Here is a 52,110-nt window from a genome sequence, read left to right on the forward strand (position 1 = left end):
AAAACGCAGTCGAACGCCTCCAATGCAAGCCGCCGGTACTTCGCGGAAAAAATGCCTAGAACTGCGAAAACAACCAAGGCTATCAGGCAAATCATCCGGGCACCCGAAAAACAATACACAAAACAATGCGTTTTGTTTTAATTGCTTTCCCCGGAAAGTTTCGACTGGACAACCGCCTCGAATTCAGCCAAGGTCTTCGCGCCGACAACCTTCTCGCCGTTGATGAAAAACGTCGGCGTAGCGTTCAGGTTGAGGTCATAAGCCTCCTTTTCATCGGCCTTCACCGCCAGCGAAAACGTGCCGGCATTGAAGCAATCGGAAAACGCCTTCCCGTCCAAGCCAGAGGACTGTGCGGCGTCAAACACGGGCTTCGGGTCAAACTGCTTTGCCGAATGGTCGTGCTCCGAATCCGGTTTCGGCGGCTGGCTGAACAAGGCCTGCATGAACTCCCATCTTTTGCCCTGCGCCTCCGCGCACTTTCCCGCCCCGGCATAGCGGTCGGAAAACTCGTGGATCGGGAAATCCTTGTACGAAAAGCTCACTTTGCCCGTGTCAACGAATTTTTTCTTGAATTCCAGAAAAGTTTCGTTGAAAAACTTTTTCGTGAAAAAGCACTGCAAATCGCCGAACTCGACAATCTTTACCTTTGCATCAGGATTCTGCTGCACTGCCGCCACGGCTGAAACCGGCTGCTGTGCCGGAACGACCACAGCCCCGGAAACAACCGCTGCCTGGCCGGATGGCGTGGACTGCCCGCCGGCAATCGGGGGCACGGGAGATGCGGAAATGCCCTTGGCCTGTCCCGGCAGTGTTCCGCCGCGGCAGTTTACCTGTTTGGAAGGTTCAGAGCCGGTGGCAATGGCAAGGTTCGCTGCAGACGTGGATGGGGCAGAGCCGTTGGAACTGGCTATGTGCCCGATGCTTTGCGAATTTTGCACACCGGCACTGCCGACAGGCAGTATGCCGGCAACCGACAGGACAGACGCCAGAAGCAAAACAACCGCCAAGGAAAACAAGGACATCACGACAACTTTTTTCAAAACAATTTCCCCGACTTTTTTCAAAACAATCCCCCCTTCAAGGAAAACCATAAAGACAAGACAACCGCGATTGCGCCCAGAAACACGCCCGACTTGAACAGCAAGGCAAAGTCAAGCGAAAAAACCGGCTCAAAAATCCCCGTTTTTTCCGCCAGGCCGTGCTTTTTCACCATGCCAAGCATGTGCGCCGAGCCGAGAAAAGCGGAAACCAGGCCGATTGAAATGAAAAACGGCTGGAACCGGAAAAGAACGCCTGAAAGTATTGTCGCGCCAGCCAATGGAAGAACGTCTGCTATGTGGTGCGCGCAGCATGCCGCCATGCTTGTTGCCGAAACACCGCCGGAAGCGGCAACCTCGCCTTTCAGCGCGGCATTCTGCGCTGAAACCGCATCAGAAAGGAAAACAAACAACGCTACCTGCAAACCGAAGCCGAAGGACAATGCAACAAGCCAGGGCCACGAAAAATAAAACTGTTCAATCGCATGCCGCAAAGAGTTCGCAATTGAAAGCACTCCGAAAAAAAACAGCAGAATTCCGGCAAATGCAAGGAAACCGAAAAACGCGGGATTCCTGCCGGGAACGGGGATTGCCGTCCCGGCGGGATTGGTTTGCAGCCACGCGCTTTCGGATTCCATGATTTAAGCACTTCCAAGAATCTGCCCAAGGGTTCTGCCCGTCGCTTTCTGCAAAAACGATGGGTCGACTTTTTTCAGGCAGTCCGCATACTGGCCGGGATGATGCGACAAATGCTGGACGTTTGCCTCATCCTGCAAGTTGCCGCACTGGCTGCCGGAAGAGGCGGCCTGCTGCTCGAAAAACTGCTGGTTTGACTGCGTCTGCAGGATTTGCCCGCTTTGCCCGACGTCAAGCCTGGGCTGGCTCAACAGGCTGAAAGCGGAAGCGCCAATCAGCAGGACGCCAATCCCAATCAGGGCCGTAAGCCCGATCAAAAGCTTGTCCATGCTTTAACACCCGCCGACCATGTCCGGCAGATTCTGCAGGCTGCTTGGAGTGCTTTGCTGCGCGCCCGCATTGCCCGCTGCTGTTGCCTGCTGCTGCACCAACGCAGTATTGCCTGCGCCCGCTGACTGTTTCAACTGGCCGACCGCATTTATTGCGCCTGAAAACTGCAGCGCCTGCACCGCGCCTAAAACAAACAACGCCGCAAGCACAATAAGAAAAACCTGCGAATTGCCCAGGCCGAAAAGGCCACCGGCACCGGATTGTTTCTTTTCACTATGTTCAGAATTTTCTTTAGACATTCACCAAAACCTCCAACCAAAAATTTTTGTTTTGCCAAATTATGAATGGCGGCACCCAGCATCATCCGGATGCCGCAAATTTCTACGGCAGCCTAAACCGGCCTTAACACCCGCCGACCATGTCCGGAATGCTGTCCAGGCCGCTGCCGGAAGTTGCCGCAACCTCCTTCAGCTTGGAAACATCCCTGAACTTGTTGGATGCAAGGTTGATGTAATTGAGTTCAATGCTGTTCGCCGCAAGCAGGGAAGCCTTCTGGAGAATCTGCTTCGGGAAAAACATCGTCTTCCACTTGCCCAATTCCTCCAAAACCTGCTCGTCTGAAAACTCGGAACCGTGCTTTGTCAGAATGTATTTTGCAAGGCCCCTCATGGCATAGCTGTGCTGGCAGCCGCACGCCGCTTCGCCGGTATTGAATATTATCGAGTCCGCGCCGCAGCAGTACTCGCACGAAATCTTGGTGGCGATTTTTATGTACCTCTGCAAATTGTCGCCGGAAAGCGTTATCTGGTCGTCAAGCGGCGCAAGGATTGCAAGCGACTGCACCGGCTGTTCGAACGAAACCCCGAGCTCCGAACCGTAAACTGCTGGGATTCCCCTCGGAATCACTGTTTCCATAAGGTTTGCGGTTGAAAGCACCGCGTTGCCCGAAGCCGCCGCAGGCGTGACGCCAACACTTATTGACGAGTTAAGGCCGCTGCCAAGCGAAAGGCCTGAAAGCGCGCCGTTCAACTGAAAACTCAAATAAGTGTTGAAGGCGAAAACGCCGACGACAAGAATTGAAAGCACTGCTAGGAGCGTTTGCTCCAGATTTTTGTCCATGAAAAAAACCACCTCAATGCAAGGAATGCGGCTGAAACCATATATAGCCGTTCTTGAAACCGTCAAAAGCCGAACGCCCGGCTGGTGCGTGCACTATGCTCGCTTTGCTCGCATAGCGCTGCGCCCATTGGCAACTGACACGCCCGGCTGGTGCGAACCAAGGCGGCGGTTTCGTCCGCCGGGTCCGACGACGGGTACTTCGCGCGGCTCAGTACCCATCTGCTTTATTTTCGCATTAAACATTCAGGGATTGTGAGGGGATGCCCCCTACACGGAAATCTCGCTTTGCTCGATACCCATCTGCGTTCTTTTCATATTAAAAATTTCGGGGCTGCAGAGCACCCTGCAGCGCAGGCTGGAAAAAAAAACCGTTGCCGAAGTCATGCGGCCTGCGCAAAAAGGGTTAAAAACTGCAGCGCAGACAATGCATAGAATGCGCGCAAACACAAAGACACTGTTAGGAATAGTCGCAATAATCCTGCTCGTCATCGCCGGATTCAACCTTGCGGCGTATTTCCAGAAACAGACAAGCAATAACAGCTGCAGCACCGAAAAAATAGCGTGCGAGCACGAACAGGAACTGAACTTTTTGAACGCAGCGCTGCCGTTCCTTTTGGCCGCGGCCTTCGCCTTCGGCGCGGGCATATTCTATTTCATGTCAGGAAAAGTGGAAACGACAAAGCAGAGCCTGAAAAAGAACACTGACGTTCTGCTGAAACTGCTCAACCCCGAGGAACGGAAGGTTGTGAACCTGCTTGTGGAGAACCACGGCAAGATCCTGCAGGCGGAAGCGACGAGGCTGCCGGGCATGACAAAAGTGAAATCGCACCGCATCATACAGCGCCTGCTCGACCGCGGCGTCATAGAAACAGAGAAGCTTGGCAAGACGAAAATCATCAGGTTCACCAAGGAAATAAAGGAAGGCTTGGAGTAGCCGCGGCAAGTCAGCTTTCCCCTGCGGCAATATTTTTAAATATGTGCTGGCACATATTGTAAATAGGTGGTTTATTGGTCAACATTACGCTTTCAATGCCGGACGAATTGTACGGCAAAATGCAGAAGCACCCGGAATTCAAGTGGAGCGAGGTCGCAAGGCAGGCAATCGCGGAAAAAATAAGCGATGCGGAGCTTTTGGACGACCTGAAAGCCATCGGCATCGCCGAAGACGAACACAAAAAAGGCAAAACGGTTTCCCACAAGGAAGTGCTCAAAAAATTGGGTCTTTGAATGCCTTTCGAAATAGAATATTCAACCAAAGCACTTGACAAACTGCAAAAGCTCGACAAGGCAATGCAAATCCAGGTCCTGAAAAGGCTTGAAGTGCTTTCCGGAAATCCGTTTCTCGCAAAGCCCCTCTCAAACGCGTTCAAAAATTTTTTCAGCGAACGCGTCGGCAAATACCGGGTGATTTTTTCAATAAGGGAAAATACAATAATAATCGCGAAAATCGAACACCGGGACAGGGCTTACAGGTAACCAAACTGCCTTATTCTTTTTTGAATATTTTAGCACAAAAAATATTAATAAATATCTTCGCCCTTCACATTATTTAAACAAATTCCGAAGTGGGCTTATGGGCTTTGACACGAAAACCGCACAGGCTTTGCCGGAGGAATCTCACGCCGGAAAGTCCGCGTTCCAGAAAAAGCTGGAGCAGGGCAAATTTGTCTTCACGGTCGAAGTGCACCTGCCCAAAGGAACGGACCTGGCCGAAGTGATGCAGAACGCCAAGCTCCTGAAAGGCGCGGTCGACGCCTACAACATTCCCGACAACACGCGCTCGGTCATGAAAATCGGAGGCATAGGCGTGTGCAGGCTTCTGCTTGAGGAAGGCTTCGAGCCAATCTGGCAGGTCGCGTGCAAGGACAGGAACCAGCTTGCATTGCAGTCGGATCTGCTGAGCGGCTGGGTTCTCGGCATCCGCAACGTGCTTGCCCTGACCGGCGACCCGCCGCAGGTTGGCGACCACCCGAACGCGAAAAAGGTGTTCGAATTCGAGTCAGTGAAACTCATAAAACTGATACATAATTTGAATGCCGGTTTTGACGAGGTCGGCAACCGCCTGAAAGGCAACACCAACTATTTCGTGGGCGCAACCTTCAACCCCAACTATTCAAACCAGGACAGGGCAATAAGAAAAGCCTATGCCGGCGCCAAATTCTTCCAGAGCCAGCTTGTCTTCGACCCGCAAAAATTCGTTGAGGAAAGCGCCAAAATCCGCGGGACCGGCGCAAAAATTCTCGCAGGAATAATCCCGTTGCAGTCAGCAAAAATGGCGCATTTCGTCGCGGAAAAGGTTCCCGGCGTGAAAGTGCCGGAAAAAATCATAAGGGAAATCGAATCCTCGCACAACCAGGAAAAAACCGGCATCGAAATCGCCCGCCGCACGATTAGCGAGATAAGGAAGCACTGCGACGGCATACACGTCATGCCATTGAAAAGGCAGGAACTCGTGCTCGAGCTTGTCGACTGAAAACGCGGGCAAAAAAAACTAATCGGACAAAACCCGTCTCGCATAAGCAAGCCCGCCTGCGGTCCAGCAAAAAGTGTCAGTCCGGTGTTTCCTGAGCAACCCGGCTTTTATGAACGCCTTCACGACATCACGGACGAATTCCCGGTCGTGCTTCGCCACATGCCTTGACAGGTTTGTAATCGTGGCATGCTTGTTCAGCGAATCACCCAGCTCTGCATAAAGCGATTGCACTGAAACCCTGAATTTTGGCAATGTTTCCAGTTCACTCAATTGCAAAACCAAAAAGATTTCACAAATTTCAAAATATAAACGCCGCCCAAGTGCGTTTCCCTTGACTGCCAAACTTACCTGTTTAATAATATTTTGAAATTCAGGATATTAGCATAAAGGAGGGAACAAGATGCAAACAATACAGCTTCCGGTTTCTGAAAGCATAAAAAAAGAGCTCGAAAAAATTCCGGCGTGGAAAGCGATGCTTTACCTGCAGGAAAACGGCGAAACGTCAGCGTACCAGCTGGCAAAAGCCCTCGGCTGGACAACCGGCAAGGCGCATGCCACCATAAAAAAGCTGGAAAAGTCAAAAGCCGTAAAAAGCAGGAAAACCACAGTCAACGGCAGGGCCGTGAAGCTTGTCAGGCTGGCAAACTAAACGTCCACGCGGAACAGCCTTTCCCTTTTTTTGTCCGCGCGCAAAACAAAGTCAAACTTTCCCGCCTGCAGGCACAAGTCCAAATCGCTTTCCGGGAATTCCGGCATGCCTTTGTCCAAAAAAATCTGCGCGCCGGGACCAGCGAGAATCCGCCTTTTCATGTTTTCAAAATCCGGCTTTTTTCCGGCAAGGCGCCATGCAATGTATTCCGCGCACAAATCGTCTTCCACCCTTTCCTCGATGCCGAGCTTTCCCATTGGCACAAGGGAAACGGTTTCAGGATTTTTTTCCATCAAGTATTTGACGACCGCGTCAGCCGTCAAAAAGCCTGCCGCCAGAATCTCTTTCGCGTGAAACGCGTGCCTTATCCCCGGGGTGCCGGCGGTTGTCCGGAAAATTATGGTTTTGCCGGAAAAATTTTGTCCAAGAATTTGCGTGGGCGAATTGCCGTAGTCGAAGCCCGGAACCTGCAGGCCGAACTCCTCGCCCATCAGCACGAAATCCGGATGCGTTTCCTTGAGCGCGAATGCTTCCTGCAGATGCTCGACAACAATCATTTCCCTTGCGCCCTGAGCAAAGACGTATGCGGCGGTCGAAAACGCGCGCAGGACGTCAATTATTACGACCGTGCCGTTTGCGTATTCCGCGCCCTCAAGCAGGGGAAAAACCCGCACTTCCATGCAAAAACCAGCCAGACAACATTTAAAAAAACAAAATGCGCAATCATTGCGGCATGCCGACTTTGACCGTTTCCGATTCAATGCAACTGCTCAAAAGGCACGGCATTCCAGTCGTCGAAAGCGTCGAAGTCAAAACCGAGCCCGAGCTCAAAGCGGCTTGCAGGAAACTCCGCTACCCGATTGCCATGAAAATCGTTTCAGAAAAGTTCTCGCACAAAACCGACAAGGGGGGAGTAAGGCTGAACATAGATTCGCTTGCAAAGGCAAAACGCGCATTGCACGACTTCAGGAAAATGCCGGGATTCCAAAGCGCGATGCTCCAAAAACAGCTCGCCGGCCGAGAAATAATCATAGGCGGAAAATTCGACGAACAGTTCGGCCACACAATACTGTTCGGCCTGGGCGGCGTTCTCGTCGAAGTCATAAAGGACTTTTCCATCCGCATCTGCCCGATAACGCGAAAGGACACGAAAAAAATGATAGCCGAAATCAAGGGCTACCCCATCCTGGCAGGGGTGCGCGGCCAAAAGCCCATAAACTTCCACGAACTGGAAGAGATTCTGCTCAAAACCGCGGAAATGCTCGAAAAAGAAAACATAAAAGAATTGGACATCAATCCGCTGATTGCCACGCCCGAAAAAATCGTTGCAGTGGACTGCCGCGCAATAATCTGACCGGCTCCGCCAAAGCCACCAAACTTTCCCGTCCGAAGCTGCAAAAACAGGAAAATCCAGCAAAAAAATGCCCACAAATGCCAAATCAACATTTATTAATATTGAATACAATATTGTTTACAATATGAAACAGTATGCTTTTACCGTTGATGAAAACCTCATCCGCCTGGTCGACGAAATCGTCAAGGAAACCGGTTTGTACCATTCGCGCAACGATTTTGTCAGGGATGCGTTGCGCAGCAAGGTTTTGGAATTCAGGCGCGCCCTGTCGGAAAACGAGCTTGAAAAAGAAGGGCAGACCGCCGGCGAGTTTTTCGGAAAAGGCGTGCACTAGCCTCCAACAAGACCCATTTAAATTTTTTACTTATTCTACTTATTTAAGGTGATTTGCCGATGGTGAACATGACTCTGGCCGTGCCGCAAGAACTCCACGAAATAATGAAAAAGCACGCGGAAATCAGGTGGAGCGAAGTGGCAAGGCAGGCAATCGCAAAAAAAGCCTCAGAAATCGAAAAAAGCGAGCCCTGGAGAAAATACGCGCTGAAACACTCATTGGAGGACTGGGATGCCGCCGATGAACTTTTCGAACTTTGAGCAGGGAACAATCATAACCGCGAACATAATCTTTTCAGACATGGCGGGGGTAAAGCTCAGGCCGGCGCTTGTAATCAGCAGCACAGAATATAACAAAAAATTTGCCGACATCATCGTGCTGAAAATCACTTCCGCAAAAGAAAGGCCCTTTCCGTTCAATGTCGACATTGCCGACGGGGACGTTTTCGGCGGAAAACTGAAAAAGGAATGCACGATAATGGCTGACTTTCCGGTTACCCTTGCAAAAGAGCAGGTTTCCGGCATAATAGGCAGGCTCTCAGAAAAAAAGCTTGCTGAAACAAAACAAAAAATGAAAACACTTTTTTCTTTGAAGTAATGAAAAAAAATAAATTCAACCGCCGGGTTGATTTTTTTTCAACATAACCTATTTAAGTTTCGGCAAAAGCATTGCGTACGGCTCCTAGATTCACTAGAGCCTGCTCGGTGCGTTTCCGCCTGGCCAAAAGCCCGGAAGCGCACCGTTTTCTTTCAAACAGTCATTTTTGGGGTTGGATGTGTGGCAATGAGCATAGCCGAACTGGCTTACCTGAAACTCTTTGACGAAAAAGTCAACGGCAACACGCCGCACTACCTTAAAGTCTTCCACGCCTCGAAAAGGCAGCGCTATTTCACGCACGACGAGCTTTCAGCGCTTTTCGGCAAAAGCAAGCCGCAGACAAAAAGAATCCTTGCCGGCATGCAGAAAGCCAACGCAATCAAAAAGGAAGGCTGCCTGTACAAGGCACTGCACATCACGGAGATTGCCGCGGCGGAAAAGGGCTTAATATGAACGGCATGAAAAAGTATGTATTAATTCATACTGGTGGTTTGTTGTTCGAAAGCATTTCAACCATGGGCCAGAGAGGCCAGATAACCATTCCAAAAACAATCAGGCGGATAAAGGGCCTGAAGGCAAACGACAGGGTCATAGTCAAGATTGAAGGCGGCAAAATCGTCGTGGAAAAGGAGTTAAGCAAAAAGCGCAAGGAAACGCTGATGAAAGAATATTATATAAAATACGCTGATTTGCACAGGAAAACCAACAAGGAATGGGAAGCCGCAGACATTGAGGCCAACAGGTTTTTGAAATGAATCTGAAGCGCGGAGACATAGTATTGGCAAACCTCGAGCCGTCATTCGGCTCTGAACAAGGCAGGATTAGGCCCTGCATAATAATCCAAAACGACATTGCAAACGCGTATAGCCCGACCACGATTATTATCCCGATGACATCCGCCCTTTCCGACAAGGAATATCCGACAGAAGCCAAAATACTGCCGGGAGATTCCGGATTAAAAGAAACAAGCATGGCGTTGTGCAACCAAATAAGAACAATATCCGTTGAAGACCGGATACTCAAAAAGCTTGGCTCTCTGAAGACAGCGGCAATGCTGAAAGTCAACGAAGCCCTCAAAACCAGCCTCGGCCTTGAAGAATAAGCCGAAAACGCCGGCAAGCCACTCAACCCATAGGTTGATTTTTTTTCAACCTCAGCCATATTAAGCCAGGTGAAAGGGTTATGTACGAGGGGTTGGCAATTGTTTGCCGAAAAGCAGGCTCAAAGGATAACGGCTGTTTCAGCCTTCGCACTGTTGCTTGTGCTCGCGGTTGCCGTAAGCGCGCAGACCAGCACAGGCCTTGCCCAAGCCAACATTCAGCCTGCCAATGCACCACAAGACTATTCTGAGGCAATCGCAAAAGTTTCCCCCGAACTCATGCAGCAGGCAGCGGAAAAGGCACCGGAAGCGTTCGCAAACATTCAAATGCCGCAAAACGCCACAGGTTTCCCGGAACAACCAGCCGCGGGCCAGACGCAGGAAAACGCAATTTCCATGCCTGAAAACCCAAATGGCATGCCGCAGGCAGTCAAGGCAATCTTTACGGCAAAAGACGGCGAAGACCTGCAGGCCATTGCACAAAAAATCAGGGAACTTGGCGGCACGGTCAAACAGGAATTCAAAATAGGCAATTCCCTTGTCGCTGAAATCCCCGCCGACAGGCTGTTAGAGGCAGCGTCGCAGGAAGAGGTTTCGTCCGTCTGGGACGACTTCAGCTATTTTGGTGCTCATGTCAACCAAAAAATGGTCAACTTCCGCCACCGAACCAAACTCCAAAACAGCCGGCAAATCGCTTAAAATATTCCCGGATTTTTCCCGCTTTATTGACCTTGAAAACGCTTCCAAAGAATCCAGCCATTCCAACGAAACCGAATACTTCTTGTCAGAAACAAGCAAAACCCTGTCCTTGACCATGCCAGACAAAGCCTTATGGACGGCCCGATACGAAACAGCCAAAGAATGCTCCCGCTTCAACTTGGCAAAAACCTCCTTAGCCGACAAAGCCGAACCAGCCCCCAAAACCCGCAAAACTGCAAAACAGACGTCGGATTTGGAACCGATGAAAGAAAAAACCATGCGAGATTTATACATTAAAAAGGTTTAAAAAATCAACAAAAAACACTAGACACGCCTTAAAAACGATGTAGAAAATTATAAAAACTTGTTAACGCTTTAGTTGTAACAAGGTGCTATTCTGTGAACGGGGAATTTTACGATATATTGCTAGTGGATTTTAGCGGCATTTTCCCGTTTAAACTGGAAAAAGAGGATGTCCTCACAAGGCAAGAACAACTTTCACAACATAATCTAGAGACATTTTTGTTAGAATTAGAGAAGAATCTCGGGGAAGAACTTACATACATTGGCTCGGATCTATTAGAAACAAAAATGTTCCATAGGGCATTACTAAAAGATGGGCTACTAGAGCTATTAATTGGCACGCCCATAACCCTACTAGCACACTACAAAGAAGAAAAAAAGGCCAAAAAATTCAAAGAATCGCTCGAAAGGACATTGGAAAAAACAATACCCGAGCATTTGGCGCCGCTGATTCAAGATTCAATTGAAATTAAAAAAATAAAAAGAGTTCTAGGGCCACCCCCACAAGGTTTTAGAAAACTCGGGAAGGTTGAATAATTATGGTTGAAGGAATTATAACAAAATGGTCAAAATTGCAAAAATTAAAAGAAAAAGGTAAAACGAGTAGAATTACTGTTGGCATCGGTTTATCAGAAACAAAAAATAGCGTAACAGCCACAAAAGAAGCGGCTCAAAAAGCATTAAAACAATTAAATGGCAAAAAACCAACCATTTCCTATGTTTATTATTCAGGCGAGTATGACCCGAATGAGATTAACAAAGGTTTAATTGAGGAATTAGGCGGAACCGATTATGTCGGGGGTTCCACAGACAGAGTATTATATAACGATAGAATAATAGACAACGGGATTCTAATAGTTTCGTTACAATCCGATTTCTTGCATGTTAGCATTGCTTCAGCAGAGAATATCTCCAAAGACCCTTATGGCATAGCAAAAAAAACGATAAAGGAAGCCGTTAGCAAACTTACCTTGGACCAATATATTGACCCATATTTACAGGTTTCAAGGATGAAACAAGGAAATGTCGAGTGGTTGCTAAAAATCCCATCATATTTTGTAATTGTTTATAGCAGAGGCCTCAAATTACCTGTAATGGGTGATGAAACAAAAATAGTTAACGCTGTTTTCAATGTGCTGGGTCCAAATGTCCCATTATTTGGCGGTAGCTATGGCGCGCCAATAGAAAAGTTGTTTGGCGGGCAGCCATACGAAATCAACATATTCCACAATGGAAAAGTGCTGAAAGATGGCCTAGTTGTAATAATAAATGCAGGGAATATTCTCTATGGGCAAGCGCTCGAGCATGGCGCAGTCAGAACTGACAAAATAGGATTTGTTTCCAAAACGAGCAATGAAGGCTATATAGTTAACGAAATATCCGGAAGAAACGTTATAGATTGGTATGCAGAAGAAATCGGCATTTCAAGAGAAGAATTTGAAAAAAGCAGTCAAACAATAACCCAGAGATGGCCGCTGGGCACCCCCGACGGATATGGAAACTACATTATCCGCGGTGCAGGGGTATATAGTAAACAAAATGGGAAAGACAGCCTTGGCTATGTCGCACCACTAATCGAAGGGTGGCCCGTGTACATAATGGACGCCAAACAAGAAAACCTAATGAAAGCCTCAGACGCCATTTCCACAAAAATACAAGAGTTCACAAGCGAAACAACAAAACCAGCAGTTATTTTCGCAAATTTGTGCGCATCACGAAGAGCAATATTCAAGGAAAAATTAGTAGAAGAACAGAAAAAATTAATAAAAAAATTTGGCGGCGCGCCATTAGTGGGATTCTCATGTTATGGCGAAATAGGTTCAGCCCCAGGAAAACCAGCAGGATTCCAACACATGTCAGCGAACATATTTGTGATGTATGATAAACTCTTAAACGAACTGAAATAGGACACCGTATGAAAAATTTATTAACCATAGAAGAGGAATTTAAGACATTTATAGAGAATTGCAATTCTGGGGAATATAAGAATATTTTAGATGTCCCCCCTCACATTTGGGGGTTACATGGATGGGAGCAAACCCCAAAAAAGAAAATTGAAGAGATACTATTGCCATTTATAAATCAAAACATAGAACGTGCAAAAAAGTTTATGCCAATCTACAAAAACGCTTATGCGGGCACAAACCCTAAAAAAATAGAAACAATTGAAGATTTTTGGCAAATTCCAGCATTAATAAAGGACAGCGGCAATTACGGCATAGGATTTAGGGAAAAAGTCAGAAAAAATCCGTATGTAATGCTGCCAACAGACATAAAAGAACCCACATATGTATTCCGTTCTGGAGGAACTAAAGGAGTTGCCACACCTACAATGGTAACTAAATTCGATATCGAAGTTGAGAGTCATGGATTTGCTCGCGGCTATCGATATGAAGGAATGAAACCCGGAGATATCGCAATGAGCACATATAATCCAACACACAAGGGTGGAGAATGCATAAAAGAAAGTTTCATTAAAAACGGAATGACATATATACCACGAAGAACCACAGACCCGCCAAAAGAAGTAATAGACATAATCGAGGCATATAAAATTAATGTCCTCTTAACCGTGCAGGGGCCGGTCGAGAGAGGGGACAATGAGCAAAAAGGTGGTGCTGGCGGGCTAGATTTATTTAGCTTGATAGAAGCCAATAGCGACATAATTGAAAAAAATATAGACATTATTTTTTTGGGCGGGTATAGATTGATAGATGAAGCTATAACTTGGGCAGAAAATGCAAATAAGCCGTTAGTCACACTATTAGGATCATCTGAAGCAATACCTCAAGCAACAAGTACTGGACTTGGACCTAAAGACAGGCTTTGCAAATTTAATAACCTTCATGTTTTGCACGGGCCCCACTATATCGAAGTATTAAAAGAAGAGTCTGGAACATTAGTGCCAGTAAAAAAGGGAGAAACCGGTCTTTTGGCTTATACTACTGTGGCAAGACAAGGAACGTTGTATATACGATATTTTCCTGGCGATGCGGCCACATTATTAGCCAAAGAGAAGGAATGCAATTGTGGCATAAAAAGCGAAATAATTACGGATGTAAATAGAATAGATCACCCGGAAGATGTAGTAAGCACGGGTTGTTGCATCGGGTGACAAAATGGAAAATAAATTTGATAATATTATAGGCGGAAAGCAACTCACGTTAAGTGGCAAATATTTTACTGCCGTAAGCCCATTTTATGAGGATTTCCAATACTCAATAGCCGATTCTAATTTTGCAGATATTAGTGTTGCGATATCAAAAGCAAAACTTGCGGTAGAAGAATGTGAAAAGTTAAAGTTTGAAGATCGGCAGGAAATATTGACGAAAGCTGCAAAAACAATAAAATTTTCAGATAAAGAAAAAAAGTCTGTTGTAAAAATGACTGGCATGCCAATAAAATATATTTCTAAATACCTTGAAGAAATACCACAACTTTTAGAAAACCTGCCAACCATTGGGGTAAATCGATATGGAGTAATAAACGGAATAATCGCAAGAGACCTATATGAAAAAGAAACGTTTCACAAAATTGAATTTCGCCACCCAGTTAATGGATTTGTATATGCAATAACTCCATCAAATGACCCGAGAACAACGACGTTGGTTTCAACAATTTTAACTATTTTAGGCATCCCCGGCATCATAAAACCAAGTAAATTTGATTGCGTGCCTGCAACAAAGGTTATTACTGCAATTATCAATGCCGGTTATCCACAAAACGCTTTAAATGTAATTTATTTTGATTCAGAAAATAAATTATCAAACACGCATAATTTCAAGTTATGCGATGCTGCTAAGGTAATTTGGCCATTTGGGGACGATAAAACTGTAGATCAGTTGCTCAGATTGGAACATAGAAAAATGCTTAATCTACAAAAAATTATGACTAACGAGAATAATATAAATCAAAAATTAGTGAAAAAAGTTCTAGACATGTTGAATAAATCAACTGATGACGCCCAAGAATATATAGAAGACCAGACAATAGATCACTTCGCATCAAAAATAGTATTAAGACACGCCTCTGGGCGGTGTGCCGGAATTGTGGATAGCGACTTTGAACCTAAAAAGGCAGTAGATTTAATACTAGAGTCCTCAATGACATACCCTATTGGTTGCAATTCGATGAAAGCGCTTTTTGTAACAGAAAAAGCATTCCTGCCCATCATAGAATTATTAAAAAGCAAATTTGCAGAATTGGAAAATAAAACCGGCGACCCGTTGGATGAAAAAACTGAAATTGGTTTGATAAACAAAGGTACGATAGATTATATGTCAAAGAGAATTAATGAATTGACATTATCTGGGCTTACTCAAACTATCGCAGGTGGCAAAAAATTAAGTGACACCCAAGTGACTCCTCGTTTAGTAACAACTAAAGACATACATTCAGAATTATTAATCAACGAAATACCAGCATACATTTTAGCAATAAAAAAATCCGAAACATTTGAGGATGCCGTCCGGGAAGCAAATATCGCGGCGAAAGAAAGTAACAAACTAGCCATTAGCATTTTCACTAACAACCACGAGCACATGAAAGCAAAGCTTAAGGCACACCATCTGAAAATTAACCACCCTACAACAGACGTAGATGGGATAATTCACGAAGGGAATGATTATATAATGCAATTAACGAAACCTCATGTAGTACACATCCAAAAAAGCGAGCTAAAGAAACACCCATATAGACCCGCGGTATAATATGCACAAGAAAGCAGAAGAATTGTTATTTGCAGATCTCCTAAGTTTCGGAGAAGATGGCAAGATAAATCTATTCAACACTGCCGCATTTTTGTTGCCAAGCGATTTTGTTTTAAAATTAGAGGAAAAACTATCAACAGATGAAATTTACAGCCTATCTAAAAAAATCCCCGAACCGATAATTAAAATATTGATAGAAAGACAGATGAAAGATTTAGAACGGCTCGATTTTATGTTGGAACTGGCAGAAGTACTTGGGATGGGGCAAATACAAATACCAGATTTTGATCAGAAAAAAAGCAAACACGAAGTAGTAATAAAAAATTCCACTACCAATAACGTATCCTGCCACCGCACAAGAGGATATTTGGCAACTATTTTTTCTGACTCACTCAAGAAAAAATTCGAATGCCAAGAAATCAAATGTGCTTCAAAAGGGAACGAATACTGCCAATTTGTTTTGACTAGCGAGTAATTCCAGAGATTTTTTCCCCGCTGAAAACATTCTCATCTTTAACTTCCAAACCAGTCGGCGTTAATTCCATCAATAGGCTATCTAAATTGTGGTTTGTTTGCCTCATTTTTCTGATCTTAAGGCTTCTTACGCTTTTTCTTGCTATCTCTTGAATATTAACAATAATCACGCCATCAGTAATAAATTCGCTTATCCCATCCGCAGATAATCTGCCTCCTTCTTCCGGCAATTCGGATGTCAGCAAGGCTGTTTTCCCGTATTTTTTGAGTTCCTGAATTAAACGGAAGAGAATGCTTTTCGCTATGACTTGTTCCGTGCGCGGTATGGGTGAAACACTTTCAGCCACCTGCACCAATGAGAATGCCGAGTCTTCCGTCAGGCCGGAAATCAGCAAAGCATCAGTCAGGGTTGTCATGGAGTCCACGACAATGCGTTTTGGCTGGAATTCTGCGACCATTTCGTCGACTTTTTTGATGAAATTGTCTCCGCCGGTTATGTCAAAGTATTTGATTTTGAACAAATGCCTTGTTTCCAGTTCATCCAAGTCCCAGCCGAAGCCTTCGGCCTGCCGGTGCAATTCTTCAACTGTCTGTTCAGTGGAAATGTACAATCCTTTTTCTCCGAAAAGCTTGGCGCCGTTAATCAAAAACTGGAGGCAAAGCGTTGATTTTCCCGTTCCCGCGCCGCCTGAAATAAGCACGAGGTTGCCGGCCGGGATGCCGCCGTGCAATGCCTTGTCCAAACCCTGAATGCCGGTTTTGACCTTGTTCTCCAAATTACTAGCCTTAGCCTTGCTCTCCACGAAAAAACACCACCGAACAAAAACAACTATAACTGATTAACTAAACGGCAAAGGTCGTATTTAAGCTTTTTTGGATTTGGCAAGGCGGCTGGCAGGCAAAAAAAGCGCTAATCGGCCGAAAAAAAGGCCAACGGTTCAAACTTTCCTGAAAAACTTCGCCTGCTTGCCGAGGTAGGCTTCCCTTATCTGGTCCGCCAAAGCCGGATCTTTTGCGACTATGGCAGTTATAGGCGCGGGATAGTCGCGCATTTTTGCCAAGTGTTCGCCAAGGTCAAAGCTTTCAAGGTCTTTTGGTATGCGGTTCTGTTCAAACCATGCCTGCCTAAAGGTCGGCTCGAACCAGACGTGGCAGACGAAGTCGCCTGCAACAAAAACGTCCTGCAATGCGGAAGCCGGATTGCCGACGAAGTGCACTTCGTTTATACCGAGCTTTTTGAGCGCATCCGCAAACATTTTGTCCAAAAAGTTTTTTTCGGCGCAGAAGCAATAGGTCGGGGTTTTTCGAAAATGTTCGGTCAGTTCCTTGTAGTCCTCGTCTTTTATTCCCACAATCGAGTAAACCGGAGCGGTCAGGAAAATCGTGGGCTTGTTTTCCGGGTTCGGAACCTGCATCAGGCCGCCGATGAGAAAGCGGGCCAGTTCGAGTATGCCGTGGAAGTGGAAGACTGTCGCATCCTTTTTGAGCATTGCGGAAAAGTCCTGTTCCGGCTGGCCGGAATACTTTGATTCGAGGGCGTGCGCGGACTGCTTGAGTTTTTTGATGTAGGATTCGCTTATCGAATAGTTTTTCCCGTTTTTTGCGAGCACTCCTTCGGAAAGCATTTGCGCAACGGTTTTGTGCACTGCCTGGTAGGAAACGCTTTTGCCTGAATTGCGCGAAACGCGCGCATGGATTTGTTTTGCGGTCAGCGGCCATTCCTCGCCCAGAACGCCAAGAATTAGGTCTTTTGTCGAGTTTTTCGCGGAAAAAGCCTTATCCAAGCAATAGCACCAAGACTTTATTGTGGCAAGGCGAATTTAAAGGTTTTTTCGGCCGGATGCCAGACGCTAAGGCGTTCTGCCAAAACCATAGCTTTATAACAGATTATTAACCTGTTATTAACCATGAAAATGCTTTCCGTTGCAGTCGACGAGCGGCTTGCCAAAAGCATTGATTCTGCGATTGCCTCTTCCGGCTTGTATTCTTCGAGGAGCGAGTTTTTGAAGGATGCCATCAGGAAGAACTTGTCTGGGCTGGTTGAACAGAGTGAGGACCTGAAGGCAATCCGTGAAGGCGTTGCGCGCCTGAGAAAAAAAGCCGTTTTCCGGCCGATGACTTCAGAAGAACGGGATGCATTGGCAATGGAAGTTATAAAAAGTGAGCGGGCGAAACGCACCTGACAAAGCTTTCGGCCTTTTTGAAATCCTTCAGGTTCCAGGTGACGATTTTATCCGCATTGTTTTCAACGGCGTATGCCACATGCGCGGAATCCGCCCAGTGCAGGCCGCAGTTCCGCGAAATTTTCAAAACAAGTGCTTCGCTTGGCGCCTTTTTGCAGGTTTCCAAATTCAGCATGAAGCATTCCAACTCTTCAAAGACCGCCTTTTCCGGCAGGGAGAGCACATGAAAAATTTCATCCAGAAACATTCTCGAAACGAGCATCGTGGAACCAGCTTTTCTCGCCCAAATAAAGAAATTTTCGCTGTCTGTCCCCAGAAGATTGAAGGATGAATCAATCTCTTCCCTTACAAGCGAAATGAAAACATTGGAGTCGAGATACAGGCGCATCAGGAAAAAGCCGCAAAAAAGCGGATTTTAAGCTAACGCTTTTTTCGTCAAACAACGTTCCGCTTAATTGGTTGCAGGTTGCGGCTTTTGCCTTATTCCGGCTCCAGCTGCTGCCTTGTCTTGTCGTTGTCCCAGTTGAATGCGTGTTTTTCCTTGAGCACGAATTTGCATGCCTGGCCGCCCAAGGCAGAGCATTCGAGTTCGACGCATTCCATGTCCGCGGAGAAGAATTTTGAGAACAGGCCTGCGAGGATTCCGCGAATCAAGTGGTCTGTTTCGGCTTGTGTTTTGCCTTGCAGGTTTTCAGCGAAGGGACTGTTTGCGACTGTCACTATTGCCTGTTTTTTGTCGAAGTCCAAATCGATGTTTTGCAATTGGCCCCAGCCGAAGGCGGTAAAGATTGTTTCAACCAGTTCAAGGCCTTTCTGCCCTTGGAGGCCGAAGTCGATGTTGAATTTTTCCATGAGCTTTTCCTGTGTCGCCTGTTTTACCGCATAATAGATTTTTTTTGCCTCGTCTTGGCTGGCTTTTGCGGTTATGGAAACGAGTATTTCGGTTGGAACCATCAGGAACTGCGTGTCAATCAAATAGAAGTTGTTGTTTTTGTATTTGAGGTTGTTCGTAACAACAAATTTGTCCAGAAAAGAGTTGAGCATGAGACCGCCTTTTGCCAGCATATACTTTTCCGCTTTTTTGCTTAAAAATGGCTCGGAAAAAGGTTTTTGCGGGATAAATCCTAAAAAGGGGTTAAACAGTATTATTTGACGATGGCTGGCGGAACATCTGGTGGGCGTGGCAATCGGCAGGGAAAGCCAAAATTGCCGGCGTTGGTAAAAAACGCAGGCTCAAAAGCATACCCGTTTGGCGTCAAACCCGGAAACCGTGCAGTCTGGCCTGTTTTGTCTTGGAAGGCGCGGCTTCTAAGCAGGGCCATGGCTGAACCTGAAAGCAGGCCTGAGACGCATGCCGGTTATTTTCTTCAAGGAACAACTGTTCCGAACGCCATTAGAGCCGTCGAGGATGAGATTCGCGTGTGCCGCACTTCGGGTGACAGAAACGGGGTCGCATTTTATGGGCGGGTGCTGGAAGTTTTGAGAAGAAAGGCTCTTGGTGGGAAAAAAATTGACAAGTAGGGTTCCGCGTGTCTTGAAAGACAGGGCGACCGGAATAAGGCATGAGCCGGGCACGGCGCAGGAGGTTGCGCGGCATCTTGCGCAGCGCATTGTCGAAGGCGGGGGCGTGCGGTATGAAGGCGTTCATTTTCCAGAGGTGCCGCTTGACCACGAGATTGCGCGGCATTTCAGCCATATAGAAGCCTTGCAAGCCCGACTGGGCGAACCAAAAATCAACGCTCCGGAGAACAGTGAAAAAAAGGCGGCTTTGATGGCGGAGCTGCGGTTCCATTTGGCGGTTGCGAGGGAGTTGAGGCGTGAACGACGGGCGGCAAGCGCCAGAATCAAGGCGCTTGAATCCGAAATCGCGCAGTTGCAGGCGGAAGCGCGCAGGCGTGCAAGCCTTGGCGGAGAGGATAATTCTGGACAAATAGTGGGGAAAATTGCCGAGCTTGACAGGCTTAGAATGGCGTTGGGCCTGCCGGGGGCCAGGGTCGGATTGGATTTGCATGCTTAGGCATTGCTTGGCCAAAAATATTTGTTTGGAAAATTGGGCGAAAGCCAAAAAAAGCGGTTTTCGCATTAATGTGATTGCATGGCCGTCGAAGTTTCAATGGATTTGCATAATCATTTGGTTGAGAAGAACCTTGACCCTGCCAGGTGGTGGGCTTCCGCCAAGGCGAAGCGCCTGGATGTCATTGCGATTACGGAGCACGCGCATTTGGATGCGGAAAAGTCTTACCGCAAGTTAAGGGAATTGCAGCCGAAGGGCATTGTCTTGGTTCCTGGCATGGAACTCAACACCGATTTCGGCCATGTTTTGTGCCTCGCAACAGATGCTGAAACCATTTTTTCGCTGAAAGAGCTGAGGCGGTGGGAATTGCCCATGGAGAGTGCGTTAAAGATTGCGGAAGAGCATGGTTTCCTGCTTGTCATAGCCCATCCTTGGGGTTTTGACAGCGACAGCGCCGCGTTCATGGCAGGGGAAAAGAAACTGAAGGCGCTTGTGCGGAGCGGAAAGGTCGGGGTTGAAGCGTACAATGGATTGGTCGCGCACATGTCGGAATTCGTTTACGGCACGGCGTGGTTCAGGAAGCCGATAAATTTTCTGGATTTTCTTGGAAGGAACAGGTTTGCGAAAAAAATCCGCATAAACCGGGTCACTGGTGCGTTGCAGAAAAGGCTTGAGTCCAAAAGCAGGGAAATGGTTGAAAGGTGCGTCAAGGCAATGGCTTTGGCGCAGCAGGCTTCTTTCATCACCGCCGGCAGCGACGCGCACCATCAGGACAGGATTGGCTCCGGCATAATCAGGTTCAGGCTCGGCAGGAGGCCTGCAAACGCAAAGGATGTTTTGGATTGCGTGAAAAATAGGAAGGGCATTGCCTGGATCGGCCCGCAGACCAAAAAAATCGGAAAGGGCAGGTATGAAAAGTTTTTGCAGCCAATCACGAGAAAAGAGGTCGTGCAGGGCCTGGGCTATGCCACCAAAAAAGCGATAACCTCAAACCGCGTCGCGGACAGGATCAGGAAAAGGATGCCGAAAATGGCTTTGCGGGAACGCCTTGCCAAGGCAAGGAAAAGGATTCCTGCCTTGCACCTCAGGGAAAAAATTTCCGGGGCGCGGCGGAAGGCCCCGAAGATGGGGTTGCGCGAACGCATTTCCTCCATCGGCAGGAAGCTGAAAAGGCTGTGAAGGCGGTTGGATGCGGCAGGTTGTTTTTTATCCGGATGACGTGAAAGGCGTTCCGGCTGACGCGCAAAGCATCCACCTTGTCAGGCCGATCAAATTGTCGGAACTGAAAAAGCTGTTCGCCAAATGCAGGGGCCTCAGGGACGTTTCAACCAACGGGTCTTGCATCAGGCGCATGCCGGCCAGGACGAAAAAGCTTTTGGAGGACAAGGGCGTTGCATTGCACGTCACGGGAAACAGGGGAAGGGCGATTGAAGTGGAATTGAACAAAATGGCGCAGGCGATTGAAATGGCGAAGGATGGGATGTCGATGAGGCACATCGAGAAAGTGACCGGCATTCCGAAAAGCACTGTATACTATCTTGTCAAATACGCGGAGCGCACTAAAATAAAAATCGGCAAAAAGACCGTCTGCCTTGTCTGAAAAAAAGCGGGCGGGCTTTTCACTCAAACAGCGCCCTGCCGATGCGGACCATCGTGCTTCCCTCTTCGATTGCGGCTTCGAAGTCGTTTGTCATTCCCATTGAAAGCACGATGAACGAACCGGCGCCAAGCTCTTTTTTCGCGCGTTCGAACAGGGAGAACATTTTTTTGAAGTGCTGCCCCGCCTGTTCCGGTTCCGCGAGCGGCGCCATGCACATCAGGCCGCAAAGCCTTACGTTAGGCAGAACGAGGATTTTTTTGCAGAGTTCAACCGTTTCGCCGGGCGGAACGCCGAATTTTTGCATTTCCCCGCCGATGTTGACTTCGACCAGTATGTTTTGCGTTTTTCCGGTTGAAGCCGCGGCGTTTGAGATTTTGCCTGCGAGCTTTTCCGAGTCGACTGACTGGATCATTGAAGCTATGGGAACGATTTTTGCGGCCTTGTTAGACTGAAGGTGGCCAATGAAATGCCATTCCGGAAAAAATTTGTGCGCGGCAAGCAGTTCGCGCTTTTCCAAGAGCTCGTTTGCGTAGTTTTCGCCGAAGGCATTGAAGCCCAAGGATATCAGCGATTCAATCTGCGAAATGCTTCTTCCTTTTGAAACCGGCAGCAGTGTTATTTCGGATTCATTTCTGCCGGCGCGGCGGCAGGCTTCGGCGATTTTCTGCCTTGCATTGCCGAGGTTTTTGGCCGGGCGAGTGTTCTGCAGCATCATGCTCACGGTTCCGCCTGCACCCGGAAATGGCATGCAGGGCATTCGAGTGTTGCGAAAACCTTTCCCTGCACGATTTCGCCTATGCCGGCGCGCAGCATTCGCGTTTTGCATTTCGGGCAGTCCAAAATTTTTTCACCTGTAAAATTTTTTGCATTCCAAAAAAATATTTTTGGCGGAAAAAAAACTTTTGTGCGGAAAAAATCCAAAAAAAATTCCAAACAAGACGAACATTTAAATACTAGAAAGGTTTTTTATCAATTAGGAATTTTTTTGGGAGGATTCAAAATGGCAAAGAAAAAGAAAGCTAAAAAGAAAAAGTAAAGTCCTCTGATTTTGTCAGGGCTTTTTATAACCTTTTTTTGTCGGGCCCTTTTGCGGGGCCCTTTTTTCTGTTTTCCGCTTTTTTCGCTTCTGGCGGGTTTTAATTTTTTTTGCATGACAACTTGCGTATGCTGAAGGCAGTGCTGTTTGACCTGGACAATACGCTGGTCGATTTCATGCGGATGAAGCGCTTAAGCTCGGAGGCCGCGGTTTCGGCGATGGTGAACGCTGGCCTCGGTCTGGAGGAGAAGGTTGCGATGGAAAGGCTGTTTGCCCTGTACGAAGAGCACGGCATAGAGAACCAGGGCATTTTCGAGGTTTTTTTGAAAAAGGAAATGGGGAAAGTGGACTACAAGATTTTGTCCGAGGGGATTGTGGCGTACAGGCGCGTTAAAGCCGGGCACATTTCAACCTATCCGAGGGTGCATTTCACTTTAATCAAGCTCAAGGAGAAGGGCCTGAAGCTCGGCATTGTCAGCGACGCCCCGAAAAAGCAGGCGTGGCTGCGCCTTGCCGAAATGAACCTTTCGGATTTTTTCGATGTTGTCATCGCACTGGAAGACACCGGGGAGTTGAAGCCGAGCGAACTGCCGTTCAAGCAGGCGCTCAAAATGCTCGGCCTAAAGCCCGAGGAAATCCTTTTCGTCGGCGACAATCCTGGGCGCGACATTGCAGGCGCGAAAAAAGTGGGCATGAAGACCGCGCTTGCAAAGTACGGCCAGGTCGTGGAAGGGAAGGAGAAGGCGGATTTCGAGCTTGACAGCATTTCCGGCATACTTTCAATAGTTTAATATTGCGGAGCGCTCAAATCTTGTAAAAGGTGGGCTTGTGGCGAGGCTTGGTGTTTTCCTGGAACGGGTTTTCATTGTTCTGCTTGCGCTCACGATTTTCGTGTTTTTTTACGTGAAGCTCAGGCTTTGGAGCACCGACCTCATTTTCTTTTTCCTGAAAACCCGGAGGTGGGAGAACCTCGTTTACCTGGCTTTGTTTGTTTTCGCCCTCGGCTTCGTGCTCACGCGGCTGACGCAGAATGTTTTCAGGAAAAACCTTCTTTGAGTTCCGGTTTTTCCTTGAAAGCCTTTTCGATGAACTGCGTTGCGAGTTTTACGCATTCGTCGAGCGCTGGCTGGAATGATTCGGCTTTTGAGTTGAAGGCAGCCGCGCCATCGTGCCCGCCGCCGGAACCGGAGAATTTTTGCGGCAGCTTCTGCATGACGTCTTTTGCCAGGCTCAGGCCGGTTTTTTTCAGGAAAACGTTGTTTGCACGCGCGGAAATCCTGAGCTCTTTGCTTTTTTCGTCAAAGCTTGCTGCAAAGGCGACGTCGGCGCCCAATCCCACGAGCGCGAGAGCCACGTCCGCCTCATAGGAGCCGATTTCGGTTGCGGCTATGAGCGCGTTTTCGTGCCGGAACAATTGTGTCCTTTGCATTGCCTTTATTTTGGCAATCCTTTCGCCTAATGGATCATTATGTTCGAGCATGCGCCTCAGCTCTGAAATCGAAAGGCCGGACAGCTTCAGGCATTCCGCCAGGCATTGCAGTGATTCGGGAGTCGAAACAAGCAGGTTGGCGGAATCGTCGATTATGCCCAATGCAATGAGGGTTGCGGCTTTTTTGGAGACTTTTGCATTGTTGCGGCAGAGCAGGCTGAAGACAACCTGTGTTGCCGACACTGCTTCGGGGTCGAGCAATGCGTTTTGCTTCGGCATCGGCAGGTTTTTTTCTGGCAGGTGGTGGTCGATGCAGAAAAGCTTTCCCTTGAAATTGCGGATTGCGTTCTGCATTGTTCCGGCCGTGTCGGTGCCCTGGAAGTCGACGCAGATTGCAGTGCCGAATCCTTCAAGCGAAGCGTTTATTTGGAACGGGATGCCGAGTTTTTCGGACAGGCTTTTCGCCTGCTGGTTCATGTGATCTGGCACGACTATTCGCGGCTTCGGGGTTTTTGGCATTGAGAGAAACAGTGCTGCCGCGGAGCAGAATGCGTCGGCGTCCGCGCCGGAATGCGTGATTATGGCGATTTTGCCCCGGAATTGTTTCAGCGATGGGAACAATCTGGTCACGTTCAGGAAATGTCAGATGATGCTGTTTCCTTTGCCTCGGTTTTTCCTTCAATCTGCGCTTTTATCCTGTTGAGCTTTGCGACAATGTTTTCTTCCTGCTTCAGCAGCGACTTTACCCTGAGGTCCGAGGTTTCCTTTTCTTCGGACAGCTCTTTTTTGACCTTGTCGACTTCGGACAGCACGAGAATGTTGCCGACCGCCTTGTAGACCTTTTTTTCGCCTGTCTTTGCAAGCTCTTCCAGCGCGCTGCCGAGAGTGTCGGACTGGAACTGCAATTGCTGTTTTTGCGCGGAAACGTTCATTAGCTGCGCCCTGTTGCGCTCGAATTCGGTTGCGAGCTGTTGCTGCTGTTCCTTTGAAACCATCAGATTACACCTCCAAAAAGCGTGTGATGAGAATGATTGATTTTGCGAATGAATTGAAGGATGCCCTTAAAGCCGCCTTGTCAAGCGCCGCAATATTTAGGGCCAGCGAATTGTTTTTAAGTTTAATATCCGTCTTCGCCCTTGTTTCATGGGCCTGGCCGAGTTCGGGCTTGAGGGCTTCGAAGGCGGCCTGGGCGTTTTTTGCGGAGGCGAAGGTTATTTCGGATTGAATGGAGTATTTTGCGTTCATGCTGTTTCCGCTTTCCTGGTCACTGAGAAAACCGGGCCGATTTCCTTGCCGCGGCAAAAAAACGACAGGTGGCCGGCGTATTCGCGCATTTCAAGTGGCGCGCCAGCCGAGTTTTCGGCAAGCGTTGCCTGCATGAAGGTTTTTGCGCCGTCGGATGAAATTACGCTGAATGACAGTGAGTTGAATTTTTCCCTGTTTTTCGCGAAGCCGGAACGCGTCTTTATGACTTTGGCGTTGAATTCGCCTAACCGTTCAAGTTTTTCGCCTGCGGTTCCGAAAAATGCGAATGCCGAGGGGTTGCCGTGGGATTCCTGCACAACGCACAGGCGGGAAAAGCCTTTTGAGCGGCATTTTTCCGCCAGCCCTTCAAGGGACTGTTTGCCTCGTGGAATGTACGCGGATCCGGGAAACGACCTGGCGAGGTCGGATGCAAGGCGCCTGCTGATCATGCCCGGCTGTCTGGAAGTCGAAAAGGCAAGCAATTCGTAACCTTCTGGATTTTACCTGGCCGTGAGTTCCTTTGCGACCGGGTCGCGCACTTTGTACAGCACCTTGTAGGCGCATGCCGGGCATCTTATCGGCCCGTCGTATAGCGCGTTTATTGCCGCGCCGCATTTTCCGCATTTGTACAATTTGACCACTCCTTGTCAGTTTTCCTGTTCTTCTGTGCCTTCAAGCTGTTCCTCTTCGGTTTCGATTATTTCTTCAAGGCCCTGCGAGAAGGACTTTTGCGCCACCATTTTCTTGACTGCCCCGCCAGGCAGGGTTTCCGGCACGTAGGCGCCGCCCGCGAACTTGTGGCCGCATTTGGTGCAGGTGAACATTCCTGCCGCCAGCCTTTTCACTTTTTCCGCGCCGCACGCCGGGCACGCGAATTTTTTCTTCTGCTTCTGCTCTATTTTGAGTATTCTCTTGCGTATGCCCACGCCGTATCTTGGACCGAACCTTCCGGTGTCGGACACTTTTTTCGTTCTGCCCATGGAATCTCACCTGAAATGCTTTTTCCTTATTTCCTTCGAGTTTTTCAGCGCGATGTCAATGATGCTGTCGATTTCCTGCCTGGAGAATGCGCCGTGGCCACCGCCTTTCTGGAAGGCCGGCAGGTAACCGTCCTCTGTTGTAGCGACCGAGAACCTTGCGTCAAGCGCATGCCATTCCGCGAGGTCCGGATCGGCAACAACAGTGCCGCCGATTTTTGCGAACGTTGACAGCAATGGCTTCCTTGAAAGCTTCAGCTTTCCGTCGTATTCGCCTTTGACTATCTTGTCGTCCTTGAGCTTCGGAATCCTGGCGTTTTCAAGCGCCGCCAAAGCGGCTATTGACGCCGCATCGTAGAGGTTGCCGTCGTCGTTGAGCGCGTACAGGTCAATGAACACGACCCAGACAAGCTCTTTTTCCCTTATGCAGAGGTCCTTGAAGTCAATGCATTTGGACTCCCTTATGCCCCTGTCAACGACCCTTGAAAGTTCTATTGCCTCTTCTCCCGGCGGGCCGGATTCGAATGACGGCGATGCCAGCTGCAAGAGCTCTATGCCGACTGAAATCGTGCCTTCGTCGGGCGAGTCGGGGTATGGCAGGCCCGGCACGAACTTTACGCCTGCAATGACCTTGCAGCCGCCAAGCGTTACGGTCGCGCTGCCATCAGCGTTTTCACTCACGCCGGTTTTTATTTCAATGTGCCTGTACTCTTCAGGCTTTCTTCCGTCAAGCCTTTTTCCTTCCCGGAGGGCTTCCCTGACCTTTTCAGTTTTAACGTCCCAGATAATTTCGTCGTTCATTGGAATTCCCCCGCGTTTTCCCCGCCCAAAGCATTGTCCTGCGGCTTTTGGCTCTCGCCTTTTTCCGCTTCGGCGTATTTCTTTTTCAGCGCTTCCTTCTGGAGTTCCCAGACCTGCTTGCATCCTTTGATGCCCAATTCGACAAGCTGGTCCCATTCCTTTTTCTGGAGCAGGCCGTCCATCTGCAAAAGCACTATTTCTTCAGTGTTTGGAAGAATCGCCATCGGTATGTCAACCGCGTCCGGCGCGTCCTCTTCTTCCTTGTCCAGGTCCGCGAGAAGGTGCCCGCCTGCCTTTCCGACCCCGCACGCGCACACTATGTCGCGCATGGGAATGCCCGCGTCAACCAATGCGACCGAAGCCGCGGAAAGAGCCGCAACCCTGGTGCCAGCATTGCTGTCGAGGATTTCGACCAAGACATCGATTGTCATGTTCGGAAAGTTTTCCAGGAAAATCGCGCTTTCAAGCGCTTCGCCTGAAACCTTGGAAATTTCTATTTCCCTTCTTCCGGGCTTGGGATTTTTCCTGTCCGGAACCGAAAATGACGCCATCCTGTAAACATAGCGCACAAGCGACTTGTAAGGATTCTGGATGTGCTTCGGCAACGCTTCCCTCGGCCCGTAGACTGCCGCGAGGATCTTGTTCTGCCCCCATTCAAGGTAACAGCTGCCGGCAGCCCTTCCAACAACCCCGACTTCGATTTTTATGGGCCTGACTTCGTCGGCCTTCCTGCCATCAAGCCTTTTTCCCTGCTTGTTGACGTATTCCAGTTTTTCTTCCGTTTTCGCCATTTCATTCCACCGTTCCAAAATTTTCTTCATCAGAAGGCGTTTCCGCGGGCGCATGCACGTGCAAGTTGCCGGCCTTCCCGTTTTCTTCCTTCAAAAACTGTTCAATCGTGTTCGTGAGGTTGCTTTTGTGCGCCTCGTCCTCTATTTTTTTTATGGTCTTCTGCAGGAGCATTTCATTGCCGCCCTTCACCCAGATGCGGCCGTTCCTTCCCACAACCAGGTTGCAGCCCGTGCCGTTTTTGAGCACTGCCAGCATTGAACCGTTTTTCCCGATTATGCGCGGGACCTTGACCGCGGAAACCGTGAGAATGTCGCCGCCCCTCAAAACCCGGAGATCGGAGATTTCGACTTCGTTGACTTCGTTGATGCCCATCACTTTCGCCGAAACGACCGTGCCGCGCTTTGCGCCCTCCAAGGAGAAGTCCTTCGGGACATAGGAGGTTGAAAACGCGTTTATGTCGACCGTGAATCCGGAGAACTTTTCCTCCGCAATGATCCCGATTATGATGTCATGTTCTTTCGGCAGGTAGCAGCCCTGCAGGGGAATGACCGAAGCCAGGCCTGCATCCTCGTCGCATATGCCAAGGCAGTCCGACACGATTTTTCCGTTTGAAACGAAAACGTGGCTTCCCGGCTTTTTCCTCTGTTCGGAGACGACTTCTCCGGGCAAAACAATCCTTTTCATCTTTTTTCACCTTTTTTCCAGAATCTTTGTTTCAATTTCGCCATGCGTTAAATGGTTGAGTTCGGAGAACAATTCAGCTTTCATGCCTGCGGGAATTTCCAGCAATGCTATCAGGCTGCCGTCGTTCCGCCATTCCTCTTTTTTGAGATCATGATTGTGCAGGAAAGCCGAGACTTTCCCCGCAAAGGTTGCCGGAACTTTCACCGCGACCTGCATTTTTTCGAAGGAAATCGGAATCAGCTTCCTTATTTCCTTGAGTATTTCCTGCATCTGGTCTTCAGCCGTTCTTGCCGGGTCAACGTTTATTTTTGCCTCGGCAAGCGCGTTTTCAATGCGCTGGGGCGGGTGCGGCGAGTTTGTCTGCGGGTTCAATGCGTTCCTTGCAATCAACTGCACTATTTCCCTGTGCCTTTCCTCCTTCATCCGCTTCCTTTGGTCCGTTGTAAGCTGAACGTTTCCCTGTAAAATGATTTTTTTGACTATCGGGCCAATTTCAGTTGTGCCGAAAACTTCCTTGAGCTTGTTCTCCGAAGCCTCTTCGCCTTTTCTCGCGTCCTTGAAAATCTTGTCCAGCGCGAGCATTTCGTTGAGGTTCGGCTGCCTTCCCTTTTTGAGGTCCATTGCAAGGTCCGGGTCGACAAGGACCTCGAATTTTTCGCCGTGCGTTTCCAGCCTTGCTATGACCGCTTCTTCAAGCTTCACCATTCCGGAAAATCCCCCTGAAAATTTGGAAAAGGCCCGTTCAGGATGGTTTCCTGCTCAACAAGGATTTTATTTTCTGCCTTTCGACTATTGTGAAGGGCGTGTCCTTTTCGATGAACGCGAATTCAACGGTCTGAATGTCAAGCTTCTGCTTTTCGCCGAGGCTTTTTTCAAGCACGTCCGAGCAAAGCAAAACGGACTCTTCAAAGGACAATTTTTCCCTGAAATCCTTTTCCAGCAGTTTCATTGCATCCTTTTTTCCTTTTCCGATTGCAACCGCATAATATTCCGCGAGGGCGCCTGACGGCTCTGTTTCGAAGAGCCTCGGCCCGGTCTCGTCAAATCCCCCTATGACAAACGAAACGCCGAACGGCCTCATTCCGCCGTACTGCGTGTAAAGCTGTTTCATGGAAGCAACTCTCTTAGCAAGGGTTTCGACCTGGATTTTTTCGTCGTAGTACATCCTGTTTTCCTGGGCTTCCTTGCGCGCCATTTGCACTATCCTTCTTGCGTCGCCGACCAGGCCCGCGCTTATGACGCCGATGTGGTCGTCGACCTTGAAAAGCTTTTCAATGGAGTCCGGAAGAAGCAGTTTTGACGAAACCCTCTTGTCGACGCCGAAAAGAATGCCCTTGTCGTAGGCTATTCCGATTCCCATGGTTCCCTGCTCGACTATTTTGGAGGCGTATTCGACCTGGTACAGCCTTCCGTCAGGCGAGAACATGGTTGAAACGCGGTCGTATGCAGAAGTCTGCTTGTTGCGAGAAATAGGGTACAAAAAAAACCACCGTTAAAACTGACTTACTTTACTTTGACAAAGAAAGTTTTAGAGCGATAACTATATAAAGGTTTTGAGGCGGTTTAACGAAAAAAAGAAAGCAGTCGGGTATCGGGCAGCGCGAGCTTCCCGTGTAGGGGGCTTCCCCCTCACAATCCCCGAATGTTTAATGCGAAAATAAAGCAGATGGGTACTGCGCAACAGCGAAGTACCCGTCGTCGAACCCGGCGGACGAAACCGCCGAAGGGGAGATGGGGGAGAGAAAAAAATCTTTTTTCTCTCCGCCAAGAATGAATTTTACCAGATCGGGTAGGGCACGTAGTCACGTCCTTTCCACGCGTGCTTTTTGAATTCCATGAACTGCCATTCCTGGAGGTTCCAGCCCGCCACGAGGGCGAGTATGGCTGCCGCCAGCAAGGGAAACGGCCCCATGCCGAATTTTGCAAGCAACACTACTGCTCCGAAAAGGCAGCCGAATGCTGTCGAAAGGTTCCAGCTCTGCTTTATGAGCAGATCCCTGTAACCGTGTATGAGGTCATACCTTGTAAGATGCCCTTGTTCCCTGACGGGAACCCTGATGTGCGGAACTGCTTCATATCCAGCCATGCTTCATCACCCCTTGAACTTCGGATAAGGAATATTGTGCCTTGAAAACACTATGTCCTTGAATTCTGTCATCCTTTTGAAAAACCTGAGTTCGAAGCCGAGCACGAAGCCGAATGGAACCACGAGCAGGTTTATGACCGGATGAGGCAGAACGACAATTATGCCGAAAACGCAGAAAATCATTTTGAGCATTGCCTTTGCCTGGTTGACGCGCATGTCAACGTATTGTTCGAGAAGCTTGTGCCTTGAAAAGTGCGGCGCTTCCTCGACCGGAATCCTGAGCTGAATGCTTTCGTCTTCCTCGCGCCAATTTTTGGTCGATTTTGTTTGTTCTCTCCCCATAAACACCACTCCTTAATTGTAGGAAGTGAATACTGTACATATTGGTGCCCCTCACCTATTTAAGCCTTTCCCGTTGCAACAGATTGCCAGTAAACCGCACTTTCAAGGCATTTTAGGCGTTTTTGGCCCGGAAAACAAGGTCCCTTTCAGGCTTTTTATGGTTCCGCTTGTCCTCTGGCTTTCAGCCAGGCCTGAAGCGTTTATCGCCTGTTTTGCCTTGCCGGACACGGCGAGTGGCCTTGCGCAACGGCAGATGCCATGGCTTTCTGACAGCACAATGACGGTTATCAGCGGCTTTCCGAACCGCGAGTTGAAAGCGTTTTCCAGGGCATGCCTGCCGGCTTTTCCGAAAAACCGTCCGGCGGCTTTGCCCTTGAATTTGAACAGCAGATAGCGTTTTTTTTGCCGCTTGCTCGGCCTTATTCTTGCAGGCTTTTTTCCAACAAGGCTTGGATGTTTAAGCCCTGCGGTTTTGCCGCTACTTCCTTTTTCCGGCATTGCTTTTTCAGGCACCCATTCCACCCAGTGTTTCGTCGCAGCCGGCCATGGCAAGGAGTTCCTTTTCCAGTCCTAGGACCGCCGGATAGGCTTTTTCGATTGTTTCCCTGAAAGCGTTTCCCTTCACGCCATAGCGGTTGAAAAGGTATGCGAACCGTTCGCCAAGCGAAACAAGGGAGTCATGCCTTACCCTCTTGTCGGCGTAAAAGACGATTTTTGCCTCAAGCGAATTCAGGCCCTCGCCGCCTTCCTTGAGTATGGTGCCAAGCATGTGCTTTTTGACTATTTCCGCGACCTTCGGCATGCCTTCCCCGACGAGAATTTCAAACGACTTTTCGCCGTGGATTTCCGGGTTTGAAAAAGAGTAATGCTTGTCGATGTCGTGCAGCAAAGCCGATGCGCTCACCACCGCCTTGTTGACTTTAACGCCTTTCGCATCCATGCGCTCCGCCAGGAACATCGCCACTTCGTGCACTTTCAGGGAATGCGCGACAATGTGCTGTGGAACACCGTGCTTTTCAAGCAGGTCAAGGCAGCTTTTAACTGACATCACGGCCATGCAACCAACAGAACTTGCTGCAAAAAAAATAAATATGCGTGCAGGCAAACAAATCGTAATGGGATTGGAAACAATAATCATTGCATTGGCCCTCGTTGCAATTGCCATTGCCGCGTACGCATTCATCGCGTTCAGGCGCATGAAGCTCGCATTGGCAAAAAAACAGAAGGCCTCCCCGGCAAGGATTGCCCTGACAGCCGCATACCTTGCAATAATGCTTTTCATTGCGGCAAAAATCTTTGCCGAACCGCGGTTTTTCGCCGGCCTCGGCAAAGACAACGCCGGCCTGATTGAAGGCATTGCCGGAATTGGAAAAGAAAACATCCTGCTTTTGCTTGCATTGCCCGCGGTTTTCCTGCTCGGAATTCTGGCACTTAAACTGAAAAGGAAAAAATTGCCGCAGAAAGAATGGCAAGCAAAATGAAATAACGGGAAAATGCCAATGCTTACTTCTGCTTCTTTTTCTGCGCGGCGCGCTTTGAAGGCCTTGACTTTTCAGTTCCCTCGCCTTTGTTCCAGTGGCCCCTTGACTTCTTGCCTTTTGCAGTCAGGCCGCGGTTCGCCCTGCCTTTGTGGACTGGAAAGGTAATCCATTCAAGGTTCTTGTCGGCAATGATTGCCGGATGCGCCACATCAACAAGGATTACTTCAAAGTATTTGCGCTGGCCGTCCTCGCCGACATAATAAGAGTTCAAAACTTCGCAGTTGGCATACTTTTTGGCCGCCCTTGCTTCCGCAATGGCCTGGATTGACAGGTTGCGCGTCAGCCTTGTTATGCCCATGCGCTTTGGCCTTCTGCCAGCGTTCGGGCGCAGGTGCTGGCCGCCGCCCTTGCGGATGCGCACCCTTGCAACCACAAAGCCTTCCTTGGCCTTGTAGCCTAATTTCCTTGCCCTCGGCAGGTTTGTCGGCTTTTCAACCCTCACAATGGCTTCCGGCTCGTTCCTGTACGCGATTATGCGCTGCCTCAGGATAGCCTTGTAATCGTAGGCCTTGTCCTTCTTGCCGCCGAATTCCTTTTCAAACGTCTGCTGGATTGCTTTCATTGCCGGCACAAAAAACACCCTCAAAATTCAAAACAAAAAAACCTGCCTCAAAATCTTGAAAAAAGAATTTCAAGAAAAAGAAACGCAATAATAGCTTTTTTCAAGGCAAGCTTTTAAAGGGTTTCTATGCCCGCTTTCGCGCGGCGGTTTCGTCCGCAGCCGTCTCGTCCGGCTGGTTCGAACCAAGGCGTATTGCTGATCGCAATACGCCGAGTATGCTGTTTGTGCATAAGTGGTATTGCGCAAGCAATACCACGCAAGGGGTTTGCAAGGGGCGCTAGCCCCTGCGTTGTGACACGCCGAGTAAGCAGTTGTAAAATTTCTGGTTATGCGAATGCCCATACAAGCCGATTTCACCAAACATGGCAATCTATGGCTGTGCGCGCCTTTGCGGCAAGGAATTGCTCTTTCCGTGCCTTGCCTTCCACGCCCTGACTTCCTCAAGCGTTTTGGGTCGCGGCTCGCCGTAGCCTTGCACGCCGGCTTCGCCTTGCTGTTTCCAGCGGAAATCGCGTATCCTATCAAGCCACTGCCTGCGGCGCGTTTCAATCGGCGTGCCGTCACGCCAGTTTGAATCAGCCTTGCCAAGCATGTTTTTCCGCGCCGTGCTCACGGTTTCATCCAGGCCATGATAAACTTTCCGACCCGGAAACCTTTTCGCCAGGTCCTTTGAAATTGCCGCCTCAACCCTTTGGCCCATGCCGAGGCCCGAAAACCTTTCAAAGCCCAAATTATTAAACGGGTAAAACTGGCCATACCGCAAACGGCTGCCAAGGTCCTTGATTTCAATGTCACCGATTTTGACGTTTGCGTGCAGGTTATGTGATTTCACGACTTCCGCAAGTGCCGGTGAGCCTATGTAGCCGACAAATTCACCGCGGCGGGGCGCACTCCGAACAGCATAAGACTGCGTGTCAACCAGCAAAACCTCATAAGCAATTACTTCTTCGCCCTCTATGTTCCTTTTGTTTCTCCGCCAGATTTCCAGGCCATACCTTGCGCCCTTCCGGCCCGGCTTGCTTGCACTGCTGCCGCTTTCCGCCATGCAAATAAAAGCGTTGCTTCGGCTTAAAATAGTTTTATGGGCGACAAAGCCAAGGCGAAAAAGTGCGAAAGGTGCGGGAAGGCTGCGAAAATGCACCTTTCTTACGGTCCGCACGACTACTGCGAAAAGCATTTCACGGAATTTTTCGAGCATCGCGTGCGCAAAACCATCCGGGTGAACGGCCTCGTGAAGCCGGGTGAAAAGGTTTTGGCCGGCGTTTCCGGCGGCAAGGACTCGCTCGTTACGCTGTATCTTTTGCACAAGATTTTCAGCCCGGCAATCCGGCTTGAAGCGCTCATGATTGACGAAGGCATTCCAGGCTACAGGGAAAAGGCATTGAAAATCGCAAAAGCCCATTGCAAGGACTGGAACGTTCCGTTCACCGTCGTTTCGCACAAGTCCGAATTCGGCAAAACCACAAGTGACGTTTTTCACGCAATCGGCGGCGAAAAGGCGGTGGAAAGCGCGTGCGCTTACTGCGGGCCGATGAGAAGGGAAATCCTCAACAAGTACGCGGTCCAAGGAAATTTTGACAAGCTTGCGACCGGCCACAACCTCGACGACGAATGCCAGAGCATTCTCATGAATGTTTTCGACAACGACACAAAGAGGATGGGGCGGCTGGGGCCGATCGCGGATTCCGATGAAACCGGCGCAATGGTTCCGCGCGTAAAGCCTCTTTACCTCTCCCCTGAAAAGGAAGTGATTGCCTTTGCCGCGTTCTCTGGCATTGAAACCTACAGCGAAGAGTGCTGCCCTTTCAGCTGGCAGGCCAAAAGAAATGCTTTCAGGGAAATGCTCAACAGCATGGAGGAAAGGTTTCCGGGCTCGAAATTCAAAATCATCGGCTTCCTCGAAGGATTCAAAAAAACCGCCAATGCAAAAAAAACGTCCGAACAAAACCAAAGCGCGCAAAGTCATAAAAGCCAGAACCGCGAAACCACGCAAAGCCTTCTCCTTGAAAGGCTCGGAAAGCTTGAGAGGAAAACGCGTGCAAAAAACCGCAGGGACAAAACTTTGACGTGCGCAACGACAAAGCTTGCCTGAGGCTTAATTTTTAATTAATTGCCTTCAAAAAAAGTTATCTGCACGGGCCTGTGGTCTAGTGGTATGATGTCTCCTTGACGTGGAGAAGACCGGCGGTCCGATTCCGCCCGGGCCCAAAGCCGATTTCGTCCGGCGGCGGTTTCGTCCGCAGCCGTCTCGTCCGGCTGGTACGAACCAAGGCGTATTGCTGATCGCAATACGCCGGGTAAGCTATTTTTTCGATTGCCGCGTCAATTCTTCCGCCAGGCGCGTTTTACGCCAAACCGCCGGCATGAAAACTTTTATATCCCGAACGGCACTAATTTTTGCATTCAGCGGTTTTTGGTGGCCATGGACAGAAGACAAATCCTTTTGGACAGCGTGAAAAAGCTTGTAGCGCTGGACGTTTCCGACGAGGAAATAATCCTCAACCTGAAAGACGTGGGCCTGTCGCAGGGGGAATCGGAAAGGCTCATCCGCGAGGCAAAAGGCAAGCCTGTAGCGGAAGAAGTCCTTGAAGAGGTCAAAAGCGATTCCGGCAAGGTTTTGCGCGACGTCGCTGAAAGGCTTGCAATGGCCGAACCGCCTTCCGCGCCCGAACCGGTGATAATGGAAAGGCGCGCGGCCGAGGAGCCGAAAATCGTGGTGCAGAAAACAGTCAACCTGAACAAGCTCTGGGAAAAAGGCATTCTCACGACGGTTGACCAGAAACTTGGCGAAATGGAACGGCTCAAAAAAAGCCTTGACGACGTCATCGACAGGAAAATTTCGGACGCGTCAAAAAAAGGCGTTGAACGGCTCACGGTTCTTTTCGAGTCGAAGGCCTCGCTGCTGTCCGCCAAGGTCGACGCGCAGCTGGAAGCAAAATCCGCGGAACTCACAAAAATCATCGACGCAAAGGTCAAGGAACTCAAGGACATAAATTCGGGCATAAAATCCAACCTCTCCGAGCTTGAAAAAAAGCGCCAGGAACACGACGATGCGGTGAAGGATTTTGACGGCAAAATTGCGGCGCTTGAAAACGCGAAAAAAACAATCATGTCCGAAGCCACTGCGGAACTCATAAAGTCGAAAAGCGAAATGCAGGATTTCCTCGACAATTCAAGGGAAAAAATGCAGGAAATAGACGAAAGGGTTTCAAGGACGCTCGAACTCGAATCCAAAATAGCGGAAGGCCTGCTTAAAGACGCGGAAGCAAAAATCGACGAAATGGCTTTGGCGAAAAGCGACGAACTGGCGCAGCGCGTTGAAAAGGAGCTCAAAAGCATTTCCGCGCTCAAGGCCGAGGTCGACCCCGGCAAAATCCGCGCGGAACTCGACAGCATCCGGGAAAAAAGCGACAGTCTCGCGTCCTTCGCCGGCTCGCTGAGGCAGTCAAACCAGCGGGCAGTTGAAAAAATGCAGAAGGATTTGTTCAAGGAATCCGAGGACAAACTTGTTGAAATTTTCTCGATGCAGAAGCAGGCGGCGGACAAGAAAGCCGACAACGCAATAGCGCGGCTGGACTCTTACCGGGCCAGGATTGAAAAGGAAGTCGACCCGGAAAAATTCTCGGAAGAAATGAAGAACCTTGACGTGTTCAAGCAGCAGTTCATCAGGGTTATAGAGGAGAACGTCAAAAAATTCAACGAGTCGGTCGGCAGGCTGAATGCAATGGCCCAGGACCTTGACAAAAGGGGCGGCGAGAGGATAAAGCGGATTGACGCGAAAATAGCAGAGCTTGAAGCCTTTGAAAAGAATTTCGCCGACGAAATGGGCATCGCGGTCGAAAAGCTCGCGGAAAAGGAAAAAAAGAAAGAGCAGGCGAAAAAGAAAAACTGAATTTTCTGCTCTCTTGATTTTGTTACTGCTTACCCGGCGTATTGCGATCAGCAATACGCCTTGGTTCGTACCAGCCGGACGAAACCGGCTGCGGACGAAACCGCCGTCCGAGCGAAGCGAGGCAGCGCTATGCGAGCAAAGCGAGCATAGTGCGTCGGCACACCCGCTCGAAAGCGGGTTGGACCGGGCGAGACTCGAACTCGCGGCCTCCACAATGCCAATGTGGCGATCTACCAGGCTGATCTACCGGCCCGCATTTTTTGCCAATCAGAATTGGGAAGTGAAAGCTTTTTAATGGTTTTAAGGCGCCTTGGCGGCCACGAAAATTTTTTCATGGGGAGATGAGGAGCACGTTGTCGCCTCTCACCATCAGCTTCCCGTATTTTGCCTTTGGCGAGCCGTTTTCGAGCTGTTCCGCGCCTTCGAGCACTATGTTCATGTGCACGTCGAAGGCTTTGAGGGTTCCGCGGATTGAAACGTTGTCCTTGAGCATGACCAGAACCTCTTTTCCGATCGCGTCATTGAGAAAATCGAATGGTCTTGACGTCATATTGTTTCATCACTGTTTTTTATTCCTTGAGAATATTGACAATAACCTGCTTAAAAAACCTTCGCGTTTTCCGCCGATGAATTCGACTGGAAGGCCGGCAAGCTTTGCCGCGGTTTTCTGTATCGCGATTGCCGCGGGGCTGTCCGGATTCCTCAGCACAAGGGGCGCGACTTTTTCCTGCATGAATGATTTCCTGACTTCCGCGTCGAATGGGATGAGGCCGTAAACCGGCAGTTCAATCATGCGCATGAGGTCCTCGTCGGAAATCTCGCCTTTTTCGTGCATTACAAAATTCACTATTATGCCGATGGGTTTTTTGCCGAGGCGCTGTGAAACGATTTTTGTCTTGAGCACGTCGGCAAGCGAGGGCGCGTTTGGCTGCGTCACAAGTAGCGTTTCCTCGCACGCATTGATTGCCGCCATCACGTTTTTTTCTATTCCGGCAGGGGCGTCGAGGAAAACGAAATCGTAGTCGTTTGTGACTGCCTTCACTACGGATGCAAGGCGCTCCGAGTCAACCCTGCGGTAGCTTTCAAGGCTGAGGCCGGATGGAATGAACGATATGCCTCCGGGCCCGTCGTAAATCGCGTCCTGCACAACCGCTTCGCCCAGCAGTACGTCGTGCAGTGTTATCGGCGAGGACTGCATGCCGAGAATGAGGGAAAGGTTAGCCATGGCGATGTCGCCGTCAATCAGAAGGACTTTTTTGCCGCGCTTTGCGAGCGCTATGCCGAGGTTTGCCGTTATCGTCGTTTTTCCGACGCCGCCTTTGCCGGATGCGATTGTTATTGTGCGTCCCATGGAAAACCACTGAAACAAAATTTGGGCATTACCTGATTACCTAACAGGACATATTATCGTTAAAAAAACTTCGCTGGCGGAAAATCAGGCGCTTTGCTGCTGTGGCTGCTGGTCGGCCTGGCGCTTTATGAGCTTTTCAATTTCCCTCGCCAGCGCCTTGAGCTCGATTGTTGAAACGTCTGAGCCGGCATTGACAATGAAAATCTTGTCTTCGAATGGGAGGACCATGAGCCAGTCGTCCTTCTGCTTTATCAGCGTCACTTCCGATTCAGGCAGTTCGGATGAAACATAGTTGAAAAGAGCGGTCGCGGTTATGGATTCCTTGAAGCCGTTGCCGTGCGTCGAGACAATCACGGTGCCGTCCTTTTTAGAAACTATGACCGAGTCGACAAGGTGCTTTTTCTTTACCACTGCGAGGGCCTTTGAAAAGTCGACTGCCTTGACCGAAAAATTGTGCCTTGACGCGATGTCGTTGAGCAAAACGGACTGGTGCTTTGGCAGGCCGGTGCGCTCGAGGTCAAGGACAGCGGACGCAAAATCACGGAACGCGGATGAAATCCTTGAAAAAATCGCCATGTTTTCCAGCCTCAGATTTCCTGCAAGCCAAGCTTCTTGAAAAGACCGTATTTTGATTCCGTTAATTTGAGAACGTCCGACAGAACCTGCTGCGAGTAATCGGATACGTAAACTGCCGGCAAAAGCTTATTTAAATCCTTTGGGGAAATTTCCCGCGTGAGCGAAATCTTTTCGTTGAACGCCACAATGAGCTCCATTTGCGGCATCGAAAGCTCTGAAATGTCGATAACGCCGAATTCCGCCTTTGACGCGTTCAACACCTGCTTTGCCGCGAAGTCGCCGAAGATCGTCATGTCGAACTTGTCGTAATGGTAGGTTGAAGCGACAAGCCCTCCTTTCCGGAAAAACAGCATTCCTTCCTCAATTCCGGCGTATCCGTCGATTGTCAGGACGATGTATCCTGTGAATCCCTGGTCCATGAGCTTTTTCGCCCTTTGCGGAAAATCCGATTTTGAAAGCTCAAGCCTGCTTTCAATGACCTTGCCCGCGGGAATGTTCAGAGCCATTGCATCACTTTCCCAGGTAGACTACCTTGTCGGCGGTGTTTTTCAGCGCGGACGAGGAAGCGTCATCGACGAGGATTGCGACTGATTCCTTTCCGTATTTTTTGGTTTTCACCACGGCTGGAAGGAAATCCGAGTCGCGCGTCACGAACGCAATGCAGTGGATGTTCGGGTTGAACACGGCTTCAGTGGCGTCGACAGCCATTGCCACGTCAACGTCGCCGACTGTTATTATGCTTTCAAAGCCCTCGTTGACAACCGCTTCAACGAGCTTGTTTGACGCGAACTGGTTGAGGAAAACCTTTGCCACCTTTATTTCGCCCAGGGGTTCGACGGCCTTTTTTATCTGCCTGAGGTCGACGGAGAATTCCTTGCGCAGAATGTTGGGGCCGTCGACGAAAACCGCCAGGTTCTTCCGGTCCTTCTTTTTGAACGCCTTCTGGATTGCCCTGCCAACGTTTTCGAACACCGGAAAAAACCCCGCAAATATATTGGGTAATCCCTATTTTATGCTTTCCCAAAGGCCGGAAAAAAGGCTTCCAGCCGGGCGGAAATGCCAAAAGCAAACAAATAGTATTTTAAAAACTTCAGGAGCTAATCGTCTTGAAACTGTTTTTGGTGGAATTATGGTCGAAATTGGAGAAAAAAAGTTTTCGGATGTCGGCGGACTCAAAGTCGGCAACTATGTCCTGATTGACGGCTTTGCGTGCCAGATCAGGGGCATTGAAAAGTCCAAGCCGGGAAAGCACGGCTCGGCAAAGGCGAGGATTACCGCGTTTGACATTTTCACGGGCCAGAAAAAAACGCTTTTGAAGCAGACCGGCGCCGAAGCCGAGGTTCCCATCATCACAAAGGCGAACGGCCAGGTTGTCGCTGTAATGGGTGACAGGGTCCAGATAATGGACATGGAAACTTACCAGACATTCGACACGGATAATCCGAAAGACATTCCCGGCCTCAAAAGCGGCGTCGAAGTCGAATACAACAAGTGGGGCTCGCTTGTCAAAATCGTAAGGAAAAAGGGCGGATGACCGGCTTTTTTATCTCGGGCTTCTCCTTTGCCTTATTGCTTCGCGATAGTGTGTTGTGAGTTGTTCCGGGCGGAATGGCTTGCCGATGTGCGCCGACCCCGGCACGTGTTCTGCTATTTTAGGGCCATGCGTTGACACCACTACAAGCCTGCAGTCTGGGGCACGGCGCCGTATCTCAAGCATTAAGTCCCTGAATCTTTCATGGATTTCGTCGCCGCGCCAGATTTCCCCAAAAACTATGCGGGGGGCATTGTGGGCAAGGTATTCCCTCGCCTGCTCTGGTGTTTCCGCAACGAAAACCTGGGCGCCCGGAAACCATTTGGGGGCATTGACCCTGACAAGCTCGGCAATGCTGTCGTCTTCCTCAAGCCATAGAACTTTGTGGGCAGACGGCATTTTCAACACCAAAATTAAATCAGTTTGTCGGCATATTTGGATTGTGAAGAGAACAAAAATCTTTCTGGTGCCCAGCGAGCAGGGCAGTCTGGACAAGAATCGCGGTTGCGCCAAAGCGCCTGCCGCAATCATAAAGGCTTTGGAAAAGGAAGGCATCAAGCCTGAAAACGAAAGCGTTGCAGTCGTGCAATCGGACATCGAGGCAACTGATGAAGCCATTTTTTTGGCTGCAAAAAAGGCTTTTGCGGAAAAGGCGGGTCCGGAAAAATTTCCGGTTTTTCTGGGCGGCGACCACTCCATAACGTATTCATTGTTCAGGGCTTTTTCGAAAACTTTCGGCAAGGATTCGGCGTTGGTGATTTTTGACGCGCACGCCGACTGCTGCCAGTTTTTCAAGCCCGTGAGCCACGAGGACATGAACAAGGTTTTGGTTGAAGAAGGTTTGCTGAAGCCCGAAAATCTGCTTATCATCGGCCTGAGAAAAGTCTTTGATGTCGAAAAGGGTTTCCTGCGGAAAAACAAAATCAAAAGCATTGCGCCGCAAACCGCAAACCTTGAAACGCAAAAGGCAAGGGCGCAATTGCGGGGGTTTTTGGCAAAGCGGAAAAACATTTATGTCAGCATCGACATCGACGCTTTCGACCCGGGCTTTGCGCCTGCGACAGGATATCCGGAAAAAAAAGGTTTGCTGGAAAAGCCGTTTTTCTCGCTTTTGGATGTTTTGCTTGAAAGCGGCAAAGTGAAGGCATATGACCTGGTCGAAGCCAATCCTTCGATGAACGGCGGCCGGAAAACCGTTGGATTGGCGGCCCGCATAATCGGAAAGATTGCCCGATTCCGACGAATTTCGCAATAAACAATGGGTTTTTTAATAAAATTCGCACGCAAGTCTTTTTCCGGTGGAATGCATGGTTGTTGTCATGAAATTCGGCGGCGCGGCCCTGGAGAACGCGGAAAAAATAAGAAACGTTTTTTCGGTAGTGAAGCCGAGGCTTGCCGAAAAGCCTGTCGTGGTCGTTTCCGCGATGAAAGGCATAACCGACCTTTTGCTTGGCTCGTTTGCGGAAAAATCGAATGTCGCGAAGATAAGGCAAATCCATGTCCAGGCGCTGAAAGAGCTTGGCCTTGATGAGAAGCTTTTGGACCGGCTTTTTGCGGAACTTGAAAAAGCTGTTTCGGTCGTCAGCAGAATCCACGACGTGAATCCAAAGACAAGGGATTTTGCCGCGAGTTTCGGGGAAAGGCTTTGCGCAAGGCTTGTGGCGGCCCATTTTGAAAAACAAGGGGTCAAGGCCAAGGCTTTTGACGCGTGGGACCTGGGCATGGTTACTGACAGCAATTTCGGAAAGGCACAGCCCCTGCCGGAAGCGGAAAAGGCAATCTCTGAAAAATTTGCAAAATTGAAGGGCGTTGACGTGCCCGTCATAACCGGCTATATCGGAAAGGACAGGCAAGGCGAAATCACGACGCTTGCCAGGGGCGGAACGGATTACACTGCCTCGTTTGTCGGCGCGGCAATCCATGCCAGGCAGATTGAATTCTGGAAGGAAGTCAACGGCATCATGAGCGCGGACCCGCGCATTGTGCCGGAAGCTAAAACCATTTCCTCCCTGTCGTTTGACGAAATGGCCGAGCTTGCCTTTTTCGGCGCAAAGGTTTTGCATCCAAGAACTGTCGAACCTGCCGTGCGCAAGAACATCCCGCTTTTGGTGAAAAACATTTTCGATCCGGGGCATGAGGGCACGATCATCAGCGAAAAGGCGCATGAAACCGAGCACAGGGTCAAGGCCATTTCAAGCAAGAAAGGCGTTTCCATAATAAACGTGAGGGCGGCAGAAATGCTGGGCTCTTACGGCTTTGCCGCGAAGGTCTTCGACATTCTCGGAAGGAACAGGATTTCAGTCGACCTGATTGCCACGTCGGAGATAAACATTTCGTTTTCGGTCAGCAACAATGAGGCAAAGGACCTTGAAAATGCCGTGAAAGAAATCAGGGATTTCGCAAGCGTGCTTGTCGAGGGAAACCGCGCCATTATCAGCGTTGTCGGAAAAGGCATAAAGGGAAAGCCCGGCCTTGCTGGAAAGGTTTTCACTTCAACCGCGGAAAACGGCATCAACGTCGAGACAATCAGCCAGGCCGCACCCGAAATAAACCTGACGTTCGTCGTGGATGGAAAGGACGCGGACAAGGCAGTGAGGGCACTGCATAAAAAGTTTGTTGAAGAAAACTAATCCTATGCAGATTAGCGATTTTTCCGTCCGGCCGTGCCGCGGCTCCGCGGCATTGGAGTTCATTCCGAAGAAAAAGCCCGCCGGCGGGCTGGATGGCATGGCGGAAAGGCTTCGGGAAAAGGGTGCGAGCGTTGAAATGGAAACCCCTTTCGTCGTCATGGCAAAATTTGAAGGCCTGGAATTCAGCTTTTACAAAAGCGGGAAAATCATAGTGAAAGGCGAAAAAAACGAGGCGAAGGCCAGGAAAGCCCTTCAAAGAATCCTGTGAAAAAATGACAAGCCGAACCGCGCATTTAAATACATAAAAAGCCTATTTTTGATAAAAATAATTTTATTTTGGGGGTTGGTTTGATGGATATTGCGGGGGCTTTCAAAAAGCCGTTTTCGGACATAACAAAACTTGCAATAGGCATAATCGTTTCATTGATTCCGATAGTCAACATTCTGCTGCTGCCGGGCTATCTTTTCAGGGTTGCCGTGAACTCTACAAAAGGCAAACCGGGATTGCCGGAGTGGAGTGACCCGGTCGGCCTGGTTGTCAGGAGCTTAAAGCTTATCGTGCTGATGATAATATACTATATTCCGGCAATCATTGTCGGCGCAATCGGCGTCGGCGCGGCAATTTCCGCGATACTGGCGAATCCCGGAAACATACTGAATTCAATGACTACTGCGATTGCCGCAGGCGGCGTGTTCATATTGCTGGCGTTGCTGCTTGCATTGCTCGGCGGATTGTTCGGAACCTCTGCCATGCTTCTGGCCGCGAGGACCAACAGAATCGGCGACGGCCTGAAATTCGGCGAGGCCGTAAAGAATTTTTTCAGGCTCAGGTTCATTGCCGCCCTGGCCATAGTGCTCATTATTGCGGTGATAATCAACGTGGTTTTGGGAGTAATTCCGGTTGTCGGCTGGGTTCTTGCATTGCTGCTTGTTTTCCCGCTCCAGACCGCGTACATCACAATCCTTGCGGAAGGCTACAACTGAGCCTTCCCCTTTTTTCTTCTTTTTCTTGTTTTTTCTTTTTTTTCGTTTCTGGCAAACAAATTTAAACGGCTCCTGACACAAATCCCTTCTGGCGGTCAAATGCGCATAGGCAAGTTTTTCGGCATTCCAATCGAACTGCATTCGTCGTTCATCCTTCTGATCGCGGTAATCGCCTTAGTGCTCGCGTTTTTTTCGCCTGACCGGTTCACGCAGACGCTTTTGCTTTTGTTTTTCCTGTTCCTGTCGGTTCTGCTGCACGAATTGTGCCATAGCATTGTCGCAACGGAACTCGGCTACAAAGTGCAGAAAATAATCCTTTTGCCCATCGGGGGGGTTGCGATGACGGAAACCATGCCGAAAAAGCCGAAAGAGGAATTCCTGGTCGCGATTGCCGGGCCGGCATTCAACTTCATTGTAGTGCTGGCAGTGCTGTTCGCGGTTGCCGCGTTCAACCTGCCTTTTCCAAAGGAAATAGCCGCGGAAAAGCTTGAGGAATACGTGCTCAACTTTCCCCTGTTCGGCCTTGTCTGGGTCAATTTCATTCTCGGCGCATTCAACCTTTTCACCCCGGCACTGCCGCTGGACGGCGGAAGGGTGTTCAGGGCAATCCTCGCGAAATTCGTGGGATTCAACCGCGCCACGAAAATTGTCGGCAAAGTCAGCTCGTTCGTTGCAATCGCGCTGTTTTTGGTCGGCATCCTCTACGCCGATTTCATAATCGCAATCATCGCGGTTTTCATCTACCTGGGCTCGAAGCAGGAAACCGAAAGCGTTTCGGTTTCGGAAAATCTTGAAAAGATAAGCGTTTCAGGCATTGTCAGAAAAAAGCCTTTTTTGGTCAAGGGCAGTGAGACCGTTGAAAAGGCGTTTGAAAAAATGCTGGAGCTGAATGAAACCGCAGCGCTCGTGAAATTGGGAAAAGGCTTCGGAATTCTCACGCTTGAAGGCGTCAGAAACGTGCCGGAAACAAGGCGCTGGGACACTCCTGCTGAAAAGGCCTGCTTTCACGTTCCCGCGGTTGCAAGGAATGCCGATGCCGCTGCATTGTTTTCGCAGGCGAACGCGAAAGGCATTCCGATGTTCCCTGTTGCGGAAAAGGGCAGGCTTTTGGGCGTGGTTTTCCGCGAGGACCTCGAAAAACTGTACGCTTTGAGGCTCGCGGCGAACAGCAAAAAGTAAAAAAGGCATCGGCGGGCTAAATTGTTTTAACACAAGCCTGCCCGGAAGGCAGAGGGTTCGAGTGCAACGAGAACCCTCAACGCGCACAAGCCGGGCGTTCGGCTTTGCAGGGATGGCTGAGTTCGGTTAAAGGCACCACGCTCGAGCGGATTTTATGGTCTAGGGCAACGTGGAGCCTCGCAAGAGGCACGTGGGTTCAAATCCCACTCCCTGCGAATCAAATAAAATTAAAAAAAGAAAAAGCCAAGGGTTGCTTATGGACGAAGACTGCGTTTTCTGCAGGATTGTGAAAGGCGAGATTCCGAGCGTGAAGCTCTTTGAAAACGGGTCCATTCTCGCGTTCCTGGACATAATGCCCGCGGCAAAAGGCCATTGCCTCGTCATCCCGAAAAAACACCACTCAAGGATAATCGGCGTGCCGCACGATGACCTGAAAGAAATCATGCTTTGCGTGCAGAAAATTGGCGCGGCGCAGATGTCGGCTTTGGGCGCGGACGGATTCAATGTCCTACAGTCGAACGGCGAGGCCGCCGGCCAGGTCATTCCGCACGTGCATTTCCACGTGATTCCGCGCAGGAAAGACGACAAACTTGACTTTTCCTGGGTGCAGAACAGGGAAGAAAAAGAGGAACTTGAACGCTATTGCAGGCTGCTTAAGGAACAGATCTAAACCGCGGAGGGGGACACCCCCTCCCCAGTTTTAAGGTAATCCTGACCCACCCCCGCTACTAAGCAACGGGCAAAATCAAATCTCCTTCCACGTTCCGCCGCAGTAATTGGTGATTTTTTCGCAGATTTCCTTCAAGGCGTTTTTGCAGTAATCGTCTGACATCAGATTGTTGCCCTGCACGTACAAAACAATGTGCCTTGTGCCGTTGTCGACCTTTGTGTGCTCGCACTGCTTTTCGTCAAGCCAGCAGATTACTTCCTTCGAGTCTTCAACCGCAAAGCCGCCTTTCGGGATTTCCTTTTTCGCCTGCGAGCCAAGCGGGGTGTAAGGCGTTTTGCCATCATAAATCCTGAAGCGGATGTCGCCTGAAAGCTTGCTTATGTCGTGCGCTCCCACGACAACCTTGCGCCGCAATGAAACCAGGTTGTATGCATCCACCGCAGTGTTGATCTGCGGGAGTTTGCCCTGCACTTTCACCTGCTCGACAAGGTTGCGGACGGAATTCGTCACGTTTGAAATGCCAAGGCGGTCGTAAACTTTTTCGTATTCGCGTATCAGGTTGTTCGCTTCCGGCGACGACAAATCGGTTTTTTCGGCCGCATCCTTTTTTTCGCGCTCCAGGCCGGAATGCTTGTTCTTGATTTTCGCGTTTTCGACGACGGCGGAAAAGACTTTCAGGCCCAAGCCCATAACGTCCTTGTCGACTACGACTTTTATTGGCCGCGCAGTTTCAACTTTTTCCTCGAACTTCATTTTCTGGAAAAGCACTTCGCCTTTTTTTGTCTTCGCGCCCGCTTTGAGCAGATTGAATTTCGTGTCCTTCCACAGGCCAGCCTTCACGCCCAATTGCGCGTTGATTTTGCCGCTTGTCTCCGGCATGAAAGGGGAAATTAGAATTGAAATTATGCGCAGGGAATCTGCAAGGGAGTAAAGCGTTTCGTCAAGCTGTTTGCCGGACTGCTTCCAGGGCTCGCGCTCGTTAATGAACTTGTTGCAGGAGCCCATGAAAGCGAAGGTTTCGTTCAGCGCCTCGTGGAACTCGAATGCGTCCATCTTTTCTTGGATTTTTTTCAGGTTCAGGCTTTTCTGGAGGCCTGCATTGGTTTTGGATTTCGGTATTTTGCCCGCATGGTATTTTTCAAGCATGACTATTGTCCTGTTCAGCAGGTTGCCCAGTTCGTTTGCCAGCTCGTTGTTTATGCGTTCAACCAGCGCCTGCTCGGAAAAACTTCCGTCCTGGCCGAAAGGTATTTCGCGCATCAGGTAATATCGCACCGCGTCAACCGGATAGCGCTGAACCAATTCCAGGGGGTCTATGACATTGCCCAGGGACTTTGACATTTTTTCGCCCGAAGCGGTGTTGATGAAGCCGTGCACCCAGACCTGTTTCGGCGGCGCAATGCCCATGGACTTGAGCATTGAAAACCAGATGGCAGAGTGGAACCAGACAATGTCGACGCCGATGTTTTGCACGTTTGCCGGCCAGAAGGTTTTGAAGTTTTTGTCAGGCCAGCCTACGCCGGTGAGATAGTTGACGAGGGCATCCCACCAGACGTAAATTGTGTGTTTTTTGTCGTTGGGCAACGGAATGCCCCAGCTGAAAGAAGTGCGTGAAACGGACAAGTCGCGCAAAGGCTCGGCTTTGATGCGGTTGAGGATTTCAAGGCGTTTGCCTTCCGGCCGCACGATTTCAGGATTTTTTTCAAGCAGGTCAACCAGGTATTTCTGGTATTTTGCCATGCGGAAAAAATAGCTTGGCTCGGAAACGGGTTCTGCGGACACCTTGTGCATTTTGCACTTGCCGTCAGCAAGGTCCTTTTCGAGATAGAATGCTTCGCATTGCGCGCAGTAAAGGCCCTCGTACTTGCCCAGGTAAATGTCGCCGTTGTCGAGCGCGAGCTTGAACAGCTGCCGGCACTTCTTTTCGTGGTCCTTGTCCGTGGTGCGGATGAAGCGGTCGAAGGAAAAATTCCAGGCATTGCACAGGGCCTTGAAGTGAACGGACATTTCGTCGACGTATTGCTTGGGCGGCTTGCCGGCGGCTTCCGCTTTTCTTTGGATTTTCTGGCCGTGCTCGTCCGTGCCCGTCAGGAAGAAAACCTTTTCGCCGAGCAGGCGGTGGTACCTCGCCTGGACGTCCGCGCACGTCTTTTCATAGGCGTGGCCGAAGATGGGGCTTGCTGGAAGGATAATCAATTGCAGTCGTCACGTAAAAGGTTTTTCCCGCCATAAGCCGCTTCACCTTGACTTAAATTATGCCTGCAAAAATAATAAATAGGTGCTTTTGCGGGCGAGAGCTGGCAGAAGCCGTCAGCCCGTTTCCTCGAAGTCAAGGCAGACCGAATTGATGCAATAGCGTTTTCCGGTTTTTGTCGGGCCGTCGTCGAAGACGTGGCCGAGATGCGAGCCGCATTTGGCGCAAACCGCTTCGGTGCGGCCAAGGCCGAAGCTTTCGTCGCGTTCAAGTTTTACCGCGCCTTTTTTGGCCTGGTCGAAGCTCGGCCAGCCCGTGCCGGAGTCAAACTTCGTGCCCGACTCGAACAAGACGCTGCCGCAGGCCTTGCATTTGTAATCGCCTTTTTTCCGGTTGTGCAGCAGCTTTCCGGTGAAAGGCATTTCAGTGCCCTTTTCGCGCAAAACGCGGAATTCTTCGCCTGAAAGTTTTTTCCTCAGCCCAGCATCGGACAATTTTTCCGCCATTATTTTCACCAATGATGCAATTGTGTTTTTCCGGCTTTTAAGGTTTTTTCCTGATTAAGCCAAATTTCAGTCCGGGCGGGAACGGAAAAGATTGGGAAAAAAGTATTTATTCGTCTGCGCGTAAATTTTCTTTGGAATGAAATTGGCGAAAACCGAAAAGGCTGTTTTTGCGGCAGGCTGCTTCTGGGGAGTCGAAGACCTTTTTTCAAAGGTTCCGGGAGTGAAGGGCACGCGCGCGGGCTACACCGGGGGGCATACCGCCAATCCAAGCTATGAGCAGGTTTGCTCGGACAGGACGGGGCATGCGGAAGCGGTTGAAGTCGAATTCGACCCCGCCAAGGTCAGCTATGAAAAACTGCTTGAATTGTTCTGGAAACTCCACGACCCGACGCAGGAAAACAGGCAGGGCCCGGATGTTGGCTCGCAGTACCGGTCCGCGGTATTCTATCACAACGAAAAGCAGAAAGCGGCCGCGGAAAAATCTAAAAAAGCGCTTGAAAAGTCCGGCAAATTCGGCAAGCCAATCATGACGCAAATCGTCGCCGCAAAGGAATTTTTCGAAGCCGAAGATTACCACCAGAAATACATGCAGAAGCACAGGAATGCTGTGTGCTGAATCAGATTTTACGGCGAAACTGACCCGATAAATCTTCAGGGGATTCCGGAAAATTTGGATTCACGTATTCAGTCATTACCCGGACAATATGCCGGTTTAATATTTCAAGCGGGCCTCTTCCGCCAACCGCCCGCATAATTAACATAGCATTAGCATGCGCAGCAAACTGCAACAGAATAACCCTCAGGTTATTCTCCCTGGCTTTCAAAACGACACCCGGCCCGCTTTCCCTGAGTTCAGCCGCCGCCCTACAAACAGCAAGCTCAGAATCAAGCGCGGCCTCAAGCTCTGAAAGAGCACCGCCGTCCAACTGTAATTCTTGTGCCAGAAATTCCCTGTGTTCTGACAGTTGATTATGTAAATCTTCAAATATTTTAAGAGCTTCCTGGACATTAATCCTGCCATTGGCGTTGGCTATGTTCAATTGGTCAACGATTCGCATACGCTTTGCATTCAGAGTTTCGGCCATTTGCCTGTCCGCTTCAGGGATGTTGCGCATCCCGCCAACAAGAAAACGGAAAAGCTCCAGTTTAACCAGATCACGTGCAGGTTTCCCGGATACCTGAAGACTTTCAGCATATTCTGACAAGACGCCGATTGTTTCTTGGGGGGTCGGCAAATGCAATTCGTGCCGCGGGAACCCTTCAAGCCGGTTATGTTCTGGAACTTTCCCACGGCGTTTGCCCCCTTCTGGTTCTGGCTTGTCTGGACGCACGAAAATTTATTAGAAGAAAGACATATTTAAGCATTCCATGCCTTCAAAAATGATTTTGAACCTTTCAAGGCAAGGTTAAAAAAGTTACAAGACGGTATTTTATTGAAGGGGGAATATGAGGATGCTGTTTGATTCTGAAGCGAAAGAGCACAGGAAAAAAGAACATGGCGTTGACGAGCTGTTTATTGGCAGGTGGTCGCCGAGGGCTTTTTCGGACGAAAAGCTCGACCACAAAACGGTGTTGAAGCTTTTGGAGGCCGCGCGCTGGTCGCCGAGCTCTTACAACGAGCAGCCGTGGCGCATAATCTTTGCGGCAAGCGAAAAGGACAGGAAAATTTTCGCTGAATGCCTTATGGAAGGAAACCGCGGCTGGGCGTCAAAGGCGCCCTTGCTTGTCTGCATTGCCGGAAAAAAGCTGTCGGACGTGACTGGCGGGCCGAACAACAAGTACGCGTTCGACTGCGGGGCTGCGGCATTGTCGATTGACTTGCAGGCAAGAATGCTCGGATTGTACACGCATTCGATGGGCGGGTTTGACGCGAAAACTACGGCAAAACTGCTGGAAATACCGGATGGCTTCGAGCCAATCGTGTTTGTGGCGGTCGGAAAGCGCGGGAACAAAAAGGATTTGCCGCAGATGCTGCAGGAAAGGGAGAATCCGAGCCAGCGCAAAAAATTCGAAGAGATTGCGTTCGAGGGAAAGTTCAAGGGATGAAGAAAAATGTCCTTGACTCCGAGCGATTATTTCAAAGTCAAGCCCGGCGAAAAGGCGCCGGATTTTTCCCTGCCCGCGACTGACGGCAAATCGTATTCGCTGAAAAGCTTTGCCGGCAAAAAGGCTTTGCTTGTCATTTTCATCTGCAACCACTGCCCTTATGTGAAGCCAAAGTTTTCAAAGCTCATTGAACTGCAGGCAAAATACGGCGGAAAAGGATTGCAAGTAGCGGGCATCTGCGCTAACGATGCCGAGGATTACCCGGAAGACAATTTCGTGAACATGAAAAAGGAAGTGAAAAAGCGCGGCATAAATTTCGTTTATTTGCGCGATGAAAGCCAGGAAACTGCAAAGGCTTACGGCGCGGGCTGCACTCCCGACCCTTTTCTCTTTGACGCTGAACAAAAACTTGTTTACCATGGCCGCATTGATGACGCGCATGGCAAGCCGCACGAAGAGGCTGCAACAAACGAGCTGGAAGAAGCCATTCAGCAGGTTCTGGCCGGGAAAAAGGTTTCAGTGAAAGCCGAGCCGAGCCTCGGGTGCAGCATCAAATGGAAAAAAACCTGAATTTTCGGGCGGAAAAAAAAGGCCAACTATCATTTTTATATTTTGGAAATCTTTTTCCGGCGGCAAAACCGGTTCGGATTTGTAAGCTGGAATGCATAATAAGTTCAAGGCAATAAGTATTCTGGTTGGAAAAAAAAGCGCTTTTTTGCCTCAGGCCGGACAAATTCTTTCTCCCAACGCGCGGCTGGCGAAAAAAGGCTTTTTTGCAAGGTATGCGGGGTTGCGAGCACAAAGTGCGAGCCAGCGCTATGCGAGCAAAGCGAGCATAGTGCGTCGGACCAGCCGGACGAAACCGGCTGAGGGGAAATGCACTCTAGCGACTGCATTTTTAAGCCGGAAGACGGCGTTTTGTTTTGGGGGAATGCCTTTTGGAACTGGATTTTGAGGAAATCGAGAATTCCGGCCAGAATCCTTATGCGGAAAAGCTGGAAGCGTTTTTCGGCTCGGTTTACAGGAAAAACGTCGAAAGGCTTGTGGGCGAGTACCCTGAAAACAGGTCCCTGCTAGTCGACTTCAAGGAGCTTGAAAAGTTCGATTTCCAGCTGGCAGACGATTTGCTTGACAACCCCGATTATGTCATCGAGGCCGCCAAAAGCGCGCTGTCGCGCATCGACGTGCCCGCGCTTGAAATCGAAAAATTCGAGCCGCACATACGCTTTTTCAACCTGCCCAAGGACAGGAAGTTCCTCATCCGGGACATCAGCGCCGACCATTTGGGCAAAATGATTGCGGTCGAAGGCATCATCAGGCAGATTACCGACGTTTTGCCCAAACTGAAGACCGCGGCCTGGCAGTGCAGGCGGTGCGGCAATGTTTACAAGAAAGAGCAGGGCCTGCACAAGGTTGTGACTCCGGCTGTCTGCCAGTGCAAGCAGC

80 protein-coding genes and 3 tRNA genes (2 of these 83 cut by a window edge) are annotated in these 52,110 nt (G+C 49.5%); 43 read left to right on the forward strand and 40 right to left on the reverse strand.

Translation table 11 applies throughout. The features are described 5' to 3' along the window. From HY394_05215 to HY394_05240, 6 genes are all read right to left on the reverse strand, one after another. On the reverse strand, positions 1 to 95 hold the start of the coding sequence (locus HY394_05215) for a DsbA family protein (GenBank protein MBI4053405.1). The gene continues 823 nt to the left of window position 1, outside the view; 95 of the gene's 918 nt are visible here — the first part of the coding sequence; it begins with the start codon at positions 93 to 95; the stop codon falls past the left edge of the window. Positions 96 to 137: 42 nt separating this feature from the next. Then, the gene (locus HY394_05220) at positions 138 to 1,064 is read right to left on the reverse strand and encodes a DsbA family protein (protein ID MBI4053406.1); all 927 of its coding nucleotides are present in this window, start codon (positions 1,062 to 1,064) and stop codon (positions 138 to 140) included. After that, a complete protein-coding gene (locus HY394_05225) occupies positions 1,061 to 1,675 on the reverse strand; it encodes a hypothetical protein (GenBank protein ID MBI4053407.1) in 615 nt (204 codons plus the stop codon). The genes HY394_05220 and HY394_05225 overlap by 4 nt, the downstream gene beginning before the upstream one ends. Before the next feature lie 3 nt (positions 1,676 to 1,678). Beyond that, the gene (locus tag HY394_05230; GenBank protein MBI4053408.1) at positions 1,679 to 2,002 is read right to left on the reverse strand and encodes a hypothetical protein; all 324 of its coding nucleotides are present in this window, start codon (positions 2,000 to 2,002) and stop codon (positions 1,679 to 1,681) included. Between the two features lie 3 nt (positions 2,003 to 2,005). Further along, positions 2,006 to 2,302 carry a hypothetical protein gene (locus tag HY394_05235; protein MBI4053409.1) on the reverse strand — a complete coding sequence of 99 codons (297 nt, stop codon included), beginning with the start codon at positions 2,300 to 2,302 and terminating at the stop codon, positions 2,006 to 2,008. 103 nt (positions 2,303 to 2,405) lie between these two features. Beyond that, a complete protein-coding gene (locus HY394_05240; GenBank protein ID MBI4053410.1) occupies positions 2,406 to 3,122 on the reverse strand; it encodes a hypothetical protein in 717 nt (238 codons plus the stop codon). A gap of 433 nt (positions 3,123 to 3,555) precedes the next feature. On the opposite strand from HY394_05240, the gene HY394_05245 reads away from it, so the two are divergent. The 4 genes from HY394_05245 (at position 3,556) to HY394_05260 (ending at position 5,595) form a co-directional block, all read left to right on the forward strand. Beyond that, positions 3,556 to 4,056, forward strand: coding sequence for a hypothetical protein (locus HY394_05245; GenBank protein ID MBI4053411.1), 501 nt, complete (start codon positions 3,556 to 3,558; stop codon positions 4,054 to 4,056). Positions 4,057 to 4,130: 74 nt separating this feature from the next. Then, entirely contained in the window at positions 4,131 to 4,349 is a 219-nt protein-coding gene (locus HY394_05250) for a hypothetical protein (GenBank protein MBI4053412.1), read from the forward strand. Continuing rightward, complete coding sequence (locus tag HY394_05255) at positions 4,350 to 4,598, forward strand: type II toxin-antitoxin system RelE/ParE family toxin (protein MBI4053413.1); 249 nt, start codon at positions 4,350 to 4,352, stop codon at positions 4,596 to 4,598. 97 nt (positions 4,599 to 4,695) lie between these two features. Further along, a complete protein-coding gene (locus HY394_05260; protein ID MBI4053414.1) occupies positions 4,696 to 5,595 on the forward strand; it encodes a methylenetetrahydrofolate reductase in 900 nt (299 codons plus the stop codon). A gap of 18 nt (positions 5,596 to 5,613) precedes the next feature. On the opposite strand, the gene HY394_05265 is transcribed toward HY394_05260, so the two are convergent. Continuing rightward, on the reverse strand, positions 5,614 to 5,871 hold the full coding sequence (locus tag HY394_05265) for a hypothetical protein (GenBank protein ID MBI4053415.1): 258 nt from the start codon (positions 5,869 to 5,871) through the stop codon (positions 5,614 to 5,616). A gap of 124 nt (positions 5,872 to 5,995) precedes the next feature. Here HY394_05265 and HY394_05270 point away from each other — a divergent pair, with 124 nt between their 5' ends. After that, positions 5,996 to 6,244, forward strand: coding sequence for a winged helix-turn-helix transcriptional regulator (locus HY394_05270; GenBank protein ID MBI4053416.1), 249 nt, complete (start codon positions 5,996 to 5,998; stop codon positions 6,242 to 6,244). Here HY394_05270 and HY394_05275 read toward each other — a convergent pair. Further along, positions 6,241 to 6,924: a 2-phosphosulfolactate phosphatase gene (locus tag HY394_05275; protein ID MBI4053417.1), complete on the reverse strand. Its 684-nt coding sequence runs from the start codon at positions 6,922 to 6,924 to the stop codon at positions 6,241 to 6,243. The genes HY394_05270 and HY394_05275 overlap by 4 nt on opposite strands. Positions 6,925 to 6,977: 53 nt before the next feature. Here HY394_05275 and HY394_05280 point away from each other — a divergent pair, with 53 nt between their 5' ends. The 14 genes from HY394_05280 (at position 6,978) to HY394_05345 (ending at position 15,814) form a co-directional block, all read left to right on the forward strand. Further along, a complete protein-coding gene (locus HY394_05280) occupies positions 6,978 to 7,598 on the forward strand; it encodes an acetate--CoA ligase family protein (GenBank protein MBI4053418.1) in 621 nt (206 codons plus the stop codon). A gap of 124 nt (positions 7,599 to 7,722) precedes the next feature. Next, entirely contained in the window at positions 7,723 to 7,932 is a 210-nt protein-coding gene (locus tag HY394_05285) for a ribbon-helix-helix protein, CopG family (protein ID MBI4053419.1), read from the forward strand. A 59-nt stretch (positions 7,933 to 7,991) separates the two neighbouring features. Next, a complete protein-coding gene (locus HY394_05290) occupies positions 7,992 to 8,192 on the forward strand; it encodes a hypothetical protein (GenBank protein ID MBI4053420.1) in 201 nt (66 codons plus the stop codon). Continuing rightward, entirely contained in the window at positions 8,173 to 8,529 is a 357-nt protein-coding gene (locus tag HY394_05295; protein MBI4053421.1) for a type II toxin-antitoxin system PemK/MazF family toxin, read from the forward strand. The genes HY394_05290 and HY394_05295 overlap by 20 nt, the downstream gene beginning before the upstream one ends. 186 nt (positions 8,530 to 8,715) lie before the next feature. Continuing rightward, entirely contained in the window at positions 8,716 to 8,982 is a 267-nt protein-coding gene (locus tag HY394_05300; GenBank protein MBI4053422.1) for a hypothetical protein, read from the forward strand. Positions 8,983 to 9,023: 41 nt separating this feature from the next. Continuing rightward, entirely contained in the window at positions 9,024 to 9,284 is a 261-nt protein-coding gene (locus tag HY394_05305; GenBank protein MBI4053423.1) for an AbrB/MazE/SpoVT family DNA-binding domain-containing protein, read from the forward strand. After that, positions 9,281 to 9,631, forward strand: coding sequence for a type II toxin-antitoxin system PemK/MazF family toxin (locus HY394_05310; protein MBI4053424.1), 351 nt, complete (start codon positions 9,281 to 9,283; stop codon positions 9,629 to 9,631). The genes HY394_05305 and HY394_05310 overlap by 4 nt, the downstream gene beginning before the upstream one ends. Positions 9,632 to 9,730: 99 nt before the next feature. After that, on the forward strand, positions 9,731 to 10,327 hold the full coding sequence (locus HY394_05315; GenBank protein ID MBI4053425.1) for a hypothetical protein: 597 nt from the start codon (positions 9,731 to 9,733) through the stop codon (positions 10,325 to 10,327). Further along, entirely contained in the window at positions 10,260 to 10,634 is a 375-nt protein-coding gene (locus HY394_05320) for a hypothetical protein (protein ID MBI4053426.1), read from the forward strand. The genes HY394_05315 and HY394_05320 overlap by 68 nt, the downstream gene beginning before the upstream one ends. A 92-nt stretch (positions 10,635 to 10,726) precedes the next feature. Next, positions 10,727 to 11,167, forward strand: coding sequence for a hypothetical protein (locus tag HY394_05325; GenBank protein MBI4053427.1), 441 nt, complete (start codon positions 10,727 to 10,729; stop codon positions 11,165 to 11,167). Positions 11,168 to 11,169: 2 nt separating this feature from the next. Continuing rightward, positions 11,170 to 12,537, forward strand: coding sequence for an FIST C-terminal domain-containing protein (locus HY394_05330; GenBank protein MBI4053428.1), 1,368 nt, complete (start codon positions 11,170 to 11,172; stop codon positions 12,535 to 12,537). Positions 12,538 to 12,545: 8 nt separating this feature from the next. Beyond that, positions 12,546 to 13,745 (forward strand): hypothetical protein, encoded by a 1,200-nt coding sequence (locus HY394_05335; GenBank protein MBI4053429.1) that lies wholly within the window; start codon positions 12,546 to 12,548, stop codon positions 13,743 to 13,745. Between the two features lie 4 nt (positions 13,746 to 13,749). After that, the gene (locus HY394_05340; GenBank protein MBI4053430.1) at positions 13,750 to 15,339 is read left to right on the forward strand and encodes an aldehyde dehydrogenase; all 1,590 of its coding nucleotides are present in this window, start codon (positions 13,750 to 13,752) and stop codon (positions 15,337 to 15,339) included. Position 15,340: 1 nt separating this feature from the next. Then, positions 15,341 to 15,814: a hypothetical protein gene (locus tag HY394_05345; protein ID MBI4053431.1), complete on the forward strand. Its 474-nt coding sequence runs from the start codon at positions 15,341 to 15,343 to the stop codon at positions 15,812 to 15,814. On the opposite strand, the gene HY394_05350 is transcribed toward HY394_05345, so the two are convergent. Together HY394_05350 and HY394_05355 are read right to left on the reverse strand one after the other, a co-directional pair. Beyond that, positions 15,804 to 16,616 carry an AAA family ATPase gene (locus HY394_05350; protein ID MBI4053432.1) on the reverse strand — a complete coding sequence of 271 codons (813 nt, stop codon included), beginning with the start codon at positions 16,614 to 16,616 and terminating at the stop codon, positions 15,804 to 15,806. The genes HY394_05345 and HY394_05350 overlap by 11 nt on opposite strands. Positions 16,617 to 16,751: 135 nt before the next feature. Further along, positions 16,752 to 17,597, reverse strand: a complete 846-nt coding sequence (locus HY394_05355) for a hypothetical protein (protein MBI4053433.1) — start codon at positions 17,595 to 17,597, stop codon at positions 16,752 to 16,754. Between the two features lie 123 nt (positions 17,598 to 17,720). Between HY394_05355 and HY394_05360 the strand changes: the two genes are divergently transcribed. Beyond that, entirely contained in the window at positions 17,721 to 17,996 is a 276-nt protein-coding gene (locus HY394_05360; protein ID MBI4053434.1) for a ribbon-helix-helix protein, CopG family, read from the forward strand. On the opposite strand, the gene HY394_05365 is transcribed toward HY394_05360, so the two are convergent. Together HY394_05365 and HY394_05370 are read right to left on the reverse strand one after the other, a co-directional pair. Beyond that, positions 17,965 to 18,384, reverse strand: coding sequence for a PIN domain-containing protein (locus HY394_05365; GenBank protein MBI4053435.1), 420 nt, complete (start codon positions 18,382 to 18,384; stop codon positions 17,965 to 17,967). The two genes, HY394_05360 and HY394_05365, sit on opposite strands and share 32 nt — an antisense overlap. A gap of 92 nt (positions 18,385 to 18,476) precedes the next feature. After that, positions 18,477 to 19,061: a hypothetical protein gene (locus HY394_05370; protein MBI4053436.1), complete on the reverse strand. Its 585-nt coding sequence runs from the start codon at positions 19,059 to 19,061 to the stop codon at positions 18,477 to 18,479. A 255-nt stretch (positions 19,062 to 19,316) separates the two neighbouring features. On the opposite strand from HY394_05370, the gene HY394_05375 reads away from it, so the two are divergent. The 4 genes from HY394_05375 (at position 19,317) to HY394_05390 (ending at position 21,610) form a co-directional block, all read left to right on the forward strand. Continuing rightward, positions 19,317 to 19,517 carry a hypothetical protein gene (locus tag HY394_05375; GenBank protein MBI4053437.1) on the forward strand — a complete coding sequence of 67 codons (201 nt, stop codon included), beginning with the start codon at positions 19,317 to 19,319 and terminating at the stop codon, positions 19,515 to 19,517. A gap of 13 nt (positions 19,518 to 19,530) precedes the next feature. Continuing rightward, complete coding sequence (locus HY394_05380; protein MBI4053438.1) at positions 19,531 to 20,013, forward strand: hypothetical protein; 483 nt, start codon at positions 19,531 to 19,533, stop codon at positions 20,011 to 20,013. 78 nt (positions 20,014 to 20,091) lie between these two features. Beyond that, positions 20,092 to 21,189 (forward strand): hypothetical protein, encoded by a 1,098-nt coding sequence (locus HY394_05385; GenBank protein ID MBI4053439.1) that lies wholly within the window; start codon positions 20,092 to 20,094, stop codon positions 21,187 to 21,189. A gap of 10 nt (positions 21,190 to 21,199) precedes the next feature. Then, positions 21,200 to 21,610 carry a hypothetical protein gene (locus HY394_05390; GenBank protein MBI4053440.1) on the forward strand — a complete coding sequence of 137 codons (411 nt, stop codon included), beginning with the start codon at positions 21,200 to 21,202 and terminating at the stop codon, positions 21,608 to 21,610. 19 nt (positions 21,611 to 21,629) lie between these two features. Here the strand turns inward: HY394_05390 and HY394_05395 are convergent, their stop codons facing one another. After that, the gene (locus tag HY394_05395) at positions 21,630 to 22,331 is read right to left on the reverse strand and encodes a YggS family pyridoxal phosphate-dependent enzyme (protein MBI4053441.1); all 702 of its coding nucleotides are present in this window, start codon (positions 22,329 to 22,331) and stop codon (positions 21,630 to 21,632) included. Between the two features lie 75 nt (positions 22,332 to 22,406). Between HY394_05395 and HY394_05400 the strand changes: the two genes are divergently transcribed. The 3 genes from HY394_05400 (at position 22,407) to HY394_05410 (ending at position 23,702) form a co-directional block, all read left to right on the forward strand. Then, positions 22,407 to 22,646: a hypothetical protein gene (locus HY394_05400; GenBank protein ID MBI4053442.1), complete on the forward strand. Its 240-nt coding sequence runs from the start codon at positions 22,407 to 22,409 to the stop codon at positions 22,644 to 22,646. 110 nt (positions 22,647 to 22,756) lie between these two features. After that, positions 22,757 to 23,437 (forward strand): HAD-IA family hydrolase, encoded by a 681-nt coding sequence (locus HY394_05405; GenBank protein MBI4053443.1) that lies wholly within the window; start codon positions 22,757 to 22,759, stop codon positions 23,435 to 23,437. 37 nt (positions 23,438 to 23,474) lie between these two features. Beyond that, the gene (locus HY394_05410) at positions 23,475 to 23,702 is read left to right on the forward strand and encodes a hypothetical protein (protein ID MBI4053444.1); all 228 of its coding nucleotides are present in this window, start codon (positions 23,475 to 23,477) and stop codon (positions 23,700 to 23,702) included. Here the strand turns inward: HY394_05410 and HY394_05415 are convergent. From HY394_05415 to HY394_05485, 15 genes are all read right to left on the reverse strand, one after another. Further along, on the reverse strand, positions 23,683 to 24,696 hold the full coding sequence (locus HY394_05415; protein ID MBI4053445.1) for a DHH family phosphoesterase: 1,014 nt from the start codon (positions 24,694 to 24,696) through the stop codon (positions 23,683 to 23,685). The two genes, HY394_05410 and HY394_05415, sit on opposite strands and share 20 nt — an antisense overlap. 11 nt (positions 24,697 to 24,707) lie before the next feature. Beyond that, positions 24,708 to 25,070, reverse strand: coding sequence for a prefoldin subunit (locus tag HY394_05420; GenBank protein ID MBI4053446.1), 363 nt, complete (start codon positions 25,068 to 25,070; stop codon positions 24,708 to 24,710). 4 nt (positions 25,071 to 25,074) lie between these two features. Beyond that, positions 25,075 to 25,320: a hypothetical protein gene (locus HY394_05425; protein MBI4053447.1), complete on the reverse strand. Its 246-nt coding sequence runs from the start codon at positions 25,318 to 25,320 to the stop codon at positions 25,075 to 25,077. Further along, entirely contained in the window at positions 25,317 to 25,802 is a 486-nt protein-coding gene (locus HY394_05430) for a hypothetical protein (GenBank protein ID MBI4053448.1), read from the reverse strand. Before HY394_05430 ends, HY394_05425 begins: the two co-directional genes overlap by 4 nt. Positions 25,803 to 25,820: 18 nt before the next feature. Further along, on the reverse strand, positions 25,821 to 25,961 hold the full coding sequence (rpoP, locus tag HY394_05435) for a DNA-directed RNA polymerase subunit P (GenBank protein MBI4053449.1): 141 nt from the start codon (positions 25,959 to 25,961) through the stop codon (positions 25,821 to 25,823). 6 nt (positions 25,962 to 25,967) lie between these two features. Next, entirely contained in the window at positions 25,968 to 26,300 is a 333-nt protein-coding gene (locus HY394_05440) for a 50S ribosomal protein L37ae (protein ID MBI4053450.1), read from the reverse strand. 6 nt (positions 26,301 to 26,306) lie between these two features. After that, positions 26,307 to 27,098: an exosome complex protein Rrp42 gene (locus HY394_05445; GenBank protein MBI4053451.1), complete on the reverse strand. Its 792-nt coding sequence runs from the start codon at positions 27,096 to 27,098 to the stop codon at positions 26,307 to 26,309. Continuing rightward, entirely contained in the window at positions 27,095 to 27,889 is a 795-nt protein-coding gene (locus tag HY394_05450) for an exosome complex exonuclease Rrp41 (GenBank protein ID MBI4053452.1), read from the reverse strand. The genes HY394_05445 and HY394_05450 overlap by 4 nt, the downstream gene beginning before the upstream one ends. Before the next feature lies 1 nt (position 27,890). Further along, entirely contained in the window at positions 27,891 to 28,574 is a 684-nt protein-coding gene (locus tag HY394_05455) for an RNA-binding protein (protein MBI4053453.1), read from the reverse strand. A 6-nt stretch (positions 28,575 to 28,580) separates the two neighbouring features. Next, positions 28,581 to 29,279, reverse strand: coding sequence for a ribosome assembly factor SBDS (locus HY394_05460; protein ID MBI4053454.1), 699 nt, complete (start codon positions 29,277 to 29,279; stop codon positions 28,581 to 28,583). A gap of 37 nt (positions 29,280 to 29,316) precedes the next feature. Then, positions 29,317 to 30,054, reverse strand: coding sequence for an archaeal proteasome endopeptidase complex subunit alpha (locus tag HY394_05465; protein MBI4053455.1), 738 nt, complete (start codon positions 30,052 to 30,054; stop codon positions 29,317 to 29,319). Between the two features lie 297 nt (positions 30,055 to 30,351). After that, positions 30,352 to 30,660, reverse strand: a complete 309-nt coding sequence (locus HY394_05470) for a hypothetical protein (protein MBI4053456.1) — start codon at positions 30,658 to 30,660, stop codon at positions 30,352 to 30,354. Between the two features lie 6 nt (positions 30,661 to 30,666). Further along, positions 30,667 to 31,002, reverse strand: a complete 336-nt coding sequence (locus HY394_05475; protein ID MBI4053457.1) for a hypothetical protein — start codon at positions 31,000 to 31,002, stop codon at positions 30,667 to 30,669. Between the two features lie 102 nt (positions 31,003 to 31,104). Then, a complete protein-coding gene (locus tag HY394_05480) occupies positions 31,105 to 31,515 on the reverse strand; it encodes a hypothetical protein (GenBank protein ID MBI4053458.1) in 411 nt (136 codons plus the stop codon). Further along, positions 31,508 to 32,059, reverse strand: coding sequence for an HD domain-containing protein (locus tag HY394_05485; protein ID MBI4053459.1), 552 nt, complete (start codon positions 32,057 to 32,059; stop codon positions 31,508 to 31,510). The genes HY394_05480 and HY394_05485 overlap by 8 nt, the downstream gene beginning before the upstream one ends. Positions 32,060 to 32,117: 58 nt before the next feature. Between HY394_05485 and HY394_05490 the strand changes: the two genes are divergently transcribed. Then, positions 32,118 to 32,483: a hypothetical protein gene (locus HY394_05490; GenBank protein MBI4053460.1), complete on the forward strand. Its 366-nt coding sequence runs from the start codon at positions 32,118 to 32,120 to the stop codon at positions 32,481 to 32,483. A gap of 22 nt (positions 32,484 to 32,505) precedes the next feature. Here HY394_05490 and HY394_05495 read toward each other — a convergent pair whose 3' ends face one another. Beyond that, on the reverse strand, positions 32,506 to 33,105 hold the full coding sequence (locus HY394_05495) for a 50S ribosomal protein L15e (protein MBI4053461.1): 600 nt from the start codon (positions 33,103 to 33,105) through the stop codon (positions 32,506 to 32,508). A 370-nt stretch (positions 33,106 to 33,475) separates the two neighbouring features. Then, the gene (locus HY394_05500) at positions 33,476 to 34,150 is read right to left on the reverse strand and encodes a hypothetical protein (protein MBI4053462.1); all 675 of its coding nucleotides are present in this window, start codon (positions 34,148 to 34,150) and stop codon (positions 33,476 to 33,478) included. Between the two features lie 36 nt (positions 34,151 to 34,186). Between HY394_05500 and HY394_05505 the strand changes: the two genes are divergently transcribed. The 3 genes from HY394_05505 (at position 34,187) to HY394_05515 (ending at position 36,997) form a co-directional block, all read left to right on the forward strand. Beyond that, the gene (locus tag HY394_05505) at positions 34,187 to 35,197 is read left to right on the forward strand and encodes a tRNA lysidine(34) synthetase TilS (protein ID MBI4053463.1); all 1,011 of its coding nucleotides are present in this window, start codon (positions 34,187 to 34,189) and stop codon (positions 35,195 to 35,197) included. Positions 35,198 to 35,241: 44 nt separating this feature from the next. Continuing rightward, positions 35,242 to 35,313: transfer RNA gene (locus HY394_05510), tRNA-Val, on the forward strand. Positions 35,314 to 35,527: 214 nt separating this feature from the next. Continuing rightward, complete coding sequence (locus HY394_05515; protein MBI4053464.1) at positions 35,528 to 36,997, forward strand: hypothetical protein; 1,470 nt, start codon at positions 35,528 to 35,530, stop codon at positions 36,995 to 36,997. Positions 36,998 to 37,176: 179 nt separating this feature from the next. Here the strand turns inward: HY394_05515 and HY394_05520 are convergent. The 6 genes from HY394_05520 to HY394_05545 all read right to left on the reverse strand — a co-directional run bounded on the left by HY394_05520 (position 37,177) and on the right by HY394_05545 (position 39,896). Beyond that, positions 37,177 to 37,250 (reverse strand) — tRNA-Ala (locus HY394_05520). Between the two features lie 78 nt (positions 37,251 to 37,328). Then, a complete protein-coding gene (locus tag HY394_05525; protein ID MBI4053465.1) occupies positions 37,329 to 37,547 on the reverse strand; it encodes a small nuclear ribonucleoprotein in 219 nt (72 codons plus the stop codon). A 9-nt stretch (positions 37,548 to 37,556) separates the two neighbouring features. Beyond that, a complete protein-coding gene (locus HY394_05530; GenBank protein MBI4053466.1) occupies positions 37,557 to 38,348 on the reverse strand; it encodes an AAA family ATPase in 792 nt (263 codons plus the stop codon). A gap of 84 nt (positions 38,349 to 38,432) precedes the next feature. Beyond that, positions 38,433 to 38,924, reverse strand: coding sequence for a hypothetical protein (locus tag HY394_05535; GenBank protein MBI4053467.1), 492 nt, complete (start codon positions 38,922 to 38,924; stop codon positions 38,433 to 38,435). An 11-nt stretch (positions 38,925 to 38,935) separates the two neighbouring features. Beyond that, a complete protein-coding gene (locus HY394_05540) occupies positions 38,936 to 39,430 on the reverse strand; it encodes a DUF2226 domain-containing protein (protein ID MBI4053468.1) in 495 nt (164 codons plus the stop codon). 4 nt (positions 39,431 to 39,434) lie between these two features. Next, positions 39,435 to 39,896: a TIGR00288 family NYN domain-containing protein gene (locus tag HY394_05545; GenBank protein MBI4053469.1), complete on the reverse strand. Its 462-nt coding sequence runs from the start codon at positions 39,894 to 39,896 to the stop codon at positions 39,435 to 39,437. Between the two features lie 157 nt (positions 39,897 to 40,053). Between HY394_05545 and HY394_05550 the strand changes: the two genes are divergently transcribed. After that, a complete protein-coding gene (locus tag HY394_05550) occupies positions 40,054 to 40,458 on the forward strand; it encodes a translation initiation factor IF-5A (GenBank protein ID MBI4053470.1) in 405 nt (134 codons plus the stop codon). 9 nt (positions 40,459 to 40,467) lie between these two features. Here the strand turns inward: HY394_05550 and HY394_05555 are convergent, their stop codons facing one another. After that, positions 40,468 to 40,854: a hypothetical protein gene (locus tag HY394_05555; GenBank protein MBI4053471.1), complete on the reverse strand. Its 387-nt coding sequence runs from the start codon at positions 40,852 to 40,854 to the stop codon at positions 40,468 to 40,470. A 43-nt stretch (positions 40,855 to 40,897) separates the two neighbouring features. Here HY394_05555 and HY394_05560 point away from each other — a divergent pair, with 43 nt between their 5' ends. The 7 genes from HY394_05560 to HY394_05590 all read left to right on the forward strand — a co-directional run bounded on the left by HY394_05560 (position 40,898) and on the right by HY394_05590 (position 45,918). Continuing rightward, positions 40,898 to 41,710, forward strand: coding sequence for an arginase family protein (locus HY394_05560; GenBank protein MBI4053472.1), 813 nt, complete (start codon positions 40,898 to 40,900; stop codon positions 41,708 to 41,710). A gap of 52 nt (positions 41,711 to 41,762) precedes the next feature. Beyond that, positions 41,763 to 43,085 carry an aspartate kinase gene (locus tag HY394_05565; GenBank protein ID MBI4053473.1) on the forward strand — a complete coding sequence of 441 codons (1,323 nt, stop codon included), beginning with the start codon at positions 41,763 to 41,765 and terminating at the stop codon, positions 43,083 to 43,085. Positions 43,086 to 43,089: 4 nt separating this feature from the next. Beyond that, the gene (locus HY394_05570) at positions 43,090 to 43,353 is read left to right on the forward strand and encodes a hypothetical protein (protein ID MBI4053474.1); all 264 of its coding nucleotides are present in this window, start codon (positions 43,090 to 43,092) and stop codon (positions 43,351 to 43,353) included. Positions 43,354 to 43,436: 83 nt separating this feature from the next. Then, entirely contained in the window at positions 43,437 to 44,069 is a 633-nt protein-coding gene (locus HY394_05575) for a DUF4013 domain-containing protein (GenBank protein MBI4053475.1), read from the forward strand. 99 nt (positions 44,070 to 44,168) lie between these two features. Further along, entirely contained in the window at positions 44,169 to 45,248 is a 1,080-nt protein-coding gene (locus HY394_05580) for a M50 family metallopeptidase (GenBank protein MBI4053476.1), read from the forward strand. Positions 45,249 to 45,354: 106 nt separating this feature from the next. Further along, a tRNA-Ser gene (locus HY394_05585) sits at positions 45,355 to 45,463 on the forward strand. A 41-nt stretch (positions 45,464 to 45,504) separates the two neighbouring features. After that, positions 45,505 to 45,918: an HIT family protein gene (locus tag HY394_05590; GenBank protein MBI4053477.1), complete on the forward strand. Its 414-nt coding sequence runs from the start codon at positions 45,505 to 45,507 to the stop codon at positions 45,916 to 45,918. 75 nt (positions 45,919 to 45,993) lie between these two features. Here the strand turns inward: HY394_05590 and metG are convergent, their stop codons facing one another. Both metG and msrB read right to left on the reverse strand, forming a co-directional pair. Next, positions 45,994 to 48,114, reverse strand: a complete 2,121-nt coding sequence (gene metG, locus HY394_05595) for a methionine--tRNA ligase (GenBank protein ID MBI4053478.1) — start codon at positions 48,112 to 48,114, stop codon at positions 45,994 to 45,996. 114 nt (positions 48,115 to 48,228) lie between these two features. Then, positions 48,229 to 48,618, reverse strand: a complete 390-nt coding sequence (msrB, locus tag HY394_05600; GenBank protein ID MBI4053479.1) for a peptide-methionine (R)-S-oxide reductase MsrB — start codon at positions 48,616 to 48,618, stop codon at positions 48,229 to 48,231. A 136-nt stretch (positions 48,619 to 48,754) separates the two neighbouring features. On the opposite strand from msrB, the gene msrA reads away from it, so the two are divergent. Beyond that, positions 48,755 to 49,234, forward strand: coding sequence for a peptide-methionine (S)-S-oxide reductase MsrA (gene msrA, locus HY394_05605; GenBank protein ID MBI4053480.1), 480 nt, complete (start codon positions 48,755 to 48,757; stop codon positions 49,232 to 49,234). Between the two features lies 1 nt (position 49,235). On the opposite strand, the gene HY394_05610 is transcribed toward msrA, so the two are convergent. Then, entirely contained in the window at positions 49,236 to 49,949 is a 714-nt protein-coding gene (locus HY394_05610; protein ID MBI4053481.1) for a hypothetical protein, read from the reverse strand. Positions 49,950 to 50,064: 115 nt separating this feature from the next. Here HY394_05610 and HY394_05615 point away from each other — a divergent pair, with 115 nt between their 5' ends. The 3 genes from HY394_05615 to HY394_05625 all read left to right on the forward strand — a co-directional run. After that, the gene (locus tag HY394_05615) at positions 50,065 to 50,664 is read left to right on the forward strand and encodes a nitroreductase family protein (GenBank protein ID MBI4053482.1); all 600 of its coding nucleotides are present in this window, start codon (positions 50,065 to 50,067) and stop codon (positions 50,662 to 50,664) included. 6 nt (positions 50,665 to 50,670) lie between these two features. Beyond that, positions 50,671 to 51,234 carry a thioredoxin family protein gene (locus HY394_05620; GenBank protein MBI4053483.1) on the forward strand — a complete coding sequence of 188 codons (564 nt, stop codon included), beginning with the start codon at positions 50,671 to 50,673 and terminating at the stop codon, positions 51,232 to 51,234. A 353-nt stretch (positions 51,235 to 51,587) separates the two neighbouring features. Beyond that, a protein-coding gene (locus HY394_05625; protein MBI4053484.1) for a minichromosome maintenance protein MCM crosses the window boundary here: on the forward strand, positions 51,588 to 52,110 show its beginning. The gene runs 1,598 nt beyond the window's last position; only the first 523 of its 2,121 coding nucleotides appear in the window; the start codon lies at positions 51,588 to 51,590; its stop codon lies off the right edge, out of view.

This window comes from Candidatus Diapherotrites archaeon (genome assembly GCA_016205145.1).
Classification (GTDB): Archaea; Iainarchaeota; Iainarchaeia; order Iainarchaeales; family JACQJH01; genus JACQJH01.

Coding starts and splice junctions, on each gene's coding strand:
- HY394_05340 (MBI4053430.1), top strand. CDS start 13,750: ATGGAAAATAAATTTGATAATATTATAGGCGGAAAGCAACTCACGTTA.
- HY394_05300 (MBI4053422.1), top strand. CDS start 8,716: ATGAGCATAGCCGAACTGGCTTACCTGAAACTCTTTGACGAAAAAGTC.
- HY394_05460 (MBI4053454.1), bottom strand. CDS start 29,279: ATGGTGAAGCTTGAAGAAGCGGTCATAGCAAGGCTGGAAACGCACGGC.
- HY394_05490 (MBI4053460.1), top strand. CDS start 32,118: ATGGGATTGGAAACAATAATCATTGCATTGGCCCTCGTTGCAATTGCC.
- msrA (MBI4053480.1), top strand. CDS start 48,755: ATGAAATTGGCGAAAACCGAAAAGGCTGTTTTTGCGGCAGGCTGCTTC.
- HY394_05485 (MBI4053459.1), bottom strand. CDS start 32,059: ATGGCCGTGATGTCAGTTAAAAGCTGCCTTGACCTGCTTGAAAAGCAC.
- HY394_05570 (MBI4053474.1), top strand. CDS start 43,090: ATGCAGATTAGCGATTTTTCCGTCCGGCCGTGCCGCGGCTCCGCGGCA.
- HY394_05575 (MBI4053475.1), top strand. CDS start 43,437: ATGGATATTGCGGGGGCTTTCAAAAAGCCGTTTTCGGACATAACAAAA.
- HY394_05375 (MBI4053437.1), top strand. CDS start 19,317: ATGGCTGAACCTGAAAGCAGGCCTGAGACGCATGCCGGTTATTTTCTT.
- HY394_05540 (MBI4053468.1), bottom strand. CDS start 39,430: ATGGCTCTGAACATTCCCGCGGGCAAGGTCATTGAAAGCAGGCTTGAG.
- HY394_05580 (MBI4053476.1), top strand. CDS start 44,169: ATGCGCATAGGCAAGTTTTTCGGCATTCCAATCGAACTGCATTCGTCG.
- HY394_05565 (MBI4053473.1), top strand. CDS start 41,763: ATGGTTGTTGTCATGAAATTCGGCGGCGCGGCCCTGGAGAACGCGGAA.
- HY394_05455 (MBI4053453.1), bottom strand. CDS start 28,574: ATGAAAAGGATTGTTTTGCCCGGAGAAGTCGTCTCCGAACAGAGGAAA.
- HY394_05310 (MBI4053424.1), top strand. CDS start 9,281: ATGAATCTGAAGCGCGGAGACATAGTATTGGCAAACCTCGAGCCGTCA.
- HY394_05515 (MBI4053464.1), top strand. CDS start 35,528: ATGGACAGAAGACAAATCCTTTTGGACAGCGTGAAAAAGCTTGTAGCG.
- HY394_05230 (MBI4053408.1), bottom strand. CDS start 2,002: ATGGACAAGCTTTTGATCGGGCTTACGGCCCTGATTGGGATTGGCGTC.
- msrB (MBI4053479.1), bottom strand. CDS start 48,618: ATGGCGGAAAAATTGTCCGATGCTGGGCTGAGGAAAAAACTTTCAGGC.
- HY394_05505 (MBI4053463.1), top strand. CDS start 34,187: ATGGGCGACAAAGCCAAGGCGAAAAAGTGCGAAAGGTGCGGGAAGGCT.
- HY394_05450 (MBI4053452.1), bottom strand. CDS start 27,889: ATGGCGAAAACGGAAGAAAAACTGGAATACGTCAACAAGCAGGGAAAA.
- HY394_05285 (MBI4053419.1), top strand. CDS start 7,723: ATGAAACAGTATGCTTTTACCGTTGATGAAAACCTCATCCGCCTGGTC.
- HY394_05535 (MBI4053467.1), bottom strand. CDS start 38,924: ATGGCGATTTTTTCAAGGATTTCATCCGCGTTCCGTGATTTTGCGTCC.
- HY394_05530 (MBI4053466.1), bottom strand. CDS start 38,348: ATGGGACGCACAATAACAATCGCATCCGGCAAAGGCGGCGTCGGAAAA.
- HY394_05335 (MBI4053429.1), top strand. CDS start 12,546: ATGAAAAATTTATTAACCATAGAAGAGGAATTTAAGACATTTATAGAG.
- HY394_05255 (MBI4053413.1), top strand. CDS start 4,350: ATGCCTTTCGAAATAGAATATTCAACCAAAGCACTTGACAAACTGCAA.
- HY394_05295 (MBI4053421.1), top strand. CDS start 8,173: ATGAACTTTTCGAACTTTGAGCAGGGAACAATCATAACCGCGAACATA.
- HY394_05620 (MBI4053483.1), top strand. CDS start 50,671: ATGTCCTTGACTCCGAGCGATTATTTCAAAGTCAAGCCCGGCGAAAAG.
- HY394_05440 (MBI4053450.1), bottom strand. CDS start 26,300: ATGGGCAGAACGAAAAAAGTGTCCGACACCGGAAGGTTCGGTCCAAGA.
- HY394_05425 (MBI4053447.1), bottom strand. CDS start 25,320: ATGAACGCAAAATACTCCATTCAATCCGAAATAACCTTCGCCTCCGCA.
- HY394_05245 (MBI4053411.1), top strand. CDS start 3,556: ATGCGCGCAAACACAAAGACACTGTTAGGAATAGTCGCAATAATCCTG.
- HY394_05320 (MBI4053426.1), top strand. CDS start 10,260: ATGTCAACCAAAAAATGGTCAACTTCCGCCACCGAACCAAACTCCAAA.
- HY394_05260 (MBI4053414.1), top strand. CDS start 4,696: ATGGGCTTTGACACGAAAACCGCACAGGCTTTGCCGGAGGAATCTCAC.
- HY394_05360 (MBI4053434.1), top strand. CDS start 17,721: ATGAAAATGCTTTCCGTTGCAGTCGACGAGCGGCTTGCCAAAAGCATT.
- HY394_05420 (MBI4053446.1), bottom strand. CDS start 25,070: ATGGTTTCAAAGGAACAGCAGCAACAGCTCGCAACCGAATTCGAGCGC.
- HY394_05470 (MBI4053456.1), bottom strand. CDS start 30,660: ATGGCTGGATATGAAGCAGTTCCGCACATCAGGGTTCCCGTCAGGGAA.
- HY394_05240 (MBI4053410.1), bottom strand. CDS start 3,122: ATGGACAAAAATCTGGAGCAAACGCTCCTAGCAGTGCTTTCAATTCTT.
- HY394_05235 (MBI4053409.1), bottom strand. CDS start 2,302: ATGTCTAAAGAAAATTCTGAACATAGTGAAAAGAAACAATCCGGTGCC.
- HY394_05400 (MBI4053442.1), top strand. CDS start 22,407: ATGCCGGCGCGCAGCATTCGCGTTTTGCATTTCGGGCAGTCCAAAATT.
- HY394_05365 (MBI4053435.1), bottom strand. CDS start 18,384: ATGCGCCTGTATCTCGACTCCAATGTTTTCATTTCGCTTGTAAGGGAA.
- HY394_05615 (MBI4053482.1), top strand. CDS start 50,065: ATGAGGATGCTGTTTGATTCTGAAGCGAAAGAGCACAGGAAAAAAGAA.
- HY394_05495 (MBI4053461.1), bottom strand. CDS start 33,105: ATGAAAGCAATCCAGCAGACGTTTGAAAAGGAATTCGGCGGCAAGAAG.
- HY394_05345 (MBI4053431.1), top strand. CDS start 15,341: ATGCACAAGAAAGCAGAAGAATTGTTATTTGCAGATCTCCTAAGTTTC.
- HY394_05550 (MBI4053470.1), top strand. CDS start 40,054: ATGGTCGAAATTGGAGAAAAAAAGTTTTCGGATGTCGGCGGACTCAAA.
- HY394_05390 (MBI4053440.1), top strand. CDS start 21,200: ATGCGGCAGGTTGTTTTTTATCCGGATGACGTGAAAGGCGTTCCGGCT.
- HY394_05385 (MBI4053439.1), top strand. CDS start 20,092: ATGGCCGTCGAAGTTTCAATGGATTTGCATAATCATTTGGTTGAGAAG.
- HY394_05475 (MBI4053457.1), bottom strand. CDS start 31,002: ATGGGGAGAGAACAAACAAAATCGACCAAAAATTGGCGCGAGGAAGAC.
- HY394_05275 (MBI4053417.1), bottom strand. CDS start 6,924: ATGGAAGTGCGGGTTTTTCCCCTGCTTGAGGGCGCGGAATACGCAAAC.
- HY394_05290 (MBI4053420.1), top strand. CDS start 7,992: ATGGTGAACATGACTCTGGCCGTGCCGCAAGAACTCCACGAAATAATG.
- HY394_05270 (MBI4053416.1), top strand. CDS start 5,996: ATGCAAACAATACAGCTTCCGGTTTCTGAAAGCATAAAAAAAGAGCTC.
- HY394_05555 (MBI4053471.1), bottom strand. CDS start 40,854: ATGCCGTCTGCCCACAAAGTTCTATGGCTTGAGGAAGACGACAGCATT.
- HY394_05590 (MBI4053477.1), top strand. CDS start 45,505: ATGGACGAAGACTGCGTTTTCTGCAGGATTGTGAAAGGCGAGATTCCG.
- HY394_05500 (MBI4053462.1), bottom strand. CDS start 34,150: ATGGCGGAAAGCGGCAGCAGTGCAAGCAAGCCGGGCCGGAAGGGCGCA.
- HY394_05370 (MBI4053436.1), bottom strand. CDS start 19,061: ATGCTGGCAAAAGGCGGTCTCATGCTCAACTCTTTTCTGGACAAATTT.
- HY394_05280 (MBI4053418.1), top strand. CDS start 6,978: ATGCCGACTTTGACCGTTTCCGATTCAATGCAACTGCTCAAAAGGCAC.
- HY394_05330 (MBI4053428.1), top strand. CDS start 11,170: ATGGTTGAAGGAATTATAACAAAATGGTCAAAATTGCAAAAATTAAAA.
- HY394_05225 (MBI4053407.1), bottom strand. CDS start 1,675: ATGGAATCCGAAAGCGCGTGGCTGCAAACCAATCCCGCCGGGACGGCA.
- HY394_05445 (MBI4053451.1), bottom strand. CDS start 27,098: ATGAACGACGAAATTATCTGGGACGTTAAAACTGAAAAGGTCAGGGAA.
- HY394_05525 (MBI4053465.1), bottom strand. CDS start 37,547: ATGACGTCAAGACCATTCGATTTTCTCAATGACGCGATCGGAAAAGAG.